A 57671-nucleotide genomic window follows, 5' to 3' on the forward strand; every position below is an offset into this window, starting at 1 on the left:
TCAGGTCATCAAGGATAATACGGTGTTAATGACAAATATTCATGCCATATTTCTCAATCCATTTTTCTTATTATCAGGTGCATATCTTGGAGTATATGTCATGTATCTGTTGCTGAATCTTTTATTTGAGAAAGAGGGAGGATCTCGCTAACATTATGAGAATAAAACTGGATAAAAAGTATATGAGTGAGTTTCTCATTAACATTATGGGATGAAAATTGGATAAAAAGTATATGAGCCAGGTTCTCATTAACATTATGGGATGAAAATTGGATAAAAAGTATATGAGTTAATACCTCCATATACCTTCCTATCCACTATTTTAAAATAAAAGTCGATTGATCTACTATCTCAATGTCATCTCTTACTTTAATTTCTTCCATTAACTGAAAAAGTGCTTGGTCTTTCATTTTTGCTTCGATCATACAGTCTATTTGGGGGACAGACCCCTTTACCTCTTTCAAGAATCGAAAGAACATCTCAATATCGATAAAATCAGCATGGTGGCGAAATGATTTGTCATCCTTTGGGATAGAAATATGCATTTTTATGGGAAGACTAGAATGCTGCCACGTTTGTGCAATTCGTTCCCAATGTTCTCGCCAATCCGGATTTTCATGATGGGCGAGATGGTGATGATAATCAAATACTAAAGGTATCGCTAATTTTTCGCATAAGTATAATGTATCTTCTAATGTAAATGAAGTATCGTCATTTTCTAGCATAATCATATTCTGAATCGCTGGAGGAACGAGCATCCAATTATCGATAAAACGCTCCAATGCCATTTCCGTATCATTATAATTTCCACCTACATGCATCACACAACGATGTGCTGGGGCTATTCCCATTGCTTTTAGAAGTAAGTAATGCATCTTCAGCGTAGTTATAGAATTTTTCAAGATTTCCTTTTTAGCTGAATTGATAAGAACAAAATGGTCAGGATGGAAATCAACTCTCATTTTATGTTCTTGCACAAAATCGCCAATTTCACGAAGTGCACCTTTTAATGGATGTAAATAATTCCAATCAATAAGTTCTTCATGATTTGCTAACGGGATAAGACGGGAAGTGAGGCGATAAAAGTGAACACCTGAAGCTAGATTATGTTTTAGAATACGAAGTGTATTCGATAAGTTTTCTTGAGAAATTCGTTCTAACTTCCGAATGGCTGCATCCCGATCACTAATCTTTTGAAATTGAGCAAAAGTCATTGTTTTCGATGGGGAGGCATTTTTCAACTCCATACTCATCGCTACATAACCTAATCGCACTACTGTCATTTTCTTCACCTACTTCAATATATAATGAGGCAATGTTACCTTGTTTATGAATTTTGTTTTTTTTAGGGCCTATAGAACTTCTCAATGTGCCCGTACACCTGTGTTTTTACGATTAAGGTAACATAGAGTTGTTCTATGTTACTTATATAATGATTTTTCAATTTTTAGGGCTTATATAACGTCTCAATGTGCCCGTACACCTGTGTTTTTACGAATAAAGTCACATAGAGTTGTTCTATGTTACCTCTATTATGATTTTTCAATTTTTAGGGCTTATATAACGTCTCAATGTGCCCGTACACCTGTGTTTTTACGAATAAAGTCACATAGAGTTGTTCTATGTTACCTCTATTATGATTTTTCAATTTTTAAGGCTTATATAACGTCTCAATGTGCCCGCAAACCTGTGTTTTTATGAATAAGGTCACATAGGGATGTTCTATGTTACCTTAATCCTGATCGTGGGTCACTAAAGGTAACATAGCCTTGATAAGTCACTACCACTCAACAGCTGCACCTGATATTCTCTTCACCCCACGTATTTTTGCAATATCTTCAACGAGCTTCATCATAGCAAGATTTTTTTGTTTTGCTTCCACCATAATATCAAAATCTTGATTAAATTCTTTTGCAATCTTTAAAAAGGGGAGTATAAAATCAAGCGAAACAAAATCAGCATGTGAACGAAAGGCTTTTTCAGATTTGGGAGATGAAATATGTACTTTTGGTGGGTTAGTAGAGTTTTCCCACGTATTAAAAATCCGCGGTAAATAGGAAGCTAGGTCATCCTCCAAATGATTGGCCATATGATGGTGGTAATCAAATACCATCGCAACTTTTTCTTTTTCACATGTTAATAATGTCTCTTCTGAAGTGTATGTTTTGTCATCATTTTCAAGTGTCATTTGTTCTTTGATATGAGTGGGTAATTTCTGAAGATGATAAGAAAATCGTTTTAAAGCACTTTCTTTATCCCCATAAGCACCGCCAATATGAATGTTAATTACTCCTTCTTTATGAACTCCCATTGCTTCTAACAAAGCATAGTGATACTCCATATCTTTAACGGCATTAATAGCAACTTCTTCTCTTGGACTAGTAAAAAGTGTGAACTGCCCAGGATGGAAGCTTGGCCGGATCTCATATTTTTTAAGTAGGCGACCTAATTCCTTCCAATCATCCTTAAATGGTGTAATATAATCCCAATTTACTTCGGGGTGTGTTGCTAATGGAACTAATGCACTAGAAAATCGATATAGTTCAATTTCATGAGCGATATTGTAACAAAGGATTCTTTTCGTATGATGAATATTTTGCGCTGTAATAAACTTCAATTTATCAAGGCGCTCTTCTTTAGGGAGGGTAGAGTAACTTTTAAATGTGACTGTTTTGGAAGGACTTGCATCCCATAAATCTAATGCGGTTGCTACATAGCCAAAGCGAATTTTCATGTTGTATCTCCTAAACAATGCTATTGTTACTTTATTATCATGAGTTTACTTGCTTGGGATTATACAAAAAAATAGGGGGAATACGCCCCCTATTTAAATTCAATCCCTTGTATATCAAATTGTGCTGTGTCTGGTATTGCAGTATCTGTAAATAAATAGAAATTCGGTGTTGTAAAGTGTGATATTCCAGATGCTAAACTAAGTTGTTCTCCAATAGCTGTGAAAATAAGTTCCTTATTGATGTAAGATTCTTTATTCGTAGGAACAGAATTGGCTATAATTTGTAATTTATCATTTGATTGATTGTTGCCAATAATAATATTTCGTTCTACAGAAAAATCATTCTCATCCTTACCAGCTGTTAACGTCGTCCAGTCACCTGACTTGTTTTGGAATTTCACCCAATTGTCTTGGATGTTTTCTGCTGACTTAAAGAAAGCAGCTGTTTGCCATTCTTTATTATGAAAATATGTTCCTGTCTGTTGTTCAATATTAGTCACATGACAAAGTACTGGTGAACCTGGCAACGTTAAGAAATACTGATGTTGGATGAATCCTTTGAATTGCTCATGCTTCTCAATAAACGTGGAAAGCTTTATCCCAGTCCATTTATTTCCTTTATTATCTATTAAGCTAGTAAATTCAGCAGTTGTTTTTTCCTTTGCAACAGAATGTGTTCGAATACCAACAAATCTACTGGATATTCCCCCAGGCCAAGGGTTCCACCATAATCTTGGTCCAATTGTTGGGAATGATGAATCTAACCACTCCTGACCTTGATAAGTTAAGGAATGGAGTGTTGGATAAAAGCTCGGCGTCGCTTTAAACTGAATAATTCCATTATCAACTGTCCACGTCTCCAATCCTAAATCTTCCTCAATTTTCTCAACCACTTCTTGATTGGATTGTTGAATAATTAGGGCGTGTCGTTCTTCAACAGAGGCATCTAATCTTGATGTTAGTGTTGCTGTTGATACAAGTGGATGTTTTTCCATTGGCACTTCAACTGACCATTCAGACAATTGCTCTTCTCGATTAAAGTTTTCCACTTTCACTTGACCATTTAATGACAATTCGACCTCTCCATGTAAATAATTGGATTTATAATCTTTAACATGGATTGTTGCATGCTCTCCGTGGACAAACGGATTATTATTCTGTAAAGAAACAGTTATATGGTTTACTGTTTTCTTTTCATTAATATGTGCTTTCTGTAAAGCAAATTGACGAAAGCTTTCCATATCGTGGAAGGCACCAATAGATAGGTAAACTGGATTTGTTTTTATGATGCTAGACGGATCAATCTGACCTACATTATGTTCTAAATAGGAATACCAAGAATCAAAGTGAATGGTATCCTCACTATTCCAACATACTCCTAAAGGAAAAGGTTCTTTAACAAACATCCAGTTTTCAGTTACTTTACTTTCATCCCAAAACTCATAATAGTTTCCAATCGAGTTATTCATTTCAATAATTTCACCATCGTATGGTAGATAGGCTTTTTCTAACCCTAGCAATATTGGCTGATTGATCCATATTGGTTGTTCTGTTGGGACATCCAATTTATTCTCTACTTCGTAATAATGTTCAACAAACCCTTCACCAAACAGTTTCAATATAAAATGTATCTTTATCGAAGGAAAAGTAGATAGTTCATATGAAATTTTGGTACCAATGAAGCCGTCACCATTGAAATAGGATTTTTCTTTTGGTTTCGTTCGGGAAAGTTCTTCGGAATATGGCTTTCCAATCTTTGGTGTTAAGATAAAAATTCCATCATCACTTTTCTTTCTACCTGTTCGAATGACATTTTCCTCTTTACTTAATGTGACAAAGTAAGGTCCGTTGTAAAGCTCGATTCGTTCGTCATCTTCCCCATGAAACTTAGAACCAAATCCTCGTAAAGGAACACCTATTTTCTTCGTAAAGGTAACCTCTTCACCAGTTTCTTGTTTTGCTTTAATTGTTAAGGCAGCATCATAATAACCATGTGCTTTGGCAGAGAATGGAATTGGTATAGAAGTTTTCTCCTTTGGTCCAATGCGACATGAGACATTTTCTTTCTTAAGTTCAAGTAGCGGTGAAGATGGAAAAGTAATATCTAATTGAACCTTTTCACGGAAATTATTCACCAAATCTAAATAAAAGACACTTTCTTTCCCAATAAACGTAACGTCATCTGGAAAATGAGTGGTTACTTGTGTTGGGAATTTTGGTAATACCCCTATTTTGAAAAGTGCTTCTTTTCCATTAATATGCAGCTGTGTTTGAACAGTAGGGTGTGTACGTGCTGGGTTTTGTTCCTCCTCAATCGGTTCTACATTAAATGTTCCTGTAATTTCTTCTACATCTTTTACTTCTAAAGAACCTGTAAAATCAAAGTGTATATTTTTATCGTGAATTCCTTCCAGTTTTATATGAAGTGGATTCCCAGTTTTATTGATAATTGAATAACGAATAGAGTAGGAATTACCAAAAACGAGATCCCGATTCTCCACAGTTGCTGATATTAAATAATCATTCGTTTCAATTAATCGAATTCCTCTACCAGTTCGTTCAAATTCTATGCGTAGATATTCATCATCATTTTCCCATGTGTATTCATAGTAATGGAAGTCATTCTCTATCCGGCCATCCGGTTTTACTTCTATCGTTCTTGTGCTTGCTTTATACCAATCAGTATCTTGAAAGAAGTCTTTCACGGCTTCCGTATCGAGTACAGTTGGAATAAAGTTCATTAAATGGGTTGAATCATCGCGTTCTTCCCAAAAGAATCCACATTTTTTATACAGTGGAACTGCCTTTGTATTTCCTGGCCAAGTATATAAATCTAGTCTAGGCCACTGTAAATCAATTGTTTTTTGTAGAGCAGTTAAGAGTAATTTCTTGCCTATACCTTTTCCGTGATAATCGTCACGTACATTGAGAAGTGGTATATAAAGTGCACCTTCATCATCACGGTATTCACTTAATCCACAGTAACCAACTACTTTTTCATCTTCTAGAGCGAGGTAAGTTAAGATATTACTTGAATTTCTTTCTCGATGTAAAATCGTTTCCTCTGTATCTACTGTGTTTGCCCCACCCCAGCCATCACGACTGTGATTCCACATGTCTGCAACCTTTGCCGCGTAACTATCATCATACGTTACAATGTTGATGTTCATATATTCATCCCCTTATTTCTTCAGTAATTTAAGCACCATAACAAAAAAAGAACCAATTCAAAAAGCGAATGGTTCTTTAGACAGAATGATCCAATTCATTGAAATCACTCCAAAACATATAAAAAACCATAGAAGTGCACAATACACCCTATGGTTTATGTGAATTATTTTCGTTAGGTGGTATTAAAAATAGAAACTTTCTCCACAGGTTGTATAGACACAAGTATTCAATTCATTTTGATTTAAATTTACGTTAATCATGATATACAACCTCCTTAAATTCTGAATGTTTTTTACTTCTATATTGTATAGAAAATTTTTACTAATGTAAAGGGAAAATTTGTTAATTTATCGTAAAGTTAAGGAGAGCGATATTTCCTGCACGCTGCAAAGGTTGTTTCCTATAGGGAAAGCTGTTGGAGTTGTACGATGTTATTTTAATAGTTAACAAATTATTCCAATAGGAGTACTGTTTTAACAACTAAATATGTAATTACCTTTTATTCGCTTAATCACTAATGAGCGGGGGAACCAAACTTGATAGAGAAAATTCTTCTATCTGGGGTGAACCTTACATTGTAAGAGGGGGTACTCTCCATCCCTAACCCGACAGCTAACCTCGTAGGCGTTGTTATTTTTCAAGAGAGAAAGGTCATGGGATAAATCTTAAGACCATTCTGTTATTTATGATGGTCTTTTTTCTATGGGATTCTCTAATAACACCTTTCTTTATATTCGTTAATTTAGATGAGGTGATTTGAAATGGAAACAATATTTTTATATGTATGTGGATTCCTTTTTACATTTGGAGGAATTTTTCTAACTAGTTTAGGAATAAAGATGATCTTTCGAGCATTGGAACAACATTATAAGAAACCTAGACTCTGAGATTGTAAGAGCCTGAAGTCCATTATGTATTAGTAATGGTCTTTTTCTATGGTCATTTCGGGAGTGTTTTTAGTGAGATGTTGTGAAAGGTAAATAGAAGTGTAATTAGCATTGAACTCCTCTTCATTGCTGTTATGAAAGGGAAAGTGGTATGAAATAAGAACCGTATTCCCCTTCATCGCCTTTATGAAAGGGAAAACGCAGCGAAATTAGAGTAGAATTCCTCTTGGTGGCTTTTATGAAAGGGAAAACGCAGCAAAATTAGAGCCGAATTCCTCTTCATCGGTGCTATGAAAGGGAAAACGTAACGAAATTAAATCCGAACTCCCCTTCATGGCCTTTATGAAAGGGAGAGCGCAGCGAAATTAGAGTCGAACTCCCCTTCATCGCCTTTATGAAAGGGAAAACGCAGCGAAATTAGATCCGAACTCCCCTTCATGGCCGTCATGAAAGGGAAAACGCAGCAAAATTAGATCCGAACTCCCCTTCATGGCCGTCATGAAAGGGAAAACGCAGCAAAATTAGATCCGAATTCCTCTTCATCGCCGTCATGAAAGGGAAAACGCAGCGAAATTAGAGTCGAACTCCCCTTCATGGCCTTTATGAAAGGGAAAACGCAGCGAAATTAGCTCCGAACTCCCCTTCATGGCCGTCATGAAAGGGAAAACGCAGCAAAATTAGAACCGAATTCCCCTTCATCGCCGTCATGAAAGGTAAACCCCTGCGAAACATACTCTACAAGGGGGACAGTCCTCCAAATACTAATGACAATTGTCATTCTAATTAATGACATACTCCACTTATTGGAAACCACCATACTTTATAAACTAATACTAACAATGTTGGAGGTGTCTTGATGGAACCAGTTATTAATGTGCAAAATGTTAGTAAACAATTTAAAAATAAAACTGCAGTGGATGAAGTATCTTTTTCTATTCAGAAGGGAGAAGTAGTGGCAATTCTAGGTCCAAATGGTGCAGGGAAAACGACAACAATGCTTATGATGTTAGGTTTACTAAAGCCAACTCAGGGGAGAGTGCAATTATTAAATAAGCACCCACAAGAGACAGATGTAAGAGAAAAAATTGGTGTCATGTTACAAGAAGTAAGTGTAATCGATGCTTTATCTGTTCGAGAGGTATTAGAACTATTTAGAAGTTACTACCCTAATCCTCTATCAATTCAAGAATTAGTCGAATTAACTAGATTTACAAATGATGAATTAAAGAAGCGAGCGAATAAATTATCTGGTGGGCAACAGAGACGGCTCGGTTTTGCGCTAGCTATGGCAGGGAATCCTGAGGTGCTCTTTTTTGATGAACCAACAGTTGGATTAGATGTCACTTCAAGGAAAGTATTTTGGAATACTGTAGAAAAGCTAAAGAATCAGGGAAAAACTATTATTTTCACTACTCATTATTTACAGGAAGCAGATGATATTGCGGAACGGGTCATACTATTTCATCATGGGAAAATAATTGGGGATGGAAAACCTAACGATATTAAAGCAGCATTAACTAAACAATCCGTTTCGTTCACGGCGAAAGAAACTTTTTCATTTGATCATCTCCATTCTTTACCTGGTGTTACTGATGTTTATGAAAAGGATGGAAGAGTTTATTTAATAACAAAAGATATAGATCTAGTGCTTTCTCGTTTATTCTCATTGGAAATTAAACTAGAAAATATTGAAATTGAGCGTGGACGTTTAGAAGATGCTTTTGAGCAATTAACGGAAAGTAGGGAGGGTGCGTAATGAGAGGGTTTAAGATGCAATGTAAAGTAGAGATTTTAAGAGTATTACGAAATCCATATTATGTATTCTGGTCTCTATTTATGCCTATTGTCTTTTATATTGTTTTTACTAAAATATTTAACACAGATCTTGAGAATCCAAAGATGTGGCAGGCACATATATTAATGTCTATGACTGCCTTTAGTGTAATGGGATCAGCAATTATGACTCTCGGAATACGTCTTGTAGAAGAAAGAAAACAAGGTTGGTCCATGTTTATGAGAATAGTTCCCATATCTGATCAGGCTTATTACTTTGCAAAAATGATCGGGCAAACAATGATCCATATTTTTTCTATTCTTGTTATTTTTACAGCGGGAGCACTTATTAATAGTATACAGCTCACAACAGTTGAGTGGTTACTGTGCGGTCTATGGATTCTATTTGGCTCTTTTCCATTCCTAGCAATTGGAGCATTAGTAGGTACGATGAAGCGGGTAGACACGGCTGCTGGGGTTTCAAATATGGTTTATTTTGTCTTTGCGATCCTTGGTGGAATGTGGATGCCGATTGAATTATTTCCAGATATATTACAAACAATTGGCAAGGTGTTACCATCCTTTCATTTTGGAAGTGGTGCATGGCAAATCGTACGTGGTGGCGGACCTGATTTAACGAATTTTCTGGTAATTGGTGGGTATCTAATTGTATTTATGCTACTATCTAGTTATATAAGGAGAAAACAAGAAGTGGCGGTGTAATGGATGCTAGAAAGAATAAAGAAATTTCGTCTCTTTCCTGAGGAAATGGGATTTTTCCCATATATATTTATACTCTATATTATTCTTCCTGCCTATTACATTTCAACAGAGGAAGGGTTGAAACTTTTTATAGGAGTAGGCCTATTGCTCTTGTTTTTTGTAACGTATAGACAACTATATTTTTCTAGAAATGTACAATTATATACATTTTGGTTAATCACTCAAATCATAATTATTATTATTCTAGTAAACTTCTATGAACTGTATAATCTCTACTTAGGATTCTTTTCCACTTATTTTATTGGTTGGTATAAGACTAAATGGCGATTTTACACAAGTTGGGCCGTTTTTTCAGTCATCATGATTTCCCAACTATTAATTCATTGGGAAACTATTTCCTCTGAAAATATGTATTATATGACTGTATTTACGATTATTATGCTCGTAGCTCCGTTTGGAATTCGTTCTATGAACAGTCGGATGGAACTCCAAAAACAGCTAGATGAGGCAAATGAAACGATTAAAGATTTCGTCAAACGAGAAGAAAGAATGCGTATTGCAAGAGACCTCCATGATACATTAGGGCATACACTGTCTATGATTACGTTAAAAAGCCAACTCGTGCAACGACTAATCGAAAAGGATGTAGAACGGGCAATGTATGAAACGAGAGAAATAGAAAAAACATCTCGAACAGCTTTGCAGCAAGTAAGGGAGCTTGTCTCGGATATGCGGGCAACAACGATAGCAGAGGAACTGGTGGAAATCGAAGCCTTCTTAAAAACAGCAGGGATTGGTTATCTATATGAAGGAGATACAGAGTTTGATAGAATCCCATTATTAACACAAAATATTTTAAGTATGTGTTTAAAAGAGGGAGTTACTAATATAGTAAAACATAGTAAGGCAAACCTTTGTATTGTGCAACTCTTAAGGACAGATGGAGAAATTGAGTTAACTATATCGGATGATGGAATAGGCTTACAAGAATCTACTAGGAATGGAAATGGTATTAAAGGAATACAAGAACGGTTAGAACTAATTGATGGCGGGCTGGAGATTAGTTCCTCAGGTGGAACCAAACTTGTCATCACTGTTCCTATTATTGTAAAAAAGGAAAAGGTTGGTGTTCGTTCATGATTCGGGTGTTAATTGCAGAGGATCAGGGTATGCTTAGAGGTGCTTTAGGTTCACTGTTAGACTTTGAAGAAGATATTGAAATTGTTGGAGAAGCATCTAATGGTAAGGATGCACTTGACATGATACTAAAACTTCAACCTGACATTTGTCTCTTAGATATTGAAATGCCTTTTATGAGCGGTTTAGAGGTAGCAGAAGAAGTAAAACGAAGAAATATATCTTGCAAGATTATTATTCTAACCACTTTTGGCCGTCCAGGTTATTTTGAACAAGCGGTGAAGGTGGGAGTTCAAGGATATATGTTAAAAGATGGATCTATTGAGGAACTCGCGGAATCGATTCGAAGTGTCATGAAAGGAAAACGTGAATTTGCACCAGAACTGATTTTTGGTAGTATACAGGAGGATAATCCACTTACAAAACGGGAGCAAACTGTATTAAGTTTAGCTTCACAAGGTAAAACATCAAAGGAAATTTCTTCGGAATTATATCTTTCTCATGGTACGATACGAAATTATATGTCAGAGATTATTGATAAACTAGGAGTTAAAAATCGTACAGAAGCCGTGACAGTTGCTAAAGAAAATGGTTGGATCTAAGCAAAGTGGGTCATTTGCAAGACGTGTTCCCCACTTTGCTTCTCTTTTTGTTAGAAAAAGGGTAGCATTATAATACAACTATATTTCAATCAGAGGAGAGAAAGTTATGAGTTTACCTAACTGTCCAAAATGTAATTCAGAGTATACATATGAAGATGGAGTCATGATTGTTTGTCCAGAATGTGGACATGAGTGGATGCTAAATGGTGAATCTGACAACGAAGAAACAGAAGAAGTTATTCGAGATGCTAATGGCAATATCTTGAGTGATGGCGATACGATAACAGTTATTAAAGACTTGAAAGTTAAAGGAAGCTCATCCGTGCTTAAACAAGGTACTACAGTGAAAAATATTCGCCTAGTAGAAGGCGATCATAATATTGACTGTAAAATAGATGGCTTCGGAGCAATGAAATTAAAATCAGAATTTGTGAAGAAGATATAGTAGAAGGGACAGTCCCCACTTTAGCGTAGTGGGGGACTGTCCCCGCTTTTTGAATAAGCCATCCAATAAAATGTACCTACAAAAAATGCCCCTCCAACCGCATTTCCGAGAAAAACAGCAACAAAATTTTCTAAGTAGATTATCCAATTAAATGCCCCCGCAAAGATGGCAGCAGGAATGATAAACATATTAGCTACAACGTGCTGAAAACCAATCGCAACAAACGCCATAATAGGAAACCAAATTCCTAGTATTTTCCCAGCAGTGTCTTTCGCTGCATATGCTAGCCAAACTGCTAAGCAAACAAGCCAGTTTGCACCGATTCCAGAGATAAAAGCTAAATGAAAAGATTCATCGACTTTAGCTTGAGCAATCGCTATTGTCTGCGTTAAATAAGGTTCTGTTTCCGTTAATCCAAGCTTATGACCAAATAGATAGGCAAAGAAAACAGCGCCTGCAAAATTACTAATAGCAATGATTGTCCAATTTTTGACGATTTGAAAGGTGGTTATCTTGTTAGACAATCTTGCAGGAATCAGGGTCATAATATTACCTGTTAGTAGCTCTCCACCTGCAATAAGAACTAGGACTAACCCAAGAGGGAAAAGTGCTGCACCAATCAATTCAGGTAACGATCCCCAATTTTCTATTGGGAGATTAGCCGTAATTCGCACATATAATAGATAGCCAAAGGAAATATACCCTCCCGCTAGAAACCCGAGAATTAATGCACTTAGTAGTGGTAGATTTACTTTTTTAATACCGGTTTCTCTAGAAATTAGTAATGTTTTTTCAGGTGGATGGAATGCCATTTTTATTTCACCTCAATTCTCTTATACCAATATATGATTGAAGACCTGATAATAGTAATAGAGCGGAAATCCTCAAGAAATGTGGTAAAATAATAGAATGCCTAATAAAAAACAAGTAACAAGAAAATCGTAGGAGTGTATCCATTGAATAAAAAAGATATCGCCAATTTTCGTAAACAATTTAAAATAAACAATGACTTATTAAAAATTCATGAAATCTATTATGTGTATATTATGAAGGAATCTAGTGATATTTATCATCATCAAAGCTTTCCATTTGAAATGTTAGAGCAAGAGCAGCAAGAGCTGTTTATGGACAATTTTAAAAAAGTACTGTCCGGCCAACTTGACGAAAAGTTATTTGAATTAAAATTTAAACGTGATGTAGAAGAGAGTAGTCAGTTAATATTGCACCAAGCTTTACTAAGTAGAGATACGGAAGAATGGAAAAACCATATGCTTACTCTTGTGGAGAAAATGCTAAAAGATAAACAGTATGAGATGGACATTGTGGTTACCTTTATTCGTGGCGAGTATAGGAAACCGATGAAAAAGACTAATGAGGAAACGGAAGAAAATGCACGTGACTCCGTATATTCTAATCCGTTCATTCTTTGTAGCATGAATAAGACATTAGACCCTAAAAAAGAGTTACTATTTGACTATGTAGAAAAACAGTTCAAATACAATATTGTTGTCGATCCAATTATTAATTTAAAAGCTCCCATCTCTGGATTCTTATTCCCAACTTTCACAGATAATGCTGCTGACGTAAACCATGTACTTTATTCAGCTGGGAAAAAATATGAACTAAGTTATCATTTTATTGAGGAAGTTTTAAATGCAGAAGAAACAATGACAGCCGAAGATGATAAAATTGTCTTTGAAGAAATCGTCAAAAAAGTAGCTGGCGACCAAATAAGTACAGCAACTTTATCTAATGTATATGATGAAATTCATCGAACAATTGAGGAAAATGAAGAGGAAGAAGAGATTCCGAAATTAGATTATAAAGACGTAGAGAAAGTATTAAGAACAAGTGGTGTAAAGGATATTGATACGGAGAAGGTAGAACAAGCATTTGAAACCGTCATTGATGATAAAACCTATGAGTTAAAAGCAAGCAATATCTTACCAAAATACTCATCAAAATCAATTAAAGTAAAAACAAAAGTAGCGGATCTTTCGATTAGTCCCCCAGAATTGCGACATGTACGTCAAGTCCACTTTGATGGGAAACTTTACCTCATGATCGAGCTAGAAGAAAATACGATGATTGAAGGATTTGAAATGCTTCCAGAAGCTCTCTTTAAAAAGGCGGAAGAGGAATAATAATATCCTAATTAATAAAAAAGTGGGAAAACCATTCAATGATGGTCTTTCCCACTTTTATTATTAGGCTACTGCAACTTTTTTAGCTTCTTTACGGATTGGTGTATGGTTTTTGATGAAAGGAATAACCCATCTATCTAATCCATAACGTCCAGCATTTGCTCCAGCAACTACTAAGAATACAGTTAATAATACCATTTGTGCGTTTGTGCTTACAGTGCCACTGAATAAGAATGCGAAGTTCATTGTCATTCCCATTAATGCTGCAAAGTTAGTGAAGATACCTAAGATTAATGCGGCACCTACTAAGAATTCTCCCCACATAACCATGAAGCTGAATAGTTCTGCGTTTGGAAGAGCAACAGCTTCTAGAAATGAAGCCCACCAACCTTGTACTGCTGGATGATCGCCACCTGAATTAGCAATCGCGCCTTGGATAAATCCACTTGCGTCAAATCCACCACCAGTAATTTTACCAAACCCTGCTGTAAGCCAAGCATATCCAATATAAACTCTAATAAAAACTAAGATACCTGCAACTACTTTATTTTCACGAATGAAATTCAACATATGAATCCATCTCCTTAAATTTTAATTTTATTTGCTCACTATTTCACAATTAATTGTAAGTGTGTTTCCTTATTACACTTTGATAATAGCATGGATTTTTAATCATGTAAATAGTAATTTGTGATTTATTTCACAATAAATGTTACAGAATAATGAACGGGTTTTTTCATCGATATGGAGAATTAGTTTGAAAGATTCTGTTCTATAAGATGGTGTATGTTTCAGAATATTATGTTAAAATTATTGGTAAAAAGTGCAGGAGAATCTGAATATGAAACGTTTAGCGGTAATAACCGTTGGTAAGACCCATAGTGGAAAGACAACATTTGCACATAGATTAGAAAAAGCATTAAAGAATTCTTTTGTCATGGATCAAGATGTTCACGCAGAATTTCTCAATACATACTATAAGAAATTACAACCTACTCACGGTCCAAATACACTCAAACATGCACTGTCTCAGCTCATTGTAAGTTATGCCAAAGAGCATACGAATTTTCATATTATCGCAAGTAATTCCAATCGAAGTAAGAAGGGGAGAAAGTTTTTACTAGAAGAAATATATCCGGAAAAAGAATTTGTCCGTATATTAGTTCATTTTAATATTTCCGATGAAATCCTTACTGAACGAGTGAAAAATAGTGAGCGAAGTACAAACATTTTTAGGGGAGCGTATCGTAGTTTTGAAGAAGTACTCCGCCGTCAACAAAAGGAATCACAATTAGATGATGTGGTAGACCCGGTTGAAGGAGAAGCGGATTATTTATTCGAGATAAAGGATGAAGCAGAAGTGGAATCTACTATAGGAGAAATTGTACAGCTTGCTGATAAGTATTCTAATTTACATACTGGAGGTAACAAATGAAAGCAGAACAACTAATTAAAACGGCTATTAATATTGTAGGTTTTCCTTTTACTATTACGAATGCTCTTCTTAATAAAATGCGATATGTAGCAGAAGTTGGTCAAAAGATAAAGGTGAACGATAGGGATATTCATACGATTGTTTCTGGGGGTGAGCATGCAGATGTTACAGTGATTTTTGAGGCTGGAATGAGCTGTTGCTCGTTAGACTGGCATTATATTCAACCTAAAGTTTCAGAATTTGCTAGAACAGTATCATTTGATCGTGCTGGTTATGGATGGAGTTCAGCGAGCCAAGGTGCCTATACAAGTGAAGATGTTGTAAGTGATTTGAAGCAAATTCTAAAAGAATTAAATATAAAACCGCCATATGTCTTAGTTGGCCATTCTTTTGGTGGATTAACGATGAGGCTTTTTGCAAGTAAATTTCCTAAAGAAGTAGCATCCTTATTATTAATTGACCCTGTGCATGAAAATCGTTATTTAAGTAGTGAATGGGATACTAATCGTAAACAAGCACATCGTAAAAATCTAAACATGTTTCGTTTTGGTTACCTTACGTCTGGCATTGGGCTACCAAAGTTATTAAAACACCCAGTTGGGCGTAGGAATTTGCCTGAGCCGTATGGGGAACATGCTACGTATATTGGATATCATCCAAAGTCATATGAAAGTGTCTATAAAGAATTGTTGTATAGTGAATTCTCGGCTAGGCAAGTGAAAAATGCTGACCCTTTATCTGAAGAGTTACCAGTGACTATTATTAGTTCAAATAATACAGACCCTACATGGGTGGAACATCAAAATTTACTCGCAAACTTGACGAAACAAACGAAGCAAATAAAAACAACTAATAACCACTCCATTCATTTAGAAAACCCAGACATCATAATTAGAACGATAAAAGAGTTGATTGATAATGATAAAAAAATAACAATAAGTGAGGGATAAGAATTCTTGGTTATTTTAATTAGTGCGGTTGGAAGTACTGGTAAGACGGTTATGGCGCAAAAACTACTAGAAAAATACCATATACCTTATCTCTCCATCGATCATCTGAAGATGGGGATTTATAGGGGATATAATAATTGCGGCTTCACCCCTTTAAGTAGCACAGAAGTAATTGCAGAGAAGTTATGGCCAATCATTAAAGGGATCATTAAGACGAATATTGAAAATAATCAACATATTATTTTAGAAGGTTGTTATTTACTTCCACAGCATTTGGCTGAATTGGAGAAGCCTTATATGGAAAAAGTTATTCCAGTGTACTTCGGCTTCTCATCTAATTATATCAAGACGAATTTTATGTCAAAAATTCTTGCATTTCGAGACGCAGTTGAAACGAGGAATTATCCAGAAGAAAGAACGATTGCAGAGATCATTCAAGAACATGAAAATTTTAAACAAATGTGTGAAAAATACGATATGAGATATTTTGAAATTAATCAGGATTATGAACAGGAAATGAATGTGATTTATAGCTATTTCGAGATTGAGAAAAGTAGAATAGAGGGGCTTATGATTCCATAAAAAAGATAGAGGATTACTCTTTTGCTCTATCTTTTTTTATAAGTACATAATATAGAAGTAACACTGGTGATAGTATAATGGCGCTAACAACTAAGGCAATTCTTGTCATGAACGTTTCCGCAATTGAACCAATTATTGGGCCACTTCCAATTTGACCAATTGCGTCCACTTGCCCCTTTATGGAAAAGAATGTAGCCCGCATATTTGATTCTTTAATTAATCGATTTAACCATACATCTGTAAGAGGTTCCATAGTTGCTCTGCTCACTTCAAGAATGATATAGCAAATAATTAAACTAATGATAAAAGTAGAGAAGGCAAATCCCAATAGAGAAACAATAATAAAGGTGCTACCAATAAACAGCGCAATATAAATAGCCTTCAGTTTGCTATAAATATTGCTTTTACTTATAAAATGCAGTGCAATAAATGTCACTAAGACGATAATAAATTGTACTCCTCCTGTAAATAATACGAGATCAGAATCTGTTAACAGCGTTAAATTCCCAAATTCCTTCATATGAGATATCCATAATCTGTCAATTCCTTCACTATACAGACCGAATAATAACCCAATTAATAATAGAATTCGCAATAATAAGCTAGCCTTAGAATATTTAATCACATTCCTTAAACTGTCTTTCATCTGGGTAAAGGAAGATTGTCTTTCTTCCTTTGGAGCTGGTTTAAAATTATCTTCTTTCATGAAGATATGTAAGATAATTGCTAAACCAATCATACCTAAACCACCTATAATAATAGGATAATTTATCATCTGGTATCCTATTAGAATGCTAATCGGAATGGCAATAATCCTACCCAAATTTCCTGCTCGCGCACCTTTAATAAATGCAAGAGATGACTTTTCCTCTCCAATTTCATCCGCAATCCATGCTTGTCCAGCTCCACTAGTAAATGTATAACCCACTCCCCATAAAATTTGTGATAGGAGAACGGTGAGAAATAAAGGGAAGAGACCTTCTAATAGAAATCCTGTTCCAATTAATACATACCCAATAACAATTGACAGTTTTCTGCTTTTCAAATCAGCAACAAGGCCAGTTGGAATTTCAAAGAGAAATACAGTTAGCTCTAGTACTGTCCCTACTAAGACGAGTTGAATTAGAGTAAGTTCTACAATTTGTACATGATATAACAAATTAACTGTAAAAATAAACGTAAATAAAAATGCAGATGTAAAACTCGTAAAAATATAGACTGTATACGGGTCTTTAGCTTTTAATAACGACAAATACTCTCCCCTCCTTTTCCAACATTATACAGGAGGGTAATATATTTGTCTTAAAAACTTGCGACTATTTTAACTTTTCATACAAAGGGATAGTTAACTTTAAATATTTGTCTTCTTTTAATTTTTCCATTAAGTTTTCATACAAAAAATTACAACAGGGTATAATAAGTAATATTTTAAGCAGGAGGGTATCGAAATGACTAGTACATTATCTGTTTTTGCCCTAGGCGGTTTATATGAGATAGGAAAGAATATGTATGCAATTGAATATGAGGATGACATCATTGTCATTGATTGTGGGAACAAGTTTCCAGACGAAAGTTTATTAGGGATAGATTTGATTATTCCTGATATTACTTACTTGCAAGAGAATAAGGATCGAGTTCGAGCAATAATAGTTACTCATGGGCATGAAGACCATATTGGTGGAATTCCCTACTTGTTGAAAAAAATAAATATGCCAGTTTATGCTACGAGGTTTACTTTAGGATTAATTGAGATTAAGTTGAAGGAGCACCGAATCTTAAGAGAAAGTGAGTTACATGAGATTCATTCCGATTCACAATTACAATTAGGAAAGATTAATGTCAGCTTTTTTAAAGTAAACCACAGTATTCCCGATTGTTTAGGGATAGTTTTTGATACTCCTGAAGGGACTGTTGTACATACAGGAGATTTTAAATTTGATTTAACTCCGGCAAATCAAGAACAACCTGAAATTCATAAAATGGCACAGGTAGGAAATAAAGGGGTATTATTACTTTTATCAGAAAGTACGAACGCGGAAAGAAAGGGATTTACCCCTTCGGAACAAATGGTTGGAGAAAACTTAGAAAATATGATCATGAGATCGAGACAAAAGGTTATTGTGTCTACTTTTGCTTCCAATATAAGTCGTGTGCAACAAGTTGTGGAGGCATCCGAAAAAACAAACCGGAAAGTAGTTCTTTTAGGTAGGTCGATGGTAAATGTGGTCGGTGTTGCGTTAGACCGTGGGTATTTAACGGCTCCTAAGGAAATGTTTATTGAAGCGGATGAAATCGATGATTATCCACCGGAAAAAGTAACAATCCTCTGTACTGGAAGTCAAGGTGAACCTGGTGCTGCTTTAAGTCGATTATCAACTGGTAATTTTCGAGGAGTAGATATATTAGCTGGGGATACAGTAATACTTGCTGCGGGTCCAATCCCAGGTAATGAGAAAAATGTTTCTGTTATTATTGATAATCTCTATATGCTCGGGGCAAATGTCATTTATGGTTCAGGTAGTAGCTCTGGCATGCATGTTTCTGGTCATGGCTATCAAGAGGATTTGAAATTAATGCTTACATTGATGAAACCGAAGTATTTTATACCAATTCACGGAGAATATCGTATGCTACATCATCATCGACAACTTGCACAGTCGGTTGGAGTGGAGAAGGAGAATATATTTATTTTAAATAATGGTGATGTCGTAGATATTGAAGATTCTATTGCTCGTAGTACAAGAACAATACCAGCAGGGAGTACGTATGTCGATGGAATCGATGTCGGAAATATGGAATTTGTCCTTCGGGATCGAAAGCAAATATCAGAGGATGGGATGCTCATGTTAATCCTCACCATGAGTAAACCAGACGCGAGAATGCTTGCTGAACCAGAGATTATTTCACGAGGATTTGTGGATAAAAACTTCTCAGAACTAAGAAAAGGGATTATAAAGATTATCCATAATACAGTGGAAGAACTTCATGAAGAAAATCGGTATTCATGGAATACGAAGAAAAAGAATATTAAACGATTAGTAGCCAAATATGTGAAAGACCGGACGAGAAAGTCACCGATGATTATACCTATCCTTATTGAAGTTTAGAAGATCTATAAATATAGAATTAAATAAGGTTAAACTTAGAAGGCTAGTTGTTCCAGCTTATATGGATAATAACTCTATAGAGGATTCAGAACCTAAAGAATAAGAGTAGATTCTCATCGAAGTTATAACTTAAAAGAAAGACCGATATACTTAAGTCGGTCTTTTTCTTTTATTTTCTTAAATTATCAACATGATTCGAGTTCATAGACCATTGTTTCATTAATTCTATTTGCTTTATTTTTAAATCGTCATATGGTTCTTCCATTATCTCTATTTCATTATACTTTTTCTCGAATAGTTGAGCTTCTTTTACCTTATTAAAACTCCCAAAACCACTATCGTCATTCAATATCCAAACCACTTTTTTTATATTTGCAAATAGTATTGCTCCTGTGCACATGAGACATGGTTCTAATGAACTGTATAACGTTAATTTCTTTCCATGGACTTTTGCGTCTAATACGGTTTTGCCTGCAAGTTGTATAGCATTAATTTCGGCATGTGCAGTGGCATCATGATGGGAATGAACTTGGTTACGTCCTTTGGCAACAATTTGATTATTTTCATCAACAAGTATTGCACCAACTGGATATGTATTTTCCACTAAAGCATGTTCGGCTTCTTCTAGAGCAATTTCTAAGAAAAGTTTATCTTTATTCAAGCTACTCCTCCTTTAGATCCTATCAATATATACAACGTTTATTGTTATTCAAGTTCATTTTATCAAAAATCATACTTGAAATAGCTTTGAGAACGCTTCTCAAATTCATCTCATGAAAATTATCACTTGAAAAAGCTTCGAGAAGGCCCAAAACCAACCTATAAAAAGGCAAGCCCTATGCCGAGATAAGCCTCAAGTCCTAGTTCAAAATATAGCTGAGGCTCATTATCCAAATCATAAATCCTCGGTAAACTTAAATCAAGATAAAGAAAGGAGGCAGGTAACATGAGAAAATTTTTGTTGTTTGTTGGAGGGTTAGTTGCTTTACTCGTATTGTTAGTTAATCTAGGGCCAATGGTACTACTAGGATTAAGCATCTGGTTACTATATATCATCTTTAAGAAATTTGTAAAAAGTGATTCAACTGCTGGAAAGATTGGTTGGGTTATCCTTGGCTTATTAGTCCTCGGAATGGCATTTTCAAATATTTATGCTGTCCTTGGAATAGCTGCAGCATTTGCATTGTACTGGATCTTCAAAAATTGGAAAAATGATGATTCTGATCCAGTAGTAGATTCTGATGAAGATGATCCTTTTCGAAATTTTGAACGTCAATGGGCAGAAATGAACAATTAAATTTATCACGGTTTACTCAACTTTCGTGTGGGATATAACAAAATAAATAAAGCTTCTGTTCATAAGTAATTAAAAATAAATTTTTAATGTACCTTCAAACCCAAATTAAGCTCCCTAGCCCAGTAAGCATGCTTTCGGCTAGGTAATAAATAAAAGGAGATGACGATTATGTCAAACATTTTTACACGTATTAAAGATTCAATTGAAGCTGATTTACATGAAATGCTCGATAAAAAGGAGCAGAAAAATCCAATTGGTGCACTGAACCAATACTTACGCCAGGCAGAACAAGAAGTAGAGAAAGTTCGTAAATTAATCGAACGTCAGTATAAATTAAAGGATGAATTTTCAAAGGAATATTTAAAGGCAGCAGAAATGGCAGAAAAAAGACAAAAGCAAGCTGACATAGCTGAAAGAGCTGGCGAAGAGCAAATGGCTGCTTTTGCACAGAAGGAATATGAGGAATACCAAGCACGTGCAGAAAGAATGAAAGCATCTCGTCAAGAAGCAATTAATCAACTAGACACATTAGAACAAAAATATGAAGAAATGAAACATCGCATTAAAGATATGCGTCTTCGTCGAATGGAATTAATGGGGCGTGAGAATGTTATTCATGCGAATCATCAAATTAACCGTGTAATGGAAGAAGTGTCCGATAAACCGTTCTCTAAATTTGCGGAAATGGAACGCTATATCGAGAACCTGGAGTATAAGGTAAATAGTGCATACTATAAAAGTACGTTCGATACTAAAATTGCCCAACTAGAAAAAGAAATGAGAATGAAGGAAAAAACGAACTAAGGGACATGACCTAATCTAGCAAAAAATGGTATACTACTGACAGGCCCAAGGGATTGGGCCTGTCTTGAGTTTAAGCACTAGGGAGGATTACTATTATGTTCAGAAGGCTAAAAACAGATACATTAAATTGGATACTGATCGTAGGAGTAATCCTTCTTATTGTAGAAATATTTTTCAATTTTGGTGGAGCTATTATCCCAGCTATATTCTCAAGCATTATGGCTTATGTAGGGTGGAAAAACTTTTCAAAACTATGGGGGAAAATTTTACTTGGAATTGGACTCGTCATATTAGTTTTTTCTATTTTAAATTTATTAGTTGTTCGGTTTCTTATTATTGTAGTCATCGTACTATTTATAATGGATTATGTCGATTCTAAAAAGAAAGACTTAAAACCAGATTTACCGAGTAATGTGATAAATAATGATCGATTAATTAAGGTGAATCCATTTTTTCAAAATAAACTATATGGTGACCAGAATACAGAAGATACAGTTTACCAGTGGCGAGATGTCAACATTCACGGTGCATTCGGTGATCGAATGATTGATCTAAGTAATACAGTTCTTCCGAATGATACAGCTGTTATTTCTATACGCCATGTGATGGGAAATATCGAGATTTATGTCCCTTATGATGTGGAAGTAAGTATTCATCACAGTTCTGTTTTTGGAAGGGCATATATTTTTGGTGACTATCAAGAAGATTTACTGAATAAATCCCTTTTATACCAAACGGAAAATTACGACACCACCTACCCAAGAGTGAAGATTATCACTTCCTTATTTTCCGGTGATATCGAGGTGAAGCGTATATGAGTACCGTACTTCGCCATATTGTCATTGGAATTGTATTTAGTTTAATGTTAACAATTGTCGTAATAGGATTGACTTTCTTTGTAAATGAAAACTTAACTTGGGTTATGTTGTTGGAGATGAAAGTTGGCAAATTCTCTTATCTTGTTACTATTTTAGCAATAGCTGTTATTATTGGTACCATTTCTGGAATTACAATTGGGTGGTACTGGAAGCAACGAATCCAACAGATAAATCGAAAATTAGATAATCTAATCAAAGGACAAAAACTAGAAACGATTGAAGATCCGTATAAAGAAATAAAAAGTATTCAGCAAAAATTACATCAGATTCAAGAAAAATTTAACAAGCAAGCAGAACATGCACAAAGTCTGGCAACAAAACGAGCAGAAGAACGAGAAAAAAGCTTGCAAGATATCGTTGTTCAAGAGCGAAATCGACTAGCAAGGGAATTACATGATTCTGTTAGCCAACAATTATTTGCAGCTTCCATGATGATGTCTGCGATTAATGAATCATCCAGTTTATTAGATGATACCGTTAAAAAACAGTTGCAAATGGTAGAAAAAATGATCCAGCAGTCTCAGTTAGAAATGCGAGCATTATTATTACATTTAAGACCTGTTGCACTAAAAGGAAAGTCTTTAGTTGAAGGAATGGAAGAATTATTAGCTGAGCTAAAGCAAAAAGTCCCGATGGAAATTACTATCAAGGCAGAAAAGTTCCAACTAGATAAGGGAGTAGAAGACCAACTGTTCCGTATTTTACAGGAGTCGGTTTCTAATACACTTAGACATTCAGGAGCTACTACCCTTCAAGTCGTGTTAATTCAACGTGATAATTTTGTCATACTTCGTGTAAAAGATGATGGTGTTGGATTTAATGTGAGTGATGTTAAGACAGGTTCTTATGGATTACAAAATATGGAAGAACGTGCACTGGAAATTGGTGGAACAATGAAACTTGTTTCTTTACCAAATCAAGGAACACATTTAGAAGTAAAAGTTCCAATTATTCGAAAGGAAGATGAAACGGATGATTAGAGTTCTTTTCGCAGATGATCATGAAATGGTACGTATTGGTGTATCAGCCTACCTCTCTTCACAACCGGATATTGAAATTGTTGCTGAAGCAAGTGATGGTGGGCCAGCAGTTGACCTAGCATTGGAGCTAAGACCTGACATTATTTTAATGGACCTCGTGATGAAGGAAATGGACGGTATAGAAGCAACGAGAAGAATTATCGAAGAGTGGCCAGAAGCAAAAATTATCATTGTCACTAGCTTTTTAGATGATGAGAAAGTGTACCCTGCTTTAGAAGCAGGAGCTACTAGTTATATGTTGAAAACTTCGAAAGCAGAAGAAATTGCTAAGGCAATCCGAAGCACGTATGAGGGGCAATCCGTACTTGAACCTCAAGTGACGGGGAAAATCATGACGAAAATGCGTGAAAAACCAATCGAGCATCTACATGACCAGTTAACAGATCGAGAAATGGAGATTCTTTTATTAATTGCACAAGGTAAGTCAAATCAAGAGATAGCGGATGAGTTGTTTATCGCGTTAAAGACAGTGAAAGTTCATGTGAGCAATATTTTAGGGAAGCTTGAAGTACAAGATCGAACACAAGCTGTTATATATGCTTTTAAGCATAATTTGGTAGAGTAGGGGGGACAGTCCCCATGTGAAATGTTCACATGGGGACTGTCCCCTCAATAACTGCTAATGTTTTATCTATATCTTCTCTAGATACATCATAATGGGTTACAAAACGAACAGTTTCTTTTCCAAAAACTCCTGCTAAAATCCCCTGTTCTTTTAATGCTGTAACAAACGATTCTGGAGTATGTCCTGTATTTTTTACATTCACGATGATAATATTTGTCTCCACTTGATTTTCAACAATAATTCCATCTATATTGGCTAATCCATCTGCTAATATTTTTGCGTTAACATGATCTTCTATTAAGCGATCTACATTTTCCTCTAATGCTACTAATCCAGGACCTGCAATGATACCTACTTGCCTTAATCCACCACCGAGCATTTTTCTCCATTTGCGAGCTTTATTAATAAATTCTTCGGTTCCAGCAATTATCGAACCAACCGGTGCTCCTAACCCCTTTGATAGACAAAATTGAACCGAGTCAGCATGTTTAGCATATTCTTTCACGGAAATTCCTGAAGCGACAGATGCATTGAAAAGCCGAGCACCATCAAGATGCACATTCATATTATTATCTTTAGCAACTTTATAGATTGCTTGCATATTTTCTATTGGAAGAATTGCCCCTCCTGCTAGATTATGAGTATTCTCCATACAAATTAAAGAAGTAGTAGGAAAGTGAATGTTTTCGGAACGAATGGCATGTTTGACATCTTCAGGATCCATGGCACCTCGATTTCCTATTATTGGCCGTGATTGAACATTTGCCAATGCAGAAAACCCTGCAACTTCGTAAACGTAAATGTGGGAATTTGCTTCCAAGATAACTTCATCACCTGGCCTACAATGGGTAAGTGCTGCAATTTGATTTCCTTGTGTTCCACTAGTAACAAACAAAGCTTTTTCTTTTCCTAATAGTTCAGCTGCTCTTTCTTCTAATCTATTGACAGTAGGATCTTCCTCATATACATCATCGCCAACTTCAGCAGTATAAGCTGCCTTACGCATCGCTTCCGTTGGCTTTGTTACCGTATCACTTCGTAAATCTATCATTTGAATTCCCCCTGGAACATTTTATTTAGTAATTATATTGTAAATGATGGAGACAGTCCCCACCAAGTATGAAACTTTACGATTCGATTATAGAAGTAATTTCATTACCTTTAATAACTTCTTAGAAATTCAAAAAAATAAAATAGCAACTCATGAAAGCAAGATGATGAAAATTAATTTCGTTGTCTTGCTTTTTACTATCAAAATTATGATAAAATAGCATTAAAAGTTAGGATATTTCGGAATTGTTTTACTTCTCTACATGTAAAAGGGGGAATCTACAATGGTTTTCATATACAAAAATTATGACGGTTTAGGGTTAGCAGAGCTTATCCATAGTAAAGAAGTATCAATTGAGGAAATTCGAGAGGCGGCGATACAGGAGATTGAAAAGAAAAATCCAGCATTAAATGCTGTCATCCATAAAATGTACGACTCTACTCCATCTCATAAAGATGGTAAATTCGCTGGCGTCCCAATTTTAACAAAGAACATTTCTCAAGAGTCAAAAGGGGAACCAATGACAGCAGGCTCCAAAATATTGCAGGATTATAAAGCAGCTTATGATAGTGAATTTGTAAAACAAGTAAAAGAAACTGGTGTATCGATCCTTGGACAAACAAATGTCCCAGAATTTGCATTAATGGGTATTACGGAACCAGAATTTCATGGTGCATCTAGAAATCCTTGGAATGTAGACCATACTCCAGGCGGTTCAAGTGGTGGTTCTGCAGCTGCCGTTGCTTCTGGAATGGTTCCGATTGCAGGTGCGAATGATGGTGGAGGATCCATCCGAATACCAGCAGCATTTTGCGGCTTATTTGGCATGAAACCAACCCGCGGAAGAACACCTATAGGTCCTGTAAGAGGAAGATCATGGCAAGGAGCATCTGTTGATCATATATTAAGTCGAACCGTCAGGGATAGTGCAGCAATGCTTGATACATATACATTTGATCGTGCCAATGCCTTTATTGCACCACCTTTTGAAGAGTCTTACTTAACTGCATCACAAACACCGATTAACCAATCGTTAAAAATTGCTTTTACAACCAATTCGCCATTAGACACAGATGTTGATCGTGAATGTAAGGAAGCAGTACATAAAACGATCAAACTTTTAGAAAGTATGGGTCACCACATTGAAGAAAAGGAAGCGCCAATTGATGGAAAGAAATTAGCGAATAGTTATTTTATGATGTACTTTGCAGAAGTATCCTCTACATTACGGGAAATTGAAGAAATGATAGGGAGAAAAGTAAAGTACACTGATGTAGAACCAACAACATGGATTTTAGGATTACTAGGTAAAGCAGTAACGGCTGAGGAGTTCCTAATAAGCTTAAAATTCTGGGATGAAGTAGCGATAGCGATGGAAAACTTTCATGATGACTATGATTTGTACATCACACCAACGACAGCTTACCCCCCTTCGAAAATAGGTGAGCTAGATCAGACAAATATGGAAAAAATGCTCATTCGTGTTGTTGGCGGATTAAGTTTAGGTGGAGTATTAAAAAAAACGGGCTTTGTTGAGCAAGTAGCTACGAAAAGTTTAGAACGGACACCATTTACACAATTAGCTAATCTAACTGGTCAACCAGCGATGACACTTCCGATGCACATAACAAAAGATGGTTTACCATGTGGTGTGCAAGTAATGGCAAGACGAGGGAGAGAAGACCTCTTATACCAATTGGCAGGGGAATTAGAACAATCACCGAACTGGATAGATGTGAAGAAGAATCCAACCTATTAAGAACATTAGTCTCGCTATAGAAGTAGGAAAAATTAAATTAAAGTTAATTCGTGCTATAGAAAGTTACATAAGCCCCGGAATAGATTAATATTCCGGGGTAGTTTATTGTTTTTTTAAAAAATATGAAAATAATGGCAAGAAAATAAATAAAACAATTAAAGCTTGAATAATGGTAAGCAGAATATCTTTTATCCATGGCCTTTTTGGATAGCGATTTAGTCTTTGGAAAATGAGCAAAAATATCCACCAAAATAAAAAACTACTAACAAATTGGCCGATGCTATCATATATCAATAATAAGTCCTCCTCCATTTAACAATTTAATCTTGTTTTCTAAAAAATTGGTATGTCAATATTAGCCCAATGACAAACAAACCTAATGCAATGTAAGCAGGAAGTAAATGAATAAATGTTGTATACCCAATAGCAAAGTGAATATAGATCCCCGCATAAAAAGCTGGAAGTCCACCAATTAAATATGTCCACCATACCCATTTTTGTCCTTGTTGAACACCCCATAAGGACATCATTAATACTAACAATCCAACACTTAATAGTGCACTACCGAAACCAGCCCGATCATGAGCAATTACTGGGAGTAAATTCTCGTTAAATGCTTCCATCATTTCAGGTGGCATACAAAGATAAGCTAAATCAGTAGATACAAATATTGAAGTGACTCCAATAATGGATATAACAATACCACCTAACACAAAAGAAAAACCTAATAGTACGAAGGAAAGTTGACCAAAAATTCCTTTTTTAAATACTCTATCATTCTTTCGGTTTTTTGAAGATGGTGTTCCACGAATTCCTTTCGTTTTCTGAAAACCATAGATATATACCGGAAGAAGCACAAGCCATAATACAAGATGCAACCAATCAAAGTAGCCATAGCCAATAAAAGCAAAAATGCCCAAAAAGCCAGTAATTGCAGCAGCATCGATCGCTTGTTTTGCCCAACGCATACCTCGCCTAACACCGTGCCTAGCTAACTGCATGTAGACTATCCCGCCAGATATCATCGTCCCTGCAAGCGTCATTCTATCATGTGCCATAAATTGCATAATTCGTTCATTAAAAACCCATATCGTCTCTCTTTTCATCTCTAGAAAGTATTCATCATATGGGAGAATGACTGACGTAATACTAAAAATAAATGCTAGAATTCCACCAATCATAATAAATAATCCGAATAACCAATAACTAAACCATCCTGGTTGAGGAGGAGGATCTATGTTTAATCGATCTACTAATGCTTCATTAATCCTTTTTGTTAATCCAGGTCCTGAAAACACATAACCATCCGATACCATTATGAAGTCAGCACCAGCATCTAGTAATTTCAATGCATGCTCAGGTTCACTAACACCACCTGAAGTAATGATGGTTCCATGAAAACCAGTTTTACGTAGATTGATAATTTCTTCTACTAAGCTTGAATCCTGTTTCTTTTCTAAAACAATACCGGAGCATGCTTGCTTTGGAAAATTTATCACTTCACCTGCATAAAACACCGGTTTCTGTGTATTATGTAATATTTCTGTTCTATTCGTTTCTATAATATATCCATCTACAAAATTATCTAGCTGTTGAATCATTTTTAGTAGTTCATTTTCTGTACCTACTAATCTTGCAAAAATTGGTTGTTTCTTTTTTAGTTTATGTAATTTCTTAAAAGTCTTTTCCAGACCAATTGATTCGGCATTTTTAGGAAAATGGATAACTTGTGATTCATCATTAACGATAGGCTTAGTGAATTGTTCTGTTGGATTTAGCGTAATTGGTCCAATTTCTAAAAAACCAAATCCTAAGTTTGTAAAGGCTCTTGTTCCAGTTTGTAATGGATCAATTTTTCCAGACAAACCAACACGGTTTTTGAATTCCAATCCATGTTTTTCTAGTTTTAAAAAATGAGAACTTTCTTCCCTTCCAAGAAAATTAATAATATGTGCCCCAAATCCAAAAGGAAGAGATGCAATCGTATTCATTCCACGATGAATGAACTCTCTAGAAATCATTGGAGACAATTTAGTTAAAAGTGGACGGAAAATTCCATGATAAGACCAATCCGGCATAATACATCCCTCTTTTAAGTTCTTTTCTCTATTGTAGCATGTTTATTATTAGAAAATGGTTTAATTATTGTAGTTCACATGGAGCAACTTCCCTCAGTTATTAATGGATATAACTCACTTAAATAATTCAAAAAAACATATTGCAAAATCAACTAAAATTGATATAATAAGAACAAATGTTCCGATCGGAAGGTGAAGAGATGAATGGTTTGTTTCTGCGATCAAAAGAAAACAAAATACCGATTGTAATTTATTATATTGATAGTCAGAATAATATTACCCAGCGCACCATTCGAGTCGTAAACATCCATGATAATTTTATTACTGCATATTGTTATTTAAGAAAAAAAGTCCGTACATTTAAATATGAAAACATATTATCAGCTGACACAGTGAGAAAGAGAGTCGGAGCTTAACTTTATAGATAAAAGAAATAGGCTGGGACAAAACTAAATTCCTAATTATAAAACCGAACAATACGATACATTAGCTCCGGAAATATACGTAGACTCCTTGAAAAAGAAGAGCGCTTTTTCTGCGTGCGATGTTTCGCTGATGAAGCATTCCTTGTCCTGCGGGAAGCAAGGCATCGGTGAGACCCCACAGTGCGTTAGCACGAGGAGGCTCACCAGCCGCCCGCGGCAAGGTAGACACCGCGATGGTTCTTTCGAGCGGATGTCGCCCCTGTACTCGAAAGTGAAAGCGAAGTATATTTCCGGAGCGGGTTAGTTGCACCCAAATCGTATAGTTCGGTTTTTACTATGTAAAGAATGCTATTGTCCCAATCTCTTTCTTATAAATTGTTTCCATACTAATTAAATAGACCAAATCATATAAATAATGGTACCAGATTATTTGGTGTGAACTAAATTTAAAAGATAGTTTTCAATTTCTACACTATTGTGAACAAGCCTAAAACCACCAAGATATGCTTGTTATTTTACTATGTTAAGGTTTACAATAAATCTATTAATAAGTTCTAGATGAGCTAACAAATAAGGGTGAAACACGTTGAATCTTAAAAAAGTACTACCAATTTTATTTTTAATTATGTTTTTAGTCATGGTAGGATTCGGCATAATTATTCCTGTACTACCATTTTATGCCGAAGAAATAGGTGCTACACCGACAGAATTAGGATTATTAATGGCTGTATATTCACTGATGCAATTTATTTTTGCTCCTATGTGGGGGAAAATTTCAGATCGAGTAGGTCGTAAGCCGGTAATCATAATTGGGATATTTGGACTTTCATTGTCTTTTTTCATGTTAGCTTTAGCAACAGAACTATGGATGTTGTTTGCAGCTCGAATAATTGGTGGAATATTGTCTGCTGCTAATATGCCAACCGTACAAGCTTATGTCGCTGATATAACATCCGAAGAAGATCGTAGTAAAGGGATGGGAATAATTGGTGCAGCTACAGGATTAGGATTTATTTTTGGTCCGGCAATTGGTGGCGTGTTTACTAATATTAATCTTCACACCCCGTTCTATATTGCAGGTTTTGTTTCCTTTGTAACGATGTTATTTGTTATTTTTGTACTTAAGGAATCTATTCATTATTCTGCAAAAAATCGTCATATGAATCAGATGACTGCCCCTGATAAATCAACTAAAAACCCTATTACGATGTTATATTTTTTACAGTTTTTTATTTCGTTGTCATTATCAGGATTAGAGGCAACATTTGCATATTTCGCCGCTGTGAAGGCTGGACTTAATGCAGTGACACTTGGATATATTTTTATGATTATGGGATTAGCTAGTGCTTTTGTACAAGGTTCAATGGGGAAACTTACAAAGAAGTTTGGTGAAGGGACGATTATCCAACTCGGTATTATTATTTCTGCACTTGGGTTCGGATTAATTTTATTTATACAGGATTTCACTACAGCAGCTATTTTCCTCGCAATATTTGGGATTGGTAATGGAGTGATTAGACCAAGTGTTTCTTCACTACTAACTAAAAGTGCAAAACTTGGTCACGGTGCTGTAACTGGTTACTTATCTTCATTTGATTCATTAGGTAGAATTATTGGTCCAGTTTTAGGTGGGTTTCTATACTCGACATTTATCGGTTTACCATATATTTCAGGAGTATTCTTGTCTATCATTGCGTTACTTTTATTTCAAAGTTATGCTTCTCGGTCAACATTGTTTCAACGTGGTCGCTAATACATAAAAAAAATGAAAAAAAGCCGTTTCTAGTAATGAAACGGTTTTTTTTTCGTTTTTTGGACAACGTAAGATAGAGTCAAATGATTGGAGTGATTTTCATTGATTTCTAAAAGGCATTTTCTATTTAATATTGGTATTATTGTAGTTCCGTGGCTCACTTTATTATTTGTGGGCAAGCGTAATATGAAGCGGTACTCTGTAGCGGGCATTTTTATTGTTGTCTTCGAGATCGTCAATCATATTTATGGTTATAAACATCAATTTTGGAAATTCTTTGATAAGAAAAGGTCTTTCTTAAAAGATGAATTACCTTTTAGTCTCGGACCGTATATGCCTTTATCAATATGGTTATTAAAATATTCTCATGGCAATTTTAAAAAGTTTCTCCTCTTGAATGTTCTGGCAGATGGAATCTTTGCGTTTGTCATCATGGATATATTAGCGAAGTTTAAAATCATCAAGCTAAAGAAACTAAATAAATTACAATTCTTTTTCTACATTCATTATAAAGCGTACCTTTTATACGGTATTCAAAGTTTATATGAAAGATTTAGAAAAGAGGCTTGAGGGAATTTTACAATCAAATTCTCTCAAGCCTTCTCATATTAATTCATATACATATGAACTAATTCATAACATTTATTCATCGTTAATTCAGATAGAGTAGTTAAATATGTTATGGACTCCATTGAGCCACCTTTATATTTAAGGGATTCTTCTTTTGCAGTATCTTCCTTATATACAATCCAAGCTCGTTGTTGTTCTCTTAATATATCCATGTCTTCTTTCTGGAGATGTTCTTGTAAAAAACTATATATTTCATTCAATTCATTATCCCAAGTGCTATAGATATGTTCTGATTCTTCTTCCATTTCTCTTGTTGTCGTTGCATTGGAGTTTTCTTGTAATTCATCTAGTTCATTTTTTATCGAATTAAGTTGTTGGAGAAACTCGTCCTTATGCTCTGAAAGGTTATAGCTTTGAGCCGTATTGACTTGTAAGATCCCATAAGTTCCATCTTCATACACTTTATAATAACCTAGGTTTCCCGTTTTACCAGAAACACGTACTGGAACATCGACTAATTGAATCGTATAATACGCCCCATATTCATCTGATTGAAGTATACCATCCGTTCCGAAAGAAATGTCTTCATTTTTACCTTCTTCAAGCTGCTGCTTCAAGAATTGAACTGCTTCATCTCCACTTTTAATTTTAACAGTTTCAACTATCTCTTCAGATTTAGACGCTTCATTATTCTGTTCTTCTGAGAGAGACTCACTTCCATTATTTTCACTGTTTGCATCTTCATTATTAGTAGTATCCGTTGACTCATTATTATTTTCAGATACATCATCTTTTGGTTCGTTAAGATTATTATTATCTTCATTATTTGAAGATTGGCAAGCCGCTAATATAACAAAGATTAAACTTAATAGTGCAATAATGAATTTTCTGTTTAATTTCACAATAAAATCCTCCTTGTGTAACTTAAGGCTAAATATCCAAAATTTGGTACACAAACATTATAGTAACACAAAAATTAATATTTAGCCTAGTGAAACAAAGTATACAGCATGTTAAAATGGAATTAAATGTAATATTGAAGTGGGATTGAATCGGGGGAAGGATATGGAACAAACAGTTGAGTTAATCGAGTTAACCGAGGGAAATTTGGAGGAAAAAGGTTGTTATTGCCTTAGAAGTAAACCGAACTCAGTAGGCTATAAAGGGAAAAATGAATGGCTTAAAGGAAAATTCCATGACGGATTAAAATACATCAAGATAAATGAGAATAATAAACAAGCAGGTTTTATAGAATATGTTCCTATAGAACGTTCTTCTAGAGTTGTTTATGGAGAGAATTATTTAGTTATACATTGCCTTTGGGTAGGTATTACTGGAAAAGGTTATGCCTCTCAATTAATAGAATCATGTATTCAAGATGCAAAAAAACAACAAAAAGCAGGAGTCATTGTTGTAACAAATCCAGATACTTCATGGACTCCAAGTAAAGAAGTATTTATTAAAAATGGCTTTGAGGAAGTAGACCATGCCCCTTATGGTTTTGAATTACTAGTTTATAAGAATAGTAATAGCGCTAATCCACATTTTCCAACAGATTGGGAAGAACGGTTGCAACGATTTGAGAAATTAACAATCCTTCGTACACCACAATGTCCATTTATTGATGTTGCAACAGATAATGTGTTAATTGGAGCAAACAAGCTGGAAATAGAGACGACAACCATTGACTTGAAAGATCGAAGGGAATTATTAGAACTATCCCCAACACCATATGGCGTATACGGAGTTGTCTACAAAAAACAATTAATAGCTTACCACCGACTAACCACCCATTCTGCATATAAAAGATTGAAAGAGTTGAGTTAAAAAGGAGATTGCACTGGTTTATTTCAGTGCAACCTCTCTTTATAATAACTGCATTGTCGTAATGCAAGTATTATCACCCTCAAATGTAGAGAGTTCTTGTTCTGCTACTTTTCCATCAAATTCAATTTTTACTGTATATGTTTTATCGCGAGGTAACCATAAATCGATAAAACCATTTTCTAATGAAGTCATTGCCTCCTCAACAACTACATTCCCTTCTTCATCTTGAATCCACACATCAAATTCCTTTTCAACAAGTTCACCTTGGCAACCAGTTAAACTATGAATGGCACATGGATGAGTTACCTCTTCAAATGGAGCAATTGAAACGAAAAATTCGTCTTTAGGTAAATCATATGTTGTCTCATTCTCTTTACTATCGGTAACAATTAATTCATGTGATGTAATCGAAGCAGAAACATCTTCAAATTCGCCAACACTATACTCATGAACTAATTCTTTTATATCTTTTTCTTCTTCAACTTCCTTATTATCTCCACAAGCAGTAATTAAGAGAATAAGTAATAATCCAATTAATGTAATGAATGCTCTTTTCACAAGATTCAACTCCTAGTTTCCATTAATATTACATCCTATAATATTCTACTATATTAGAGAGGGAAAAATTGAGTTTTCACGAAATATTCATATACTATTCTCATCTGGGGGAAAAAAGAGTAATATAAAGCTATCTATACAACAAAAGAGGAGAAAAACGTATGATACATATTGGAATTATTGGTCTCGGAGCAATTGGCCAACGTTTAATCACACAATTTAATGAGCATGACCAAGTAAAAGTAGAAGCAATCTGTGATACATCAGAATCCATTCTAACAAAAACAGCAAATGAATTATCTATTGAAAAAGCATATCTTAATTATCAAGATTTAATTAATGATGAGCAGGTTGATCTTGTATATGTTGCTGTACCTCCAAAGTTTCATCATAAAATTGTAATGGATGTAATAAAAGCACGTAAACATGTTTTATGTGAGAAACCACTCGCAAATTCTGTAAAAGAGGCAGAAGAAATGTTGGAAGCAGCTAAAGAAGCAGGCATTATTCATGCGATGAACTTTCCCCTTAATTATGGACAAGCTGCAACGAAATTTGCATCCTTAATAAAGAGTGGAGCAATTGGTAACTTACGTCGTTTACAACTTACAATGCAATTTCCACAGTGGCCACGTACTTGGCAACAAAATGACTGGATTGGTGGAAGAGAACAAGGTGGGTTTGTTCTTGAGGTTGGAGTGCACTTTATCCAACAAATACTAAAACTATTTGGCGATATACACCATATTCATACAAAATTAGAATTACCAAGTGATCAATCGAAATGTGAAACAGGTATTATTGCCACTGCTGAACTACATGACGGTACCCCTATTATAATAGAAGGCATAAGTAACATCCCTGGTAAAGAATATATTGGTTTTACAGCAATTGGGACTGAAGGTTCATTATCACTTGAAAACTGGGGACAGCTAAGAGGTGCTAAGATTGGTGAAGAGCTTAAAGAAATCACACTTAATGAACTGCCAGTAAGTGGTTTAATAGATGAACTAGTGAAGGCAATAGAAGGGGAGCCTGCTGATATCTATGATTTCGAAATCGGATATAAAGCTCAGGTTGTATTGGAGAAATTAAGAAATAAGTAATCTAATAGGAAAGTAAATAGGGCACCTGAAAATGATGTATTCTACCATTTTTAGGTGTTTTTAATTATGTAAACAAATTTTCTATAAAACTGCAACATTTGCAAGTCATAATCGTCATTACAATAGTTTGAGAGGGGGGATACATTTTGCAAAGAGGATTTAAAATTCAAGGGAAAGTGACAGAGTTGTACGATGAGTATCATGTACTAATCTTTAAATATATTTTAAAAATGACGAAAGACGTACAACTAGCTGAAGATTTAACACATGATACGTTTTTGAAGCTATTTGATTATTTATTGGATGGGAAAGAGATAGATTACCCAAAAACTTTTATTTATCGGATGGCTCGAAATGTAACAATCGATTATTTAAGAAAAAAGAATCCACTATCTAAATGGAAAGATATGTTTTGGAATACTTCGTGGTATAGTCCTTCTGTAGAAAAAATAGTAGAAATTCGTCAAGATTCTTTAGAATTATTAGAGCTTATTTCTATGTTAAGACCACCGTCCTATCGTGATGTAGTTATACTGCGAAAAGTAGAAGGATTTTCTATAAGAGAGACAGCAGAAATTTTAAATTGGTCAGAAAGCAAAGTTCGCGTCACACTATCGAGAGCGATGAAGAAATTGGAGGAAAAGATACATAAAGGAGGGGTGTTAAGTGAGCAAGAATGAGAAAACCTATCTGGATAATAAATTAGAAAAGCTAAATGAGAATATTGATATAACGGAAGAATTTAAAAGGGTAACTCGGTATAAGTTTATGGAGAAAATGACTGAGTTAGATTCAAAGAAAACAAAAAAGAGTTGGTTTCTAAAGGTTGGCCTGCCGACAATTGCAACGTTATTATTTCTTAGTGTTGCTTCTGTACTTTTACTTTCAAATTATGATAACCCAAACTTGGATACTTCTGTTGAATCGGCTAGTTTACCAGAAGAATTTGAGTTAGATTTTGAACCTTTAGAATATGAACAATATGAGAAACCCAGTGGAATTAGATACGAAGACTCAGAGTACGAAACTATGATAAATGACATAGACGGTGAACCTGTATATTTGGAAAGGTATTTGCAATATGAGAATAATAAATACATTGGAATAAGAGGAGTTATTCGCTATCAAGAAAAAGCAGTGGACCTAGGAATAATTACTACTAGCAAAGAGAAAAGTTCTGAGAGTATTATGATGTTTAAATCAACATTTTCAGAGGGAAATATCATACAATTTATTGGTGTGGTTGGAACTAGGAAAGATGGCTATCAATTTTTATTTTATAATAAAGGAAACGATACATTCTTTGGTTTCCATCACATGGGAGAGGCAGATCATTTTGATTGGGATCAAGATGGGTTGGATGAAATATACATTACGACAAGTGGTGGTGAGAAGAATGTAGAGGTAGTTAGATGGAATAATGGCCAGTTAGAAAAAGCCAGTATTAATGAAAGTATTTCTATAGATAATCCATTAGAAACAAATATTAGCTCTCAATTTATTCTAGATAATATAGTCGTGGTAGAAGTAGAGATAAATGATGAAAAGGAACAACAAATGTATGGCTTTGATGTTGGGGATAAGACATTTAAGGCATACAAAAAGATCAATGATCGTCCTGCTTACGCTCAAATTAGGTGGAATAATACGACATATAAGATTAGCGGAGAAATGGTAAATAGTCGTTGGATTGGAGAGGAAATAGGCGAAATCAACCGTTATGTATCAGAAAGTGAATTAGAACGTGATGGAGATGCAGCTATCATAAAACGTGATTTTGCTTCACTTATTCATAAGAAAATCTATGAATTAGAGAAATATGATTCTTCTTTAGTCATCGCAATAGAAGTTGATGAATACTATTATTTTGCTTTTGCTACCGATGAATAAAAAGATGACAGTTTCCTACGCTAGAGTGGAAACTGTCATCTTTTTGCTGTGAAATTATCCTTTTGAAAAGTCGATAATCTGTTGCAAATAACTTTCCATATTTTTTGCAAGTTGATGTGCTTTTAATTTGTTTAGTATTAGCACTGCTTCTTCGATTTTGGCAATACCGTCCCTCTTGTTTCCTGACCTTAGTTCATATGCCCCTTTTAATTCCATAAGTTGAATACGTTCTAACAAGTTCCGTTCAGAGATGGATACTTGTTCCAGATAGGATAGAAATTCGGCAATCTCTTTCTCATATGTCAATGGTTCTTCAAATCGGTTGACAGGCCCAAGTAAGAAGATAATGGTGTTAAAAAGAACACTAGATATTGCTACTTTTACTTTATCAAACTCCTGGTAACGAGCACTTTTCTCATACGCTGTTCTTGAGAGTAATATCGCCATTTCCGGTTGAAGAAGTAGAATCGTCCCATTGTAAAGCATCAATTCGTAATAACCCCAAACCTCAACCTGGAATAAATAATCGGTAAGTACTTTAATATCATGTGCTTGGACATCTTCATCTATTATCTTTTTAGAGACAATTCTTTCAGATACTTGGATCATTAACGCATTACAATGATAGGTTTCTACTCCATATTGCTTCCACTTCCTCAATTCCTCTTCTTTTAATTCCTTCAGAAGTGTAGCATTTCGACTGAAGTAGGCACCCTTTACTTTTTTGAAGAATTGCTCTAGTTGACTAGGTTGAAAATCATTATGTATAAAAAGAAACTCATCCATCGTTAACATTAATTTATCTAATATTCTCGTAAACAGTCCTAACGTAATATCCGAAGCATCTGTTTCGAACTTTGACAAAAAGGAAACAGAACATATTCCATCTGCAAGTTCCTTTAATGTAACCCCTTTTTGCTTACGAATTTCCCTTAACGTTTTGCCATAAGTAATCATCGAAATCCTCCTTTCTAACATAAAAATTCCACTATATGAAAATTTTTATTAGCTTATATAAAACTAAATATACAATAAAATTAGAAAATTAAACATATGGAATGAAAAAATTAGGAGGGAATTAAACAATGAATAACGTAAATCATGTACTTATTCAAAACGGAACAATAATTGATGTCGAAAATGGAAGTTCTTTTATTGGAACAATTGAAGTGTTGGAAGGGAAGATAAGAAAAGTTTATAAACAAGGGGATTTATTGCCAACTGGAATTGGAGTTCAAGATGCGGAAGGAAAATATATTATTCCAGGATTGATTGATATGCATTGTCATATTAATGAGGGGTATGCTCCACATTTTGTGGCAGCAGGTGTTACTTCAGTACGTAATACAGCAGGAAATGTGACGGCATTAAAACGGCTTATCCATGCGTCAAATGATGCACCTACTCCTAGAGTATACTCTGCAGATCGAATGATTGACGGATCTCCGGGGCAATGGGGACCAACAAGTTTTGGTAACTTTGTGACGGATAATCCAGAAGAAGCTAGAAAGGAAGTAGAGAGGCAAGTTAAAGCTGGTGCAAAATTTGTGAAACTATATGGTTGGATTAAGCCAGATGTGATGGAAGCGGCAGTTGACGAAGCGAAAAAGTATGGCTTAGAGGTAAGTTGTGATTTATTGAATTCCAAGGAAGTAACTGCATTAGATGCTGCTAGAATGGGTGTCACATGGTTTGAGCATGCTTCTGGATTTGCACAAGAAATTTATAAAGGATGGAACCCACTTGTGGACCAGTCTGAGTGGAGCCATATTAACTGGGATGAGCCAGATAAAGAAAAAATAAAAGCGTTATGTGAACAGATGCTAACATATAATGTAAAACTTTGCCCGACTCTAGTACTCTTTGACCAAGTCAATCTGTTCCCAGAGATATGGAAACCAAACAATGCTGTTATAGAATCTACTTATTCCGAGACTGGTCTAACTAAACAATGGGAAAGCTTGTCACAACATGCACAAGGGCTAAAGGAGAAGAACGGCTTTATCGGTAAATTTACAAAAGAAGTAGCGAAGACCTATTTTGAGATGGGTGGAACAGTAGTTGCAGGAACAGATACACCGGCATTAATGTGGACATTCCCTGGGATGGCTTTGCACCGAGAACTAGAGCTGTTTGTGGAAATTGGTTTATCGGAGATGGAAGCATTACAAGCGGCAACATCTAAGGCTGCTCAGTCGATTGGCTTAACTGATGTTGGCTCAATAACTCCAGGAAAAATAGCTGATCTAGTTATATTGAATGAAAACCCATTAGAAAATATTGAACATACAAAAACCATCCATCGCGTCATGAAAGGTGGTAAAGTATATACTCAAGAAGAAATCCTCTCCCATATTCCAAGTGATGAATTCATTAATGAACTAATGAAAGAATTTATGGAAGAGTGGGGAGAAGTAACTGTATAGTTTTTGAAATATAGAGGCTGAGATGAAGGTTCGTCTCAGTCTTTTCTTATGATTGTAAGTTAATTCTATTTAAATAGTAAACTATATAGAGATATGCAAGTTGTTCACGAGTACACAATTGAAAGTAGATTGAAAAAAGTGTACAATACATATAGTGAGATAGACCTAGAAACATACACATCCTTGATAAGGTAAGGTGATTACCATAATTAATATAAGAAGTATCCTTTTTGCTACAGTAGGTTTCATTTCATTTGGATTTGGTGTTGCTGGAGTGGTGCTTCCTGTTATTCCGGGCGGACCTTTTTTCTTGTTCGCTGCTTTTTGTTTTGGAAAAAGTTCTAAACGAGTAGAAGACTGGTTTAAAAGTACAATTTTCTATAAAGACTATGTAGTTCGTTTAAAAGAAAACAAAGGAATGACTAGGAAGGAAAAAATTCGTATCAATTTGATTGCTGATGCATTTATTATCTTCTCTATTATTTATGTGGATATAATCTTCGTAAAAATAATCATTTTAATCCTCGGAATCATAAAACATTATTATTTCATCAAGAAAATCCCAACGTTAACACCTGAAGAAGCAAAGGCAATGAAGGCAGAATTGAGACAATCTGTAACTCCATAAACCCTCACATTTGTTGAGTTCTCAACGAGTGTGAGGGTTTCTTTTATGTGTGGGGACTGTCCCCCTAACCAAGTTGACTTCTCTCCATATCCATTTATAATTAATATAGAATTTCGAAAAGAAAGAAAACAAGGGGGATATAGTAGATGAGTGAACAAGTAGCATCATTAACAGAAGTAATGGAGAATGCGGCGAAGGTATTAAATGCCAATCCAACTCCATTAGAAGGATTACATCTTACATATCAATTCGATATTAAAGATGAAGGGGTATATGTACTTAGGCTTGAGGATGGAAAGGCAGCTGTGTCTGAGGAAACAACAGTAGAAGCTGACTGTACATTAAGTATGTCATTAAAAAGCTTTCAAAAATTCTTAGCTGGAAAACTGAATGGAACAACAGCATTTATGACAGGTAAATTAAAGATCAAAGGGGACATCGGCAAAGCCCTCAAACTAGAATCAATCCTTAAACAATACAATTTTGAATAAGTGAAGAAGTGATCATGGGGACTGACCCCAACAAAATAAAAGAAAGCTTGTAAATGGTAGTTAACATTTACAAGCTTTTTTTCATTACTAAAGTAGGTATGCCTCTATCTATATGATACAAAAAATTAAATTATAAGTCTATTATTTATTTTCAAATTATATGAGAATAAGAGTGTGCACATTATTAAGTAACGTTACTTTTATAAAATAAGGAGGAGTATGATGAATAGAACTATGCTTACAGATGAAGCAATTAAACGGTGGGATAAGCATGCAGAATTTTTTACAGCAAACTATACAGAGCTAGGAGATAAAGCTCGGATTGTATACTTGAACCCAACCATTTTACCCTTAATGGAAGATGTAAAAGGCAAAAATGTATTAGATGCTGGCTGTGGAGAAGGCTACCTCAGTAGAATGTTAGCCGAGAGAGGAGCAAACGTTACAGCAGTAGATTATTCGAAGAAAATGTTAGAAATAGCAAAAACTCGGACGGACAATAACACGAATATTACGTATCATTACGGGAACTGTGAGGACTTACACTTTTTAAAAGATAATCAATTTGATCTTATTATTTCTAATATGGTTATCCAGGATTTACAGGATTATCAAGCTGCAATACAAGAAATGTTTCGATTATTAAAAGAAGGAGGCCAATTTATATTTTCTATCCTACACACTTGTTTTATCACTCCGAATAGTGGTTGGGTTCGAAATGAAGATGGAGAGAAGTTGTTTTGGAAAGTAGAAAAGTATTTCTATGAAGGAGCATATGAACAAAATTTCCCAGCTGATGCAGATGATAAAGTAGTATATTACCACCGTACTCTTAGTAGTTACGTTAAAGCTATACGCAAAGCTGGGTTTACTTTGATGGATATGGAAGAGCCAAAACCAACAGAAGATGTACTAAAGAAATATCCAGAGCTAAAGGAAGATTTCAATTGTGCAGATTTTATCATCTTTATATGTGAGAAATAAATATTCAAAAAGATATGATAATAAAATGACACTTCTCAGATTTTGTTTACTCAAAGCAGTGAATTCGTTAAGCTGAATATAGAAGGAATGAGACATCAGAGGGAGTAAAACAATGAAAAAAATATTAATATCATTAGTAGTAGTATTTCTAGTCATGACAGGTTGCAGCCCAGATAACTTTGATTTTAAAGTTGATAATAACCCATTTTATACAGAAGGAAAAGAGACAGAAATAGTTTTATCAGCACATAAAGATAAGGAATTAGTAAAAGGACTTCACATCATTGGCGAAATGGATCCAGGATCTTCAGAAGATGCTATTGAATTGACATTTACTGATAATGAAGATGGGACTTATACTGGTTATGTAGAACTCCCAGAAGCTGGGGATTGGGTAATGCTTTTAAAAGTTATAAATGGTGAGAAAGAATCGGAGTACCTCTTAAAGCTTGAAGTAAATGAAGAGTAATAGTGGTAGAATAGAAAAGCTCACGGAAAGGTAAGATACTTTCCGTGAGCTAAATTTATTATTGCTCTTGTGCTACTATTTTTTTATGGTAGTCCCCTACCTGTGATAGTTGCTCGCATTCATGAAATGCAAGATGTCTACAGCCTTGGCAACGGTCATAGTCAATTTGATTAAAGGCATAATTAATTGCCTCTCCAGTATGCTCGAAGATATATTCCTTTCCAACTTCGTCTATTAAACCGGAAATTTCCATTTGTGCTTTCAACTTTGGTACAAGTCCAGATAGGAGAACGATACCACCATTTTTTCGAAAATGACTTATAATATTTTGGAAATTAGCTTCTCCAGTTGAGTCCATAAAAGGAACTTTGCCCATTCGTAAAATCAATACTTTCGGTTTATAATGAATGCTTTCCATCACTCGTTGCTCAAAGAGTTGTGCAACTCCAAAGAATAATGGGCCTTCAATCGTAAAAATACTAATCTGTGGACAATCATGTGATGATGTCACAACATGTGGCTGTACTTGTTCTCTAACAGTACTATGGTCTGGCAATGCTTTTTCCACGACAGAAATATTACTCATCCGTTTTGCGAACAATACTAACGCTAAAATTAATCCAACTATAACAGCAGTTGTAATACTAGTAAATACTGTTAATAAGAAAGTTACAGCTAATACGAGTGAATCACCAGACTTCATTTTTAATAAGTGGACAAATTGTTTACGCTCTGCCATATTCCAAGCAACGATCATTAATACTGGTGCCATACTTGCTAATGGGATATGGGAAGCATATGGAGCAAATGCCAAAACGGTAACTAAAACGAATACACCATGGATAACTCCAGACAATCTGGATACAGCACCTGATTTAATATTCGTAGCAGTACGTGCAATTGCACCAGTTGCTGGAATTCCACCAAATAATGGTGTAACAATATTCGCTACCCCTTGTCCGACCAGTTCCTTATTACTATTATGTTTAGTTCCAGTCATGCCATCTGCTACCACAGCAGATAACAATGATTCTATTCCACCTAATGCAGCGATGGCAATCGCAGGTCCAATCAAATGAACGATTCTTTCCCAAGTTATTTCGGGGAATTGAAAGGTTGGTAGATTACTAGGAATATCACCATAGGTAGAACCAATAGTAGCAATTTGTCCTTGGAAAAAGATTATTGCAACAACAGTCGATACAATGAGTCCAATGATAGATCCAGGTACCTTTTTGAAAAACTTCGGTGTGATTAAAATTATTGCTAAACAGATCAATGCTGTTATTAAGCTATACAGGCTAACTGTATCAATATGTTTTCCAATTTCAATCATATTGTCGATGAACTTTTCATGTTTTTCGATTCCAGTAAGCCCTAAGAAATTAGAAATTTGTCCAGTGAAAATAATTACGGCAATTCCAGCTGTAAATCCAATTGTTACTGGACGTGGAATAAATTTAATAAGCGAACCAATTTTTAAAAATCCCATCAAACATAGTAAAATTCCTGCCATTAACCCTGCGAGTAGTAAATCTTCATAGCCATAGGCAAGAACAATTCCTAATAAAATTGGGACGAAAGCTCCAGTAGGTCCACCAATTTGAAATTTTGATCCACCTAATATAGATATGATGACACCTGCAATACAAGTTGTATAGATTCCGTATTCTGGTTTTACACCTGAAGCAATAGCAAAGGCCATAGCAAGTGGAATGGCGATAATTCCAACTATGACCCCGGCAATTAAGTCTTTCTTCAAGCTTTCCCAAGAGTAATTATTCAATCTTTCCGTTAGAAGCCCCTTCATTTACTATCATTTCTCCTTTAAATTTATCTTTCTTTTGATGAATAGGCTAATTATTTTTATCTAATTCCTTATACATTGAGATCGCATCGATCAGATGGTTATCGAATATTTTTCGTGCAACCTCCAGTAAATCAATAATTACTGGGTCACGAAGAGAATAAATTACTCTTTTTCCCTCCTTCGTACCAACGACAATATTTTTCGCACGTAAAACACTTAATTGTTGCGATACCGCAGAACCTTCACTGTTTAACATGCTTTGAATTTCGTTGACACTTTTATCTCCCTCAGCTAGTAATTCTAAAATACGTATCCGCAAAGGGTGGGCAAGAGCTTTAAAAAAGTCTGCTTTAAATTGCTGCAAATCCGACCACATTGAAAATGCCCCCTTATATGAACATATTCAAATATTTGAATATGTATGTATTATACTCCTGTAATTGTAAGGATTCAATATTATTGCTTGCTAATTATGGGGATAGAAGTGTTGTAATTTATTTTCAGGAAGCAGGTGAAGAGGATTTTGATGTTGAAATATGAGTTAATTCCCCTTCATCAGTGGTATGAAGGGTAAATCGTAGTTGAAATTTGAGTTAATTTCCTTTCATCAGTGGTATGAAGAGGAAATCGATGTTCAATTGTAAGTAAAATCCCCTTCATAGGTGTCATGAAGGGGAAATCATTATTACAATCTAACCCAGTTGCCTTTCATAAAGAAAAGGAAGAGGAAAACAAGTCATAAAACATAATCTAAATCCTCTTCACAGCTGTGTAAACTATCACTCATCCACAATATCAGACGCATGAATAACATCAGCAAGCACGCCATCATTTTTATGTGTAATGTTCATTATCTTCCAAACCGGTGAAATCATTGTTTCTACTGTTTTTAGTTGGTCATTGGAAAAAGGGATGTTAGAAAATCTACTATTGTCCATTTCATAATCTTCTCCAGCTTGAAGGCCGAATTTCATGTTTAATAGATTTTTTACTCCATTAACCGTAATAAATTTCACCTTATAATCAGAAAAAATTGCTTGTTTAATAGTGGCTAGATTTTCTGTCATTATTAAATCTGTATGGTCAAAGGAATTATCAAATTCATTTAAGGCTTGGATATCTTGCTGCTCTATATATGTAAGAATTGTCTCATTGTCCATTCCTTTTGAACGTAAAGATTCGAGTAAGTATGCTTCCCATAATGTGATTGATACAGTCATAACTTGCCTCCATATTTATTATTTTCTTTTAACTAAGAATACAAGATAAATTCCAACTTGTATATCCATGTGTTCTTAGAATGTTTAGGAAAATCTAAACATAAAATTGAGTTAACAGTGTCTACTGGGGGAAGGTAAATAATGATAAAGAAATATGGCGTTTATGTCATTTTACTATGTGGATGGATTTTGTTTCTCACACTTTGGGTTAACGAGAAAAACGAAAATGAGCATTATAGAGGGTATTTGTCAAAAGTAATCGCTGAAAAAATGGGATTAATCACTACTGTACCATCTTATAGCATAGGAATTTTAGAAGAAATACAAGATAGTAAATCTATCACAAAGGAACAAGCAAATGAATTAAGTTTGAGCCTAATAAAACTTGATCGAGAGATACAGGACATATCCAATTTTGCAGTCGAAATAGGGATGTTGGAGACAGAAGTACATCATATCCGGCAAGTAATTCGTAAATACAATAACTTACTCTTAAATTTAACCTCAACTCTAGATAATAATCTGGAATTCTCTTTATCTAATGAACAATTATCGGAGTTTGCAGAGTTTAAAAGACTCATGGAATTATTCTATCAAACCAATATGAATCATCTATATTTTACTAGTGCCATTGGCGAGGATTCACCTACACTAGGATTTATTAATTATTACTCTAATATTAGTATTGATAATGATTACTGGGTTTTCATACTGAAGAAATATGAAGAAATATCTTCTAAAAATAATTATTAAACTAAAAATGTTGCCCAGAATCAAATTTGGGCAACATTTTAAAGTTGTTTTTTCTCCATCAAGCTATTTAATAGCTTGATTCTTTTTAGTTCTGTCCTCCTTCACCCGTAGCAATTTGTTCTACCTGTCTATTTAATCGTACAATCTGCTTAAGACCAGCATTAATTAATGTGAAGATAAAGATCCAGCCAATAATGATTAGAACAATAGGTAGAAAGTAAAACTTATTTAAGAGATGGAGAGGCATATCCCAAACGGCATGAATAATAACAGGAACTGCAAATAGCTTCAAGAAATTAGTATTAAAACAATGATTGGAACTAAGATTTTCATTTCCTTTCACATATACTAATGCCGCACCAGAAATAGCTGCCCAGATCGTATGTGTACCAATTCCTGTCCATGCTCTAAGGAAAATAACATCCAACATAGTTGCATCACCATGAGTCAGTCCAAAGCGAAAAGCATATCCTGCTGACTCAAACGCAGCAAACCCAGCTCCCACAGCTGCTCCAATGAGCAATCCATTGAGAATATATTTTGGATTTAATTTATATACAAAATAAATAACAATAACTAATTTACCAACTTCCTCCACTACCCCAACAATGACTGCACCGACGTAATCTAATTGATTAACTGGGAGAAAAGAAAATAAAAAAAGTGTAACTACTAAAGAGGAAGCACCACCAATAAACAACATTTTGAGAGTTTCATAAAAACTAATATTTCTTGGGGCATTTGTTTCCCAAAAAAAGATTAATAGTGAAACAGGAACAGCAAAAGAGCCGATAATGATTAAACCAGGAAGTGCATTTATATTTTGGAAAGAAAAAGTTGAGATATAAAGGAGGGCATAGGTAATGACAAAGAAAAGTAAAACACGAGAAAAAAGCCAAGGCTTTGGCCAGGAAGATGAGATTTCATGTTCTTCAGGGGTAGTTTGTTTTGTCCCAGTTATGAATATGAGTTCTCCTTCTTCTTTCGTATGTTTTTTAAATACCGCGGAAAATACATCACGTAAATTTAGGTCAATATTGCCTTTCTCTCCAACCATAGAATTTATTTTCCCGGTTGCATTTAAGAATGTACCTTTTATTTGTTCTTGAAAGCTTTTCGATTGATGATCATTGCCATTGCTAGGATGAGTATTCTCTTCAGGAGTATTATTTTCCAATTTAGATTCGTTTATATAGACGATTTTTGCACCGCAATTTGTACAAAATTTACTTCCGTTTACTAACTTTATTCCACATGTTGAACAAAACATAAGTCCCCCTCCTTATGTCGGGTTAATATTAAGTACATTATATTAACTAAAGGAGTAGTTTATGTGCATGTAAGCTTGGGCTTTTATTTGGACTCGTAAGCATAAAATCCCATGATTTAAACCCAAATGATATAATAGAGTCATAGAATCAATGTTTTTCATTTCGTACAGGGGGTAAGTGAAAATGAATGTGACCTTATTAAACATCGATGGGGTATATCGCAATCAAACTTTCTATCAAAATAGCTCCCATCAATGGATAAACTTTGATTTTCTCCGTAATATAAATTTGTTTTGTGAAAAGGAACTAGTAGGTAAAATAAGGAAGATGGTTGTGCAACAGCCAAATGATATTTACTTTCTTGGAAATGGGAATTACCATTATTTTTCCTATATACTACAGTCACAAATTGACAAACCATATTCATTAGTTCTGTTTGACCATCATACGGATACATTGCCAAGTCCAAGTGATGAACTCCTAAGCTGTGGTTCTTGGGTCTTAGAATCTCTTAAAAATCTCCCAATGCTTAAAAAAGCTTATATCATTGGTGTAAGTGAAGAAGCTGTCCAACACATTCCTAATTCGATACAAGATAAAATAGTACTATACACTGAACGAATGTTTCAAACTAATCTAAGGTCTGTTTTGAAGTCTATCTTAAAAACGATGCCAACAAATATGGTATACATAAGTGTGGACAAGGATGTTCTCTATAAAAAAGATGCGGTAACTAACTGGGATCATGGTACACTTCGGATAAAACAGTTATTAAAGATGATAAAGACCTTATTCCAACATAAAATAATCATTGGGTCTGATGTATGTGGCGAAGTAATGATTAATCCATCTAATGAATATTCACAAGAGATTATGGAAGCGATTGCGATTAATAATCGTGCGAATGGCCTTATTCTGGAAGCAATGAAGTGGTGGAGTAAGAAGGGAAAGATTTCACCAGCTGTATTACATGCTTAATATTGGGATAAAAAAATGAGGCTGTTCTAGACACAGCCTCATTTCTCATTTCTAATCAATTATTATCCATATTATTTAATTGTTTTTCTACCATATCTCCTATGACAGGGAGTTTAAACCATTTCCCTTGATAGGCTTGAATCATTAGGAAAATCCAAAGTACAAACGCAAATGGTGCAATTAATAAACTAATTCCCCAGCCAATAATCGGTATAAATGAAAGAATAATATTAAGGACAAATAATCCGACAGATACAAAGATAGATTGTAATGCATGGAATCGAACAAAACGGCTGTCTTTTTCAATTAATAAGAAAATGATTCCAGTAATAAAACCAACTAAATAGGTTAGTAAGCCTGCTAAGTTCTCATCTAGACCAGATGAAGTCTTAATAGGTTGTTGATCTTTCTTTTCCTCATTATTATCTCTGTTTTCGTTTTGAGACTCACTCATGATATTTCCCTCCTTTACATAAATGGGGTGTAACTTCCCAAATTCATTAAGTATTTATTCCCACTGATTTAATTTATGACGGTAGGCCAGTAATAATGAACTATATTTATATTAATGTTATTAGAAATTCTATTCTGAACATTGTTAGTATGTGATAAGATAAAAAAAGGTAAACAAATCAGCAAATATGTATTTTTAAAGGAGAATAAAAATTGAACCATTGTGTGTTTTGTCATCCAGAGTTAGTACCTAGTCAAAATGTTATCTTTAGTAATGATTATTGCTTATTCCTCCAACTAGATGATGCAAAAGAAAAAGGTGTACCGTTGGAAGGGGCAGGTTTAATTGTACCTAGAGAACATCGAGAAACAGTTTTCGACCTAACTAAGGAAGAATGGGATGCAACATACATGCTGTTACAAGAAGTGAAAACATATATTGATAATACATACCAACCGGATGGATATAATCTTGGATGGAATTGCGGAGATGTCGGTGGACAGCATATATTTCACGCCCATTTTCATGTATTACCGAGGTATAAAGATGAAAAAATGGCAGGGAAAGGGATTCGGTATTTGTTTAAGGGAAAAGAGAATTTGAGAGGAAATAATCAACAAAAGGAGTTGTATTAACTTACAATTTCTAGATTGAAACAATAGTAGTAAATAAAACGTCCAAACTAATAAAGGAGAATATTTATGAAAAAACTATCATTTTTATTTATCATTTTCTGTTCATTTATTTTAGTTGGATGTCAATTGGTGAATCAACCGAGTGGTAAGTTAGGGCAGCCGCCAACAGTTCATATGGAAATTAGCGGACAAGAATATCCTACCATTCTTGGTGCGTACTGCTGGCATAATAAAAATCGTGCTGAATGTACGGATACGGCAGGCCCGATAGAATTGGCGCAGGATAAAGAGCCGATCCAAGTTGGACCAGGAGAACAAATTACATTTATTATAAATTATATGGAACCAGATTCAGAACTTTTGGAGCAATTTAATACTCCTAGTTATGAGGATGTTACAGCTATAAAAATATCGGATGATTCATTTGAAGCACCATTAGAAGAAGGAATCTATTATTATTCTTATAGTCTTACATGGACTGATAAAGGTTCTGCTAATAATTCCTATGGAGACGCTGTTTATGCCTTTGCATTGGAAGTTAAATAGAATGGGGGGACTGTCCCCTTTAAAAAATGAAACTTATTACGACGAATTATCGTATTAATTAGAAAAGGGATTCTAAGGAGCTGGTGGAATGGCTGGACTAATCGTAACAATAATTATCCTAATCCCAGTATATATTATATTGATTTGGTCATATGTGGAACCAGAGGAAAGTATGTTATTTGGTGAGAGATGGATGTATCAGGAAGATCCGGAGTTCTCTACAAGGTCTATTCAATTTAGGAAGTTTACTTCGCTGATGCTCATGATAGGTATTCCTCTTTTTATTATCGGGATTTTAATAGAGAAAATGATCTATTGGCTCGTTCCTGCCATATTTATTGTAGTTTTTGTGATTGGTGTACTGAAAATTCTAGCAGAGGATGATTAACATTTGCATTTACGAAGTGAACTAGAAATGATGAGTCTATTTAAGAAAATAGTCATGGATGATCCACGAATTAGATTATCTGTATTAGAAGGTTCGAGGACAAATCGAAATATACCTAAAGATAATTTTCAAGATTATGATATATCATTTTTTGTAACGGATATGGATTCCCTTAAGGAAAATGAAACATGGTTAGAGTCCTTTGGAACAGTTATCTTTATGCAAAAACCTGAAGACATGGAATTATATGAACCAGAATTAGGAACTTGGTACAGTTATCTTATGTATTTGAGTGACGGTAATAAAGTTGACTTAACGTTAATTCCACTCGATGAAATAGATTCCTACTTTAAACAATCAGATGGTTTAGTGGAAGTGTTAATTGATAAGGACAATCGAGTTAAAGGAAAGACTGAAGCAACCGATGAAAAATACTGGGTCAAAATGCCAACCGAGCAGGAGTTTATCGATTGTTGTAATGAGTTTTGGCATGTAACTGCCTATGTAGCTAAAGGATTGTACAGAAAAGAAATTCTTTTTGCATTAGACCATTTCAATGAGATTGTACGTCCAGAACTATTGCGCATGATTTCATGGGAGGTTGGCTGTAGAGAAGGATTTACATTTAGTTTAGGGAAGAACTATAAGTTTTTGGATAAGTATTTGGAAGAAGAGGATTTTAATAGAATTCTAGATACTTTTTCTCTGCAAGGATATGAAGAAACGTGGCGTTCACTGAAACTATGTTGCCAATTATTTATTTCGTATTCTAAAAAGGTAGCCCAAAAACTAGAATATTCGTATCCTAATTATGATGAAGTTATGACAGATTATATTACTCAAGTATATAGTAATTTATCAAAACAAGGAGATTAATCGTATGGTTCGAAAGGCAGTTGGTGCAATTGTTTTTCAAGGGGATTGTTTTTTATTAGTGCATAAAGTGAAAATTAATGCAGGATCTACGAAGGAAGACATTATTGGTGAGTGGGATGTTGTAAAAGGTGGAGTAGAGGATTCGGATAAAGACTTGCAAAGTGCTGTATTACGAGAGTTGATAGAGGAGACTAGTTCAAGTGAGTTTCAAATAATAAAGCAATTACCAGAGAAGATTTGTTTTGATTTTCCAGAAGAGACTAGCAGGAAGATTGGTTTTAAACGTCAGGAAACAACAATGTTTCTAGTAGAATTTTTTGGAGATAGGGAATCACTAAATCCAAATGATAATGAAATAGATAAAATTAGAATGCTAAATAAAGAGGAAGTAATGGAAAAGCTCTCCCATGCAGATACAGTGGAGTATTTTAATAAGTACATATTTCATAGAGGGGGACAGTCCCCACTTTAACACGTTAGTGTGGTGGGGGACTGTCCCCTGAAAATGTTATTTCTTTGTATAGTATTTTTCTCCAAGTATTTCTTTTTCTTCATAATGCTCATGAGAAAGTTCTTTTTCTATGAAATTCGGAAGGTCAGATGGATCAACATCGTACATAACTTCGATTTCTTTTGCGAATAGAAGATTTTCTTTTTCTAACAAGTTTGATAGGGATGGCTGCTCTTTTACTTTTGGTTCATCCCCTAAGATTTGTGTTAACCCAGCAATATAATTCTCTAATGGACGACTACCAACAATTCGGACACCCTTTTGTTCTTCATTTACCATAATAATTGTTGGGAATCCTCTTGCACCGAGGTTTCTTGTTAGGGCAAAGTCTTCCTGTAATAAATCATGACCTGACTGCTCATTCGCTTCCTTTACGATTGCTTCTCCGTCAAGACCAAGTCCATTGACAATTTCTACTAGGACAGAATCTTCCCCGATATTTTGGTTAAAGGCGAATAACTCTTCACGGGCACGACGTAGGTATTCAAATGCTTTTTCTTCCCCATGATATTTTTGAACGATTTTAAATACACGTGATGGAGGGAATGATGACTGAACTGGATTGTCAATCATCAATGATCCATCAATTGGCATACGGTAATGTTCACCAACTTCTCTCCAGTGACCAGCAACATCCGCTGGTTTAAAGATTCCATTAGCAGGATCAATTGGGCCATCATGCCATTTTTCTAATAAGCCTCCCATTACCGTATGGACATTGAAATAATGTCCGTATTGTTCAATAAAACGGCGCAGGGATGGTTCGATTGCCCAGCAATGAGAACAAATTGGATCCGTTACATAATATAAATCAATTGTTTTTGTTGGGTTGTTAAAATCAACAATTTCCATTTCTTCGTCTCCTGCTTCTCCGCAAATGCCAGTTTCTAAGTCACAAACCATATTTTTGTTTGTCATACCAATACTTCCTCCTTTACACGTAGTGTCTTTAATGCAGTTGACCAATCAATTACTTCATCTAAAAGTTTTCCGACAGTGTCCTCATGGAACGGTGCTGGATTAAATTTGCTCATTTCTTCAAAATCTGTGAATAAGCTCATTCCAACATGTGTTCCAACGGTTGCAACTTTTGGTACAGAAAGGATTAACCGTAATTCGTTTGCAGCAGATACACCAAGTGTAGAACCATAACTGACGATTCCTGCTGCTTTATTATTCCATTCTTGATATAGATAATCGATAGCATCCTTTAATCCTGATGTAATCCCTTTATTGTACTCTGCTAATACAAAAACAAATCCATCTAGTGAGTCTATTTTTTCTGACCATGGTTTTGCTTCAGGTGTTTGGTAATCTTTTGTAAAAACTGCTGGAACTGATTCATTGTATCTTGGTAAGTTGTAATCTTTAATGTCCACTAACTCAAATTGAGCATCTGTACGTTTGTCTGCAATTCCTTTCACCCATTCTGCAACTTGCTTGTTTACTCTCGAATCTCTTGTACTCCCTGTAATGATACCGATCTTTAACATTGAAATTCCTCCTAATAGTTTTTTATTTGATAGTGCTACTTGGAAGTCTTTAAATTTGAAATATTAAGCCTTCCGTTTGCTTCTAAATTTAGTTTATAAGATAATAAAATCAATGAACACCAATAGAACGGCAGAAATGTTGGATATCCAACACATGATAAAAATTGTTGAAAAAGTAGGGGGCTTTATACATTGACGGAAACAAAAACAGATCCTCGGATTTTAAGGACAAGAAAATTAATTATGGATTCATTTATTGATTTATCTAGTAAAAAGGAATTTAAAGATATTACAATTAAAGATATTACGACAGAGGCAATGATTAACCGAGCGACTTTTTATTATCATTTTGAGGATATTTATGATCTATTAGATAAAGCATTAACAGAGGTGTTATTCGTTAATTTAAATTTTGAAGATTATAAGGATAGTGACTTTGATGAGGATACTTTCGTTCGGATTTTTACAGCGATTACCGATTTCCAAACTTCCTTATCTAACCGATGTCATCGTGGCTACGAGGATACAATTGCTCGGATAATTCGTGATCAGTTAGAAGTTATTCTCTATAGTATATTAAAGAGAAAACATCCTAGCGATGCAGACGAAGGGTTGAAATTATCTGCAACCATGTTAAGTTGGGGCTTATACGGAGCATCGGTGGAGTGGAGGAGAAGTAGCAATACGGTATCTCCCGAAGAGTTTATCAAAACGGTAACTCCGTATTTGGATTAGAGTAAATGAAAAGAGTGCTCTGATTTTCTGAGGCGAATCAAAGCACTCTTTTTCATATTATAAATTTTCTGTATCAATTCTAGGATAACTTGGATGATAGAGTGCAGATACACGAGCATTTTCATTGTGACGATCATCATTAGAGGTATCTTGTGCTTTTTTCTTTTTCCTACTAGTTAATCTATCTTTTTTAGTCATATTGCACCTCCTAATTATAGTATGGTGCAATAACTTCTTTTTTATAGGATGGTCATAATATTATTCTGAGCCCATTAATTCCTTCAGTCGATTGTATGCTTCTGCATTTTCCGATAGTGCTTCGTCTGATTCAATGGCTGGGATAATATAATCCAGCAACGCGCCAAGTGAATAGTATTCAGAAGTTTGCACGATAATTAATCTTTCTTCAGGAACAACATAAATATATTGATTCCGTGCCCCCATTGCAGAATAGGTATCTATTCCACCATAATCGGATTCTGTTGCCGTCCAAAATAGATAACCGTAACCTTGAGAATCTTCACCCGTATGTCTCGTTGTAGATGTTTTTACCCATTCCTCCGGGATAATTTGTTCACCATCCCACTTTCCATTGTGTAGATACAAGTATCCAAATCGTGCCATGTCCCTCGGTACCATATGAGCATTTGTACCGCCATTAGTGATTCCTTCATTTGTACTTTGAAACTCTAAGCTTGTTATCCCAATTTTTTTAAAGATTTTTTCGTGCCCATATTCAGATAGTGTCTTTCCAGTTGCATTTTCGATGATTGCTGCTAACACAACAGCTGCACCAGTATCGTAGTTGAAATTTCCAACTTGTTCTTTAATGATTGGCTGGTCTAAGTAATATTGGAGTTGGTTTTCGCTGTTCTCCCATTCGTAGAAAACCTGTGGTCCTTGTTCCCATTCTGGCCAATCAATTCCGTTTGTCATTGTCAATAGCTGTTCAATCGTCATGTTTTCTTTTTCCTTACTCATATTTTCAAATGTCATGTCAGGGAAATAATCTAACACCAGGTCATCAAGTTTAACGATCCCTTCCTCAATGGCCACTCCAGTTATGGCACCCGTGAGACTTTTCGTAACGGAAAAAGTGTTATGTGGATATGTTTCGTTGTATGGCCAGCCATATTTCTCTGCAATTATATGGCCATTTCGTATGATTAGTAACCCATGTAAGTCATTAGGGTTATTATTTTCTACATACTCAAACATCTCAACTAACTTTTCACTACTTACTCCTTGTTCCTCTGGGCTAGATACTGGTCATTCCTCGGTTGGCCAGCTAATCACTTTATCCTCATCTTTTGTTTGTTGTTCACCTGTTATATTATCTTTGGATACTTCGCTCTCAGATGTATCAGTACATGCTGTTAAGAACATGGATAATACCAATACGAGGACCAAATAGAGATTTTTCACTTATAAACGCCCCTTTATTAATGTTACAATTGTGTTACAATGAGTTTAAGCAATATTCAAAATACTTACAACCGTTTATAGTGAAATCAGGAATAAAGAACTATATAGCTAGTCTCTGATGTTAGGGAAAGTACTACCTCTCAAAAAGTATATTAAATGCGCAAAATCTAGTTCTTTTATCCTTTTTCCTTCTTTTCTCATGACAATGTTCCACTCATTTGTTATGGTATAGTTGTGCAATTGAATAAGAAATATCACTACTAGGGGTGCCCAAAAACGTGGGCTGAGAGGAAAGCACGTTAGCTTTCTGACTCTTATGGACCTGATCTGGTTAATACCAGCGGAGGGAAGTAGTCAGACGAAACATGTCTAATCTATTTCAGCTTAACAAGCCAGGTCCTGTAATTTAGGATCTGGCTTTTTTGGTCCCTAAAAATTGGAGGGGAAGGAATGAATCGAACACGTTTATTAACAACAATGGCCATTTTTATCGCAATTGGAACATTAGGTGCACAGCTATTGTGGTTTCCAGCAGGGATTGCAAAAGCCTATCCAGTTCAACATGCGGTTAATGTCATGGCAGCTGTGACCCTTGGACCGGGACCAGCAGTTACTGTAGCTTTTATGATTGGTTTGCTTCGTAACATGCTTGGTTTAGGAACATTGTTAGCATTTCCAGGAGGAATGATTGGTGCATTACTCGCAGGTTTACTTTACCAAAAGTTTAAGAAGAATGGGGTTGCTGTCCTTGGAGAAGCAATTGGTACCGGAGTAGTTGGATCTTTCGTGGCAGTGCCTTTTGCTCTTCTGCTTATGGGGAGTTCAGTTGGAGCGCTAGCTTTTCTACCGTCGTTTCTTGTGAGTAGTATTTCTGGTGGAATGATTGGATGGTTTGTTTTATCACGTATCGGAGAAGGAAAAATTATGCAAACTTCTAAAGGGGGACTTTAAAGTGGATACATACAATAGCTTCGATTCAAATAAGGTATTTACTCAAAAAAATATTTGCTGTGCATTAACGATTGCGGGAACCGATCCAAGTGGTGGGGCGGGAATACATGCTGATCTAAAAACGTTCCAAGAACTAAAGGTGTATGGAATGTCCGTCATTACTTCGGTTGTTGCACAAAATACAACTGGTGTGCAGGATGTTCACCACTTGCCAATTGATTTCGTGTCACAGCAATTTGATTCAGTACTTACTGATATACCTGTCCATGCATTCAAAACAGGTATGATTGCCACTGTGGAAATGATGAAAGTGATTAAAGAAAAAGTGGAAAATCTTCATATCCCATATGTACTGGATCCTGTAATGGTTGCAACTAGTGGAGATGCATTAATTGATAAGGAAGCCCGCAACTATTTACGTGAGCATCTCCTACCTTTAACTACCCTTGTAACGCCGAATATTCCAGAGGCTGAATTCATCACGGGAAAGTCTATTGAAACGATAGAGGATATGGAAGATGTAGCAAAAGTAATTGTGCATCAATATGGAGCTGGAGCAGCTCTTGTAAAGGGAGGGCATTTAACTGGAGATGCTATTGATATTCTTTACGATGGAGAGGACATGTACACCTACACTGCTGAGCGTATTCATACGAAAAATACGCATGGAACAGGATGCACCTATTCAGCTGCAATTACTTCCTATTTAGGTCAGGGAGTTCCTCTTCCTGAAGCAGTTGATAAATCCAAGCAGTTTATTACGAATGCCATCAAACATGCCTTTCCATTAGGCAGCGGGAATGGTCCGACTAATCATTTTGCAGCTAGGATGGAGGCCGTCAAATAATGGATGCTTCTATTATCAAAAAGGTAAGAAGGGCACAACCTCTCATTCATCATTTAACGAATCAAGTTGTCATGAACTTTACTGCAAATGGACTTCTAGCCTTTGGGGGCTCACCTATCATGGCAAAAGCGAAAGAAGAAGCAGAAGACATAGGAAAAATCGTTGATGGTGTATTAATAAATATAGGGACTGTTATGCCACAAGATGTTCAATCTATGATTCTAGCAGGAAAAACTGCTAATGAACGCGATATCCCGGTTGTTTTTGATCCCGTAGGTGTTAAAGCATCTTCATTTCGAAATGAAGTTGCAAAGGAAATATTACAAGTGGTTCGACCAACGATAATAAAAGGAAATGCTAGTGAACTGGCCTATTTAGCTAACATACCTTGGGAGTCGAAAGGGGTAGATTCAGTTGGCACTGGGGATGTTGAAGAGGTAGCGATAAAGATTGCACAAATCTATGAAACTACTGTTGTTTTGACAGGAG

General features: G+C 35.2%; 63 protein-coding genes and 2 riboswitches (2 of these 65 cut by a window edge). Of the genes, 40 read left to right on the top strand and 23 right to left on the bottom strand.

Annotation, left to right across the window (positions count from 1 at the left end; genetic code table 11):
• On the top strand, window positions 1-151 hold the 3' portion of the coding sequence (locus tag IEV35_RS07535; protein ID WP_188384045.1) for a transposase. The gene continues 149 nt to the left of window position 1, outside the view; 151 of the gene's 300 nt are visible here — the last part of the coding sequence; its start codon lies beyond the left edge, outside the window; its stop codon occupies window positions 149-151.
• A gap of 166 nt (window positions 152-317) precedes the next feature.
• Here the strand turns inward: IEV35_RS07535 and uvsE (IEV35_RS07540) are convergent, their stop codons facing one another.
• The 3 genes from uvsE (IEV35_RS07540) to IEV35_RS07550 all read right to left on the bottom strand — a co-directional run bounded on the left by uvsE (IEV35_RS07540) (window position 318) and on the right by IEV35_RS07550 (window position 5904).
• A complete protein-coding gene (gene uvsE / locus IEV35_RS07540) occupies window positions 318-1283 on the bottom strand; it encodes a UV DNA damage repair endonuclease UvsE (protein WP_188384046.1) in 966 nt (321 codons plus the stop codon).
• Between the two features lie 497 nt (window positions 1284-1780).
• Window positions 1781-2734, bottom strand: a complete 954-nt coding sequence (uvsE, locus tag IEV35_RS07545; RefSeq protein WP_188384047.1) for a UV DNA damage repair endonuclease UvsE — start codon at window positions 2732-2734, stop codon at window positions 1781-1783.
• A gap of 89 nt (window positions 2735-2823) precedes the next feature.
• On the bottom strand, window positions 2824-5904 hold the full coding sequence (locus tag IEV35_RS07550) for a GNAT family N-acetyltransferase (protein WP_188384048.1): 3081 nt from the start codon (window positions 5902-5904) through the stop codon (window positions 2824-2826).
• Window positions 5905-6399: 495 nt separating this feature from the next.
• Window positions 6400-6547: riboswitch (cyclic di-AMP (ydaO/yuaA leader) on the top strand.
• 1101 nt (window positions 6548-7648) lie between these two features.
• On the opposite strand from IEV35_RS07550, the gene IEV35_RS07555 reads away from it, so the two are divergent.
• The 5 genes from IEV35_RS07555 to IEV35_RS07575 all read left to right on the top strand — a co-directional run bounded on the left by IEV35_RS07555 (window position 7649) and on the right by IEV35_RS07575 (window position 11472).
• A complete protein-coding gene (locus IEV35_RS07555; protein WP_188384049.1) occupies window positions 7649-8548 on the top strand; it encodes an ABC transporter ATP-binding protein in 900 nt (299 codons plus the stop codon).
• Complete coding sequence (locus IEV35_RS07560; protein WP_188384050.1) at window positions 8548-9288, top strand: ABC transporter permease; 741 nt, start codon at window positions 8548-8550, stop codon at window positions 9286-9288. Before IEV35_RS07555 ends, IEV35_RS07560 begins: the two co-directional genes overlap by 1 nt.
• A 3-nt stretch (window positions 9289-9291) precedes the next feature.
• Entirely contained in the window at window positions 9292-10428 is a 1137-nt protein-coding gene (locus tag IEV35_RS07565) for a sensor histidine kinase (protein WP_188384051.1), read from the top strand.
• Window positions 10425-11027 (top strand): response regulator transcription factor, encoded by a 603-nt coding sequence (locus IEV35_RS07570; RefSeq protein ID WP_188384052.1) that lies wholly within the window; start codon window positions 10425-10427, stop codon window positions 11025-11027. The genes IEV35_RS07565 and IEV35_RS07570 overlap by 4 nt, the downstream gene beginning before the upstream one ends.
• A 106-nt stretch (window positions 11028-11133) precedes the next feature.
• Window positions 11134-11472, top strand: a complete 339-nt coding sequence (locus IEV35_RS07575; RefSeq protein ID WP_188384053.1) for a zinc ribbon domain-containing protein YjdM — start codon at window positions 11134-11136, stop codon at window positions 11470-11472.
• A gap of 20 nt (window positions 11473-11492) precedes the next feature.
• On the opposite strand, the gene IEV35_RS07580 is transcribed toward IEV35_RS07575, so the two are convergent.
• Window positions 11493-12284 (bottom strand): formate/nitrite transporter family protein, encoded by a 792-nt coding sequence (locus IEV35_RS07580; RefSeq protein ID WP_188384054.1) that lies wholly within the window; start codon window positions 12282-12284, stop codon window positions 11493-11495.
• Window positions 12285-12428: 144 nt separating this feature from the next.
• Between IEV35_RS07580 and IEV35_RS07585 the strand changes: the two genes are divergently transcribed.
• Complete coding sequence (locus IEV35_RS07585; protein ID WP_188384055.1) at window positions 12429-13616, top strand: DUF4317 domain-containing protein; 1188 nt, start codon at window positions 12429-12431, stop codon at window positions 13614-13616.
• A 63-nt stretch (window positions 13617-13679) separates the two neighbouring features.
• Here IEV35_RS07585 and IEV35_RS07590 read toward each other — a convergent pair whose 3' ends face one another.
• Window positions 13680-14186, bottom strand: coding sequence for a DoxX family protein (locus IEV35_RS07590; protein ID WP_188384056.1), 507 nt, complete (start codon window positions 14184-14186; stop codon window positions 13680-13682).
• A gap of 271 nt (window positions 14187-14457) precedes the next feature.
• On the opposite strand from IEV35_RS07590, the gene IEV35_RS07595 reads away from it, so the two are divergent.
• The 3 genes from IEV35_RS07595 to IEV35_RS07605 are packed head-to-tail and all read left to right on the top strand — an operon-like array spanning window position 14458 to window position 16583.
• Window positions 14458-15051, top strand: a complete 594-nt coding sequence (locus IEV35_RS07595; RefSeq protein ID WP_188384057.1) for an AAA family ATPase — start codon at window positions 14458-14460, stop codon at window positions 15049-15051.
• Entirely contained in the window at window positions 15048-16001 is a 954-nt protein-coding gene (locus IEV35_RS07600; protein WP_188384058.1) for an alpha/beta fold hydrolase, read from the top strand. The genes IEV35_RS07595 and IEV35_RS07600 overlap by 4 nt, the downstream gene beginning before the upstream one ends.
• Window positions 16002-16007: 6 nt before the next feature.
• On the top strand, window positions 16008-16583 hold the full coding sequence (locus IEV35_RS07605; RefSeq protein WP_188384059.1) for a 2-phosphoglycerate kinase: 576 nt from the start codon (window positions 16008-16010) through the stop codon (window positions 16581-16583).
• A 13-nt stretch (window positions 16584-16596) separates the two neighbouring features.
• Here IEV35_RS07605 and IEV35_RS07610 read toward each other — a convergent pair whose 3' ends face one another.
• Complete coding sequence (locus IEV35_RS07610) at window positions 16597-17835, bottom strand: MFS transporter (RefSeq protein ID WP_188384060.1); 1239 nt, start codon at window positions 17833-17835, stop codon at window positions 16597-16599.
• 196 nt (window positions 17836-18031) lie between these two features.
• Between IEV35_RS07610 and IEV35_RS07615 the strand changes: the two genes are divergently transcribed.
• On the top strand, window positions 18032-19690 hold the full coding sequence (locus IEV35_RS07615) for a ribonuclease J (RefSeq protein ID WP_188384061.1): 1659 nt from the start codon (window positions 18032-18034) through the stop codon (window positions 19688-19690).
• 169 nt (window positions 19691-19859) lie between these two features.
• Here IEV35_RS07615 and IEV35_RS07620 read toward each other — a convergent pair whose 3' ends face one another.
• On the bottom strand, window positions 19860-20351 hold the full coding sequence (locus IEV35_RS07620) for a nucleoside deaminase (protein ID WP_188384062.1): 492 nt from the start codon (window positions 20349-20351) through the stop codon (window positions 19860-19862).
• A 285-nt stretch (window positions 20352-20636) separates the two neighbouring features.
• Between IEV35_RS07620 and IEV35_RS07625 the strand changes: the two genes are divergently transcribed.
• The 5 genes from IEV35_RS07625 to IEV35_RS07645 all read left to right on the top strand — a co-directional run bounded on the left by IEV35_RS07625 (window position 20637) and on the right by IEV35_RS07645 (window position 24274).
• On the top strand, window positions 20637-20987 hold the full coding sequence (locus IEV35_RS07625) for a lmo0954 family membrane protein (protein ID WP_188384063.1): 351 nt from the start codon (window positions 20637-20639) through the stop codon (window positions 20985-20987).
• A 168-nt stretch (window positions 20988-21155) separates the two neighbouring features.
• Complete coding sequence (locus IEV35_RS07630) at window positions 21156-21791, top strand: PspA/IM30 family protein (protein ID WP_188384064.1); 636 nt, start codon at window positions 21156-21158, stop codon at window positions 21789-21791.
• A gap of 95 nt (window positions 21792-21886) precedes the next feature.
• Complete coding sequence (gene liaF, locus IEV35_RS07635) at window positions 21887-22609, top strand: cell wall-active antibiotics response protein LiaF (protein WP_188384065.1); 723 nt, start codon at window positions 21887-21889, stop codon at window positions 22607-22609.
• Window positions 22606-23649: a sensor histidine kinase gene (locus IEV35_RS07640; protein ID WP_188384066.1), complete on the top strand. Its 1044-nt coding sequence runs from the start codon at window positions 22606-22608 to the stop codon at window positions 23647-23649. Before liaF ends, IEV35_RS07640 begins: the two co-directional genes overlap by 4 nt.
• Window positions 23642-24274, top strand: coding sequence for a response regulator (locus tag IEV35_RS07645; RefSeq protein ID WP_188384067.1), 633 nt, complete (start codon window positions 23642-23644; stop codon window positions 24272-24274). Before IEV35_RS07640 ends, IEV35_RS07645 begins: the two co-directional genes overlap by 8 nt.
• A gap of 25 nt (window positions 24275-24299) precedes the next feature.
• Here IEV35_RS07645 and ltaE read toward each other — a convergent pair whose 3' ends face one another.
• On the bottom strand, window positions 24300-25325 hold the full coding sequence (gene ltaE, locus IEV35_RS07650; RefSeq protein ID WP_188384068.1) for a low-specificity L-threonine aldolase: 1026 nt from the start codon (window positions 25323-25325) through the stop codon (window positions 24300-24302).
• A 283-nt stretch (window positions 25326-25608) separates the two neighbouring features.
• On the opposite strand from ltaE, the gene IEV35_RS07655 reads away from it, so the two are divergent.
• Window positions 25609-27084 (top strand): amidase, encoded by a 1476-nt coding sequence (locus tag IEV35_RS07655; protein ID WP_188384069.1) that lies wholly within the window; start codon window positions 25609-25611, stop codon window positions 27082-27084.
• 102 nt (window positions 27085-27186) lie between these two features.
• Here the strand turns inward: IEV35_RS07655 and IEV35_RS07660 are convergent, their stop codons facing one another.
• Together IEV35_RS07660 and IEV35_RS07665 are read right to left on the bottom strand one after the other, a co-directional pair.
• Window positions 27187-27378, bottom strand: a complete 192-nt coding sequence (locus IEV35_RS07660; protein WP_229740677.1) for a hypothetical protein — start codon at window positions 27376-27378, stop codon at window positions 27187-27189.
• A 26-nt stretch (window positions 27379-27404) separates the two neighbouring features.
• Entirely contained in the window at window positions 27405-29162 is a 1758-nt protein-coding gene (locus IEV35_RS07665) for a dihydroorotate dehydrogenase (RefSeq protein WP_188384071.1), read from the bottom strand.
• 200 nt (window positions 29163-29362) lie between these two features.
• Between IEV35_RS07665 and IEV35_RS07670 the strand changes: the two genes are divergently transcribed.
• The 3 genes from IEV35_RS07670 (at window position 29363) to IEV35_RS07680 (ending at window position 31910) form a co-directional block, all read left to right on the top strand.
• Window positions 29363-29578 carry a hypothetical protein gene (locus IEV35_RS07670; RefSeq protein ID WP_188384072.1) on the top strand — a complete coding sequence of 72 codons (216 nt, stop codon included), beginning with the start codon at window positions 29363-29365 and terminating at the stop codon, window positions 29576-29578.
• Between the two features lie 595 nt (window positions 29579-30173).
• The gene (locus tag IEV35_RS07675; RefSeq protein WP_188384073.1) at window positions 30174-31340 is read left to right on the top strand and encodes an MFS transporter; all 1167 of its coding nucleotides are present in this window, start codon (window positions 30174-30176) and stop codon (window positions 31338-31340) included.
• Window positions 31341-31442: 102 nt separating this feature from the next.
• The gene (locus IEV35_RS07680) at window positions 31443-31910 is read left to right on the top strand and encodes a hypothetical protein (RefSeq protein ID WP_188384074.1); all 468 of its coding nucleotides are present in this window, start codon (window positions 31443-31445) and stop codon (window positions 31908-31910) included.
• 38 nt (window positions 31911-31948) lie between these two features.
• Here the strand turns inward: IEV35_RS07680 and IEV35_RS07685 are convergent, their stop codons facing one another.
• Window positions 31949-32812 (bottom strand): lysozyme inhibitor LprI family protein, encoded by an 864-nt coding sequence (locus IEV35_RS07685; protein ID WP_188384075.1) that lies wholly within the window; start codon window positions 32810-32812, stop codon window positions 31949-31951.
• A gap of 163 nt (window positions 32813-32975) precedes the next feature.
• Here IEV35_RS07685 and IEV35_RS07690 point away from each other — a divergent pair, with 163 nt between their 5' ends.
• Window positions 32976-33737 (top strand): GNAT family N-acetyltransferase, encoded by a 762-nt coding sequence (locus IEV35_RS07690; protein WP_188384076.1) that lies wholly within the window; start codon window positions 32976-32978, stop codon window positions 33735-33737.
• Between the two features lie 39 nt (window positions 33738-33776).
• Here the strand turns inward: IEV35_RS07690 and IEV35_RS07695 are convergent, their stop codons facing one another.
• Window positions 33777-34295 (bottom strand): CueP family metal-binding protein, encoded by a 519-nt coding sequence (locus IEV35_RS07695; protein WP_188384077.1) that lies wholly within the window; start codon window positions 34293-34295, stop codon window positions 33777-33779.
• Window positions 34296-34456: 161 nt separating this feature from the next.
• Between IEV35_RS07695 and IEV35_RS07700 the strand changes: the two genes are divergently transcribed.
• The 3 genes from IEV35_RS07700 (at window position 34457) to IEV35_RS07710 (ending at window position 37291) form a co-directional block, all read left to right on the top strand.
• Window positions 34457-35401 (top strand): Gfo/Idh/MocA family protein, encoded by a 945-nt coding sequence (locus IEV35_RS07700; RefSeq protein ID WP_188384078.1) that lies wholly within the window; start codon window positions 34457-34459, stop codon window positions 35399-35401.
• Between the two features lie 146 nt (window positions 35402-35547).
• The gene (locus IEV35_RS07705; protein ID WP_188384079.1) at window positions 35548-36081 is read left to right on the top strand and encodes an RNA polymerase sigma factor; all 534 of its coding nucleotides are present in this window, start codon (window positions 35548-35550) and stop codon (window positions 36079-36081) included.
• The gene (locus IEV35_RS07710) at window positions 36068-37291 is read left to right on the top strand and encodes a hypothetical protein (RefSeq protein WP_188384080.1); all 1224 of its coding nucleotides are present in this window, start codon (window positions 36068-36070) and stop codon (window positions 37289-37291) included. Before IEV35_RS07705 ends, IEV35_RS07710 begins: the two co-directional genes overlap by 14 nt.
• A gap of 54 nt (window positions 37292-37345) precedes the next feature.
• Here IEV35_RS07710 and IEV35_RS07715 read toward each other — a convergent pair whose 3' ends face one another.
• A complete protein-coding gene (locus tag IEV35_RS07715) occupies window positions 37346-38248 on the bottom strand; it encodes a helix-turn-helix domain-containing protein (protein ID WP_188384081.1) in 903 nt (300 codons plus the stop codon).
• A 128-nt stretch (window positions 38249-38376) separates the two neighbouring features.
• Between IEV35_RS07715 and IEV35_RS07720 the strand changes: the two genes are divergently transcribed.
• From IEV35_RS07720 to IEV35_RS07740, 5 genes are all read left to right on the top strand, one after another.
• On the top strand, window positions 38377-39717 hold the full coding sequence (locus tag IEV35_RS07720; RefSeq protein ID WP_188384082.1) for an amidohydrolase family protein: 1341 nt from the start codon (window positions 38377-38379) through the stop codon (window positions 39715-39717).
• A gap of 196 nt (window positions 39718-39913) precedes the next feature.
• A complete protein-coding gene (locus IEV35_RS07725) occupies window positions 39914-40345 on the top strand; it encodes a YbaN family protein (RefSeq protein ID WP_229740678.1) in 432 nt (143 codons plus the stop codon).
• Window positions 40346-40491: 146 nt separating this feature from the next.
• A complete protein-coding gene (locus IEV35_RS07730) occupies window positions 40492-40836 on the top strand; it encodes an SCP2 sterol-binding domain-containing protein (RefSeq protein WP_188384083.1) in 345 nt (114 codons plus the stop codon).
• Window positions 40837-41058: 222 nt separating this feature from the next.
• Window positions 41059-41820, top strand: coding sequence for a class I SAM-dependent methyltransferase (locus IEV35_RS07735; protein ID WP_229740679.1), 762 nt, complete (start codon window positions 41059-41061; stop codon window positions 41818-41820).
• A 112-nt stretch (window positions 41821-41932) separates the two neighbouring features.
• Window positions 41933-42289: a hypothetical protein gene (locus IEV35_RS07740; protein ID WP_188384084.1), complete on the top strand. Its 357-nt coding sequence runs from the start codon at window positions 41933-41935 to the stop codon at window positions 42287-42289.
• 58 nt (window positions 42290-42347) lie between these two features.
• On the opposite strand, the gene IEV35_RS07745 is transcribed toward IEV35_RS07740, so the two are convergent.
• From IEV35_RS07745 to IEV35_RS07755, 3 genes are all read right to left on the bottom strand, one after another.
• Window positions 42348-44099, bottom strand: a complete 1752-nt coding sequence (locus IEV35_RS07745; protein WP_188384085.1) for a SulP family inorganic anion transporter — start codon at window positions 44097-44099, stop codon at window positions 42348-42350.
• Between the two features lie 46 nt (window positions 44100-44145).
• Window positions 44146-44475 carry an ArsR/SmtB family transcription factor gene (locus tag IEV35_RS07750; protein ID WP_188384086.1) on the bottom strand — a complete coding sequence of 110 codons (330 nt, stop codon included), beginning with the start codon at window positions 44473-44475 and terminating at the stop codon, window positions 44146-44148.
• Between the two features lie 403 nt (window positions 44476-44878).
• A complete protein-coding gene (locus IEV35_RS07755; protein WP_188384087.1) occupies window positions 44879-45319 on the bottom strand; it encodes a hypothetical protein in 441 nt (146 codons plus the stop codon).
• 141 nt (window positions 45320-45460) lie between these two features.
• On the opposite strand from IEV35_RS07755, the gene IEV35_RS07760 reads away from it, so the two are divergent.
• Entirely contained in the window at window positions 45461-46072 is a 612-nt protein-coding gene (locus IEV35_RS07760) for a hypothetical protein (RefSeq protein WP_188384088.1), read from the top strand.
• A gap of 85 nt (window positions 46073-46157) precedes the next feature.
• Here IEV35_RS07760 and IEV35_RS07765 read toward each other — a convergent pair whose 3' ends face one another.
• Complete coding sequence (locus IEV35_RS07765; RefSeq protein ID WP_188384089.1) at window positions 46158-47342, bottom strand: PrsW family intramembrane metalloprotease; 1185 nt, start codon at window positions 47340-47342, stop codon at window positions 46158-46160.
• A 184-nt stretch (window positions 47343-47526) separates the two neighbouring features.
• Between IEV35_RS07765 and IEV35_RS07770 the strand changes: the two genes are divergently transcribed.
• Window positions 47527-48321 (top strand): arginase family protein, encoded by a 795-nt coding sequence (locus IEV35_RS07770; protein WP_188384090.1) that lies wholly within the window; start codon window positions 47527-47529, stop codon window positions 48319-48321.
• A 55-nt stretch (window positions 48322-48376) separates the two neighbouring features.
• Here the strand turns inward: IEV35_RS07770 and IEV35_RS07775 are convergent, their stop codons facing one another.
• Window positions 48377-48775 (bottom strand): DUF4870 domain-containing protein, encoded by a 399-nt coding sequence (locus tag IEV35_RS07775; RefSeq protein WP_188384091.1) that lies wholly within the window; start codon window positions 48773-48775, stop codon window positions 48377-48379.
• A gap of 212 nt (window positions 48776-48987) precedes the next feature.
• Between IEV35_RS07775 and IEV35_RS07780 the strand changes: the two genes are divergently transcribed.
• The 5 genes from IEV35_RS07780 to IEV35_RS07800 all read left to right on the top strand — a co-directional run bounded on the left by IEV35_RS07780 (window position 48988) and on the right by IEV35_RS07800 (window position 51692).
• Window positions 48988-49410, top strand: coding sequence for an HIT family protein (locus tag IEV35_RS07780; protein ID WP_188384092.1), 423 nt, complete (start codon window positions 48988-48990; stop codon window positions 49408-49410).
• 66 nt (window positions 49411-49476) lie between these two features.
• On the top strand, window positions 49477-49956 hold the full coding sequence (locus tag IEV35_RS07785) for a hypothetical protein (RefSeq protein ID WP_188384093.1): 480 nt from the start codon (window positions 49477-49479) through the stop codon (window positions 49954-49956).
• An 88-nt stretch (window positions 49957-50044) separates the two neighbouring features.
• Window positions 50045-50344, top strand: a complete 300-nt coding sequence (locus tag IEV35_RS07790; protein ID WP_188384094.1) for a hypothetical protein — start codon at window positions 50045-50047, stop codon at window positions 50342-50344.
• 3 nt (window positions 50345-50347) lie between these two features.
• Window positions 50348-51220, top strand: a complete 873-nt coding sequence (gene ant(6), locus IEV35_RS07795) for an aminoglycoside 6-adenylyltransferase (protein ID WP_268237914.1) — start codon at window positions 50348-50350, stop codon at window positions 51218-51220.
• A gap of 4 nt (window positions 51221-51224) precedes the next feature.
• Complete coding sequence (locus tag IEV35_RS07800; RefSeq protein WP_188384095.1) at window positions 51225-51692, top strand: NUDIX domain-containing protein; 468 nt, start codon at window positions 51225-51227, stop codon at window positions 51690-51692.
• 36 nt (window positions 51693-51728) lie between these two features.
• On the opposite strand, the gene IEV35_RS07805 is transcribed toward IEV35_RS07800, so the two are convergent.
• Window positions 51729-52649, bottom strand: a complete 921-nt coding sequence (locus tag IEV35_RS07805) for a DsbA family protein (protein WP_188384096.1) — start codon at window positions 52647-52649, stop codon at window positions 51729-51731.
• Window positions 52646-53224, bottom strand: a complete 579-nt coding sequence (locus IEV35_RS07810) for an NADPH-dependent FMN reductase (protein WP_188384097.1) — start codon at window positions 53222-53224, stop codon at window positions 52646-52648. The genes IEV35_RS07805 and IEV35_RS07810 overlap by 4 nt, the downstream gene beginning before the upstream one ends.
• Before the next feature lie 192 nt (window positions 53225-53416).
• On the opposite strand from IEV35_RS07810, the gene IEV35_RS07815 reads away from it, so the two are divergent.
• Window positions 53417-53959, top strand: coding sequence for a TetR/AcrR family transcriptional regulator (locus IEV35_RS07815; protein WP_188384098.1), 543 nt, complete (start codon window positions 53417-53419; stop codon window positions 53957-53959).
• 57 nt (window positions 53960-54016) lie between these two features.
• Here the strand turns inward: IEV35_RS07815 and IEV35_RS07820 are convergent, their stop codons facing one another.
• From IEV35_RS07820 to IEV35_RS07830, 3 genes are read right to left on the bottom strand one after another with little or no spacing between them, the layout of a single operon-like run.
• The gene (locus tag IEV35_RS07820) at window positions 54017-54157 is read right to left on the bottom strand and encodes a hypothetical protein (protein ID WP_188384099.1); all 141 of its coding nucleotides are present in this window, start codon (window positions 54155-54157) and stop codon (window positions 54017-54019) included.
• 60 nt (window positions 54158-54217) lie between these two features.
• Entirely contained in the window at window positions 54218-55177 is a 960-nt protein-coding gene (locus tag IEV35_RS07825; RefSeq protein ID WP_188384100.1) for a serine hydrolase domain-containing protein, read from the bottom strand.
• Between the two features lie 51 nt (window positions 55178-55228).
• Complete coding sequence (locus tag IEV35_RS07830) at window positions 55229-55384, bottom strand: hypothetical protein (protein WP_188384101.1); 156 nt, start codon at window positions 55382-55384, stop codon at window positions 55229-55231.
• A gap of 252 nt (window positions 55385-55636) precedes the next feature.
• Window positions 55637-55750, top strand: a riboswitch (TPP riboswitch).
• An 84-nt stretch (window positions 55751-55834) separates the two neighbouring features.
• Between IEV35_RS07830 and thiW the strand changes: the two genes are divergently transcribed.
• The 3 genes in view from thiW to thiM are tightly spaced (at most 1 nt apart) and all read left to right on the top strand, a layout consistent with a single transcriptional unit that may run on beyond the window.
• Complete coding sequence (gene thiW, locus IEV35_RS07835; protein ID WP_188384102.1) at window positions 55835-56335, top strand: energy coupling factor transporter S component ThiW; 501 nt, start codon at window positions 55835-55837, stop codon at window positions 56333-56335.
• A 1-nt stretch (window position 56336) separates the two neighbouring features.
• Window positions 56337-57182, top strand: a complete 846-nt coding sequence (gene thiD / locus IEV35_RS07840; protein WP_188384103.1) for a bifunctional hydroxymethylpyrimidine kinase/phosphomethylpyrimidine kinase — start codon at window positions 56337-56339, stop codon at window positions 57180-57182.
• On the top strand, window positions 57182-57671 hold the 5' portion of the coding sequence (thiM, locus tag IEV35_RS07845; RefSeq protein ID WP_188384104.1) for a hydroxyethylthiazole kinase. It continues 290 nt past the right edge of the window; the window shows 490 of its 780 coding nt (coding positions 1-490); its start codon is at window positions 57182-57184; the stop codon falls past the right edge of the window. Before thiD ends, thiM begins: the two co-directional genes overlap by 1 nt.

This window comes from Ornithinibacillus halotolerans (assembly GCF_014637405.1).
Classification (GTDB): Bacteria; Bacillota; Bacilli; order Bacillales; family Amphibacillaceae; genus Ornithinibacillus; species Ornithinibacillus halotolerans.

Coding starts and splice junctions, on each gene's coding strand:
- IEV35_RS07750 (WP_188384086.1), bottom strand. CDS start 44,475: ATGTGGTCGGATTTGCAGCAATTTAAAGCAGACTTTTTTAAAGCTCTT.
- IEV35_RS07570 (WP_188384052.1), top strand. CDS start 10,425: ATGATTCGGGTGTTAATTGCAGAGGATCAGGGTATGCTTAGAGGTGCT.
- ltaE (WP_188384068.1), bottom strand. CDS start 25,325: ATGATAGATTTACGAAGTGATACGGTAACAAAGCCAACGGAAGCGATG.
- IEV35_RS07580 (WP_188384054.1), bottom strand. CDS start 12,284: ATGGCATTCCATCCACCTGAAAAAACATTACTAATTTCTAGAGAAACC.
- IEV35_RS07700 (WP_188384078.1), top strand. CDS start 34,457: ATGATACATATTGGAATTATTGGTCTCGGAGCAATTGGCCAACGTTTA.
- IEV35_RS07800 (WP_188384095.1), top strand. CDS start 51,225: ATGGTTCGAAAGGCAGTTGGTGCAATTGTTTTTCAAGGGGATTGTTTT.
- IEV35_RS07690 (WP_188384076.1), top strand. CDS start 32,976: ATGGAACAAACAGTTGAGTTAATCGAGTTAACCGAGGGAAATTTGGAG.
- IEV35_RS07730 (WP_188384083.1), top strand. CDS start 40,492: ATGAGTGAACAAGTAGCATCATTAACAGAAGTAATGGAGAATGCGGCG.
- IEV35_RS07655 (WP_188384069.1), top strand. CDS start 25,609: ATGGTTTTCATATACAAAAATTATGACGGTTTAGGGTTAGCAGAGCTT.
- IEV35_RS07575 (WP_188384053.1), top strand. CDS start 11,134: ATGAGTTTACCTAACTGTCCAAAATGTAATTCAGAGTATACATATGAA.
- IEV35_RS07825 (WP_188384100.1), bottom strand. CDS start 55,177: ATGTTTGAGTATGTAGAAAATAATAACCCTAATGACTTACATGGGTTA.
- uvsE (WP_188384047.1), bottom strand. CDS start 2,734: ATGAAAATTCGCTTTGGCTATGTAGCAACCGCATTAGATTTATGGGAT.
- IEV35_RS07565 (WP_188384051.1), top strand. CDS start 9,292: ATGCTAGAAAGAATAAAGAAATTTCGTCTCTTTCCTGAGGAAATGGGA.
- IEV35_RS07775 (WP_188384091.1), bottom strand. CDS start 48,775: ATGAGTGAGTCTCAAAACGAAAACAGAGATAATAATGAGGAAAAGAAA.
- IEV35_RS07600 (WP_188384058.1), top strand. CDS start 15,048: ATGAAAGCAGAACAACTAATTAAAACGGCTATTAATATTGTAGGTTTT.
- IEV35_RS07755 (WP_188384087.1), bottom strand. CDS start 45,319: ATGACTGTATCAATCACATTATGGGAAGCATACTTACTCGAATCTTTA.
- IEV35_RS07715 (WP_188384081.1), bottom strand. CDS start 38,248: ATGATTACTTATGGCAAAACGTTAAGGGAAATTCGTAAGCAAAAAGGG.
- IEV35_RS07630 (WP_188384064.1), top strand. CDS start 21,156: ATGTCAAACATTTTTACACGTATTAAAGATTCAATTGAAGCTGATTTA.
- IEV35_RS07770 (WP_188384090.1), top strand. CDS start 47,527: ATGAATGTGACCTTATTAAACATCGATGGGGTATATCGCAATCAAACT.
- IEV35_RS07670 (WP_188384072.1), top strand. CDS start 29,363: ATGAATGGTTTGTTTCTGCGATCAAAAGAAAACAAAATACCGATTGTA.
- IEV35_RS07810 (WP_188384097.1), bottom strand. CDS start 53,224: ATGTTAAAGATCGGTATCATTACAGGGAGTACAAGAGATTCGAGAGTA.
- IEV35_RS07615 (WP_188384061.1), top strand. CDS start 18,032: ATGACTAGTACATTATCTGTTTTTGCCCTAGGCGGTTTATATGAGATA.
- IEV35_RS07590 (WP_188384056.1), bottom strand. CDS start 14,186: ATGTTGAATTTCATTCGTGAAAATAAAGTAGTTGCAGGTATCTTAGTT.
- IEV35_RS07760 (WP_188384088.1), top strand. CDS start 45,461: ATGATAAAGAAATATGGCGTTTATGTCATTTTACTATGTGGATGGATT.
- IEV35_RS07805 (WP_188384096.1), bottom strand. CDS start 52,649: ATGACAAACAAAAATATGGTTTGTGACTTAGAAACTGGCATTTGCGGA.
- IEV35_RS07735 (WP_229740679.1), top strand. CDS start 41,059: ATGAATAGAACTATGCTTACAGATGAAGCAATTAAACGGTGGGATAAG.
- IEV35_RS07785 (WP_188384093.1), top strand. CDS start 49,477: ATGAAAAAACTATCATTTTTATTTATCATTTTCTGTTCATTTATTTTA.
- IEV35_RS07765 (WP_188384089.1), bottom strand. CDS start 47,342: ATGTTTTGTTCAACATGTGGAATAAAGTTAGTAAACGGAAGTAAATTT.
- IEV35_RS07820 (WP_188384099.1), bottom strand. CDS start 54,157: ATGACTAAAAAAGATAGATTAACTAGTAGGAAAAAGAAAAAAGCACAA.
- liaF (WP_188384065.1), top strand. CDS start 21,887: ATGTTCAGAAGGCTAAAAACAGATACATTAAATTGGATACTGATCGTA.
- thiW (WP_188384102.1), top strand. CDS start 55,835: ATGAATCGAACACGTTTATTAACAACAATGGCCATTTTTATCGCAATT.
- IEV35_RS07595 (WP_188384057.1), top strand. CDS start 14,458: ATGAAACGTTTAGCGGTAATAACCGTTGGTAAGACCCATAGTGGAAAG.
- IEV35_RS07625 (WP_188384063.1), top strand. CDS start 20,637: ATGAGAAAATTTTTGTTGTTTGTTGGAGGGTTAGTTGCTTTACTCGTA.
- IEV35_RS07720 (WP_188384082.1), top strand. CDS start 38,377: ATGAATAACGTAAATCATGTACTTATTCAAAACGGAACAATAATTGAT.
- uvsE (WP_188384046.1), bottom strand. CDS start 1,283: ATGACAGTAGTGCGATTAGGTTATGTAGCGATGAGTATGGAGTTGAAA.
- IEV35_RS07665 (WP_188384071.1), bottom strand. CDS start 29,162: ATGCCGGATTGGTCTTATCATGGAATTTTCCGTCCACTTTTAACTAAA.
- IEV35_RS07790 (WP_188384094.1), top strand. CDS start 50,045: ATGGCTGGACTAATCGTAACAATAATTATCCTAATCCCAGTATATATT.
- IEV35_RS07645 (WP_188384067.1), top strand. CDS start 23,642: ATGATTAGAGTTCTTTTCGCAGATGATCATGAAATGGTACGTATTGGT.
- IEV35_RS07555 (WP_188384049.1), top strand. CDS start 7,649: ATGGAACCAGTTATTAATGTGCAAAATGTTAGTAAACAATTTAAAAAT.
- IEV35_RS07550 (WP_188384048.1), bottom strand. CDS start 5,904: ATGAACATCAACATTGTAACGTATGATGATAGTTACGCGGCAAAGGTT.
- IEV35_RS07560 (WP_188384050.1), top strand. CDS start 8,548: ATGAGAGGGTTTAAGATGCAATGTAAAGTAGAGATTTTAAGAGTATTA.
- IEV35_RS07745 (WP_188384085.1), bottom strand. CDS start 44,099: ATGAAGGGGCTTCTAACGGAAAGATTGAATAATTACTCTTGGGAAAGC.
- IEV35_RS07640 (WP_188384066.1), top strand. CDS start 22,606: ATGAGTACCGTACTTCGCCATATTGTCATTGGAATTGTATTTAGTTTA.
- IEV35_RS07740 (WP_188384084.1), top strand. CDS start 41,933: ATGAAAAAAATATTAATATCATTAGTAGTAGTATTTCTAGTCATGACA.